At 59.9% G+C, this 57,671-nt stretch carries 47 protein-coding genes and 3 pseudogenes (1 of these 50 running past the window's edge); 26 read left to right on the top strand and 24 right to left on the bottom strand.

All coding sequences use genetic code 11. The annotated features are described in order from the left end of the window. Together ACQQ92_RS07150 and ACQQ92_RS07145 are read left to right on the top strand one after the other, a co-directional pair. On the top strand, positions 1–342 hold the 3' portion of the coding sequence (locus ACQQ92_RS07150; protein ID WP_427796140.1) for a 5-methyltetrahydropteroyltriglutamate--homocysteine S-methyltransferase. 792 nt of this gene lie to the left of the window's left edge; the window shows 342 of its 1,134 coding nt (coding positions 793–1,134); its start codon lies off the left edge, out of view; its stop codon occupies positions 340–342. Between the two features lie 122 nt (positions 343–464). Then, positions 465–1,799: a uracil-xanthine permease family protein gene (locus ACQQ92_RS07145; protein WP_427794953.1), complete on the top strand. Its 1,335-nt coding sequence runs from the start codon at positions 465–467 to the stop codon at positions 1,797–1,799. Positions 1,800–1,857: 58 nt separating this feature from the next. Here ACQQ92_RS07145 and ACQQ92_RS07140 read toward each other — a convergent pair whose 3' ends face one another. Together ACQQ92_RS07140 and ACQQ92_RS07135 are read right to left on the bottom strand one after the other, a co-directional pair. After that, the gene (locus ACQQ92_RS07140; protein ID WP_427794952.1) at positions 1,858–2,523 is read right to left on the bottom strand and encodes an alpha/beta hydrolase; all 666 of its coding nucleotides are present in this window, start codon (positions 2,521–2,523) and stop codon (positions 1,858–1,860) included. A 136-nt stretch (positions 2,524–2,659) separates the two neighbouring features. Continuing rightward, positions 2,660–3,970, bottom strand: a complete 1,311-nt coding sequence (locus ACQQ92_RS07135; protein WP_427796139.1) for an NCS2 family permease — start codon at positions 3,968–3,970, stop codon at positions 2,660–2,662. A gap of 193 nt (positions 3,971–4,163) precedes the next feature. On the opposite strand from ACQQ92_RS07135, the gene ACQQ92_RS07130 reads away from it, so the two are divergent. Both ACQQ92_RS07130 and bsh read left to right on the top strand, forming a co-directional pair. Continuing rightward, on the top strand, positions 4,164–4,583 hold the full coding sequence (locus tag ACQQ92_RS07130) for a peptide deformylase (RefSeq protein ID WP_154517060.1): 420 nt from the start codon (positions 4,164–4,166) through the stop codon (positions 4,581–4,583). Between the two features lie 243 nt (positions 4,584–4,826). Further along, positions 4,827–5,792, top strand: coding sequence for a choloylglycine hydrolase (gene bsh, locus ACQQ92_RS07125; protein ID WP_427747885.1), 966 nt, complete (start codon positions 4,827–4,829; stop codon positions 5,790–5,792). A 79-nt stretch (positions 5,793–5,871) separates the two neighbouring features. On the opposite strand, the gene ACQQ92_RS07120 is transcribed toward bsh, so the two are convergent. The 3 genes and pseudogenes from ACQQ92_RS07120 to ACQQ92_RS07110 all read right to left on the bottom strand — a co-directional run bounded on the left by ACQQ92_RS07120 (position 5,872) and on the right by ACQQ92_RS07110 (position 7,394). Next, the gene (locus tag ACQQ92_RS07120) at positions 5,872–6,033 is read right to left on the bottom strand and encodes a hypothetical protein (protein ID WP_427747913.1); all 162 of its coding nucleotides are present in this window, start codon (positions 6,031–6,033) and stop codon (positions 5,872–5,874) included. 38 nt (positions 6,034–6,071) lie between these two features. After that, positions 6,072–6,215: pseudogene (locus tag ACQQ92_RS07115) on the bottom strand (KUP/HAK/KT family potassium transporter); the annotation flags it as partial. A 267-nt stretch (positions 6,216–6,482) separates the two neighbouring features. Beyond that, positions 6,483–7,394 carry a DMT family transporter gene (locus ACQQ92_RS07110; protein WP_427796138.1) on the bottom strand — a complete coding sequence of 304 codons (912 nt, stop codon included), beginning with the start codon at positions 7,392–7,394 and terminating at the stop codon, positions 6,483–6,485. 118 nt (positions 7,395–7,512) lie between these two features. On the opposite strand from ACQQ92_RS07110, the gene ACQQ92_RS07105 reads away from it, so the two are divergent. Further along, the gene (locus ACQQ92_RS07105; protein ID WP_427794949.1) at positions 7,513–8,370 is read left to right on the top strand and encodes a LysR family transcriptional regulator; all 858 of its coding nucleotides are present in this window, start codon (positions 7,513–7,515) and stop codon (positions 8,368–8,370) included. Positions 8,371–8,572: 202 nt separating this feature from the next. Further along, positions 8,573–10,054 (top strand): aminotransferase class I/II-fold pyridoxal phosphate-dependent enzyme, encoded by a 1,482-nt coding sequence (locus tag ACQQ92_RS07100; RefSeq protein WP_427747912.1) that lies wholly within the window; start codon positions 8,573–8,575, stop codon positions 10,052–10,054. A gap of 226 nt (positions 10,055–10,280) precedes the next feature. On the opposite strand, the gene ACQQ92_RS07095 is transcribed toward ACQQ92_RS07100, so the two are convergent. Beyond that, on the bottom strand, positions 10,281–10,691 hold the full coding sequence (locus ACQQ92_RS07095) for a peptide deformylase (protein WP_154517072.1): 411 nt from the start codon (positions 10,689–10,691) through the stop codon (positions 10,281–10,283). 214 nt (positions 10,692–10,905) lie between these two features. Between ACQQ92_RS07095 and ACQQ92_RS07090 the strand changes: the two genes are divergently transcribed. Then, on the top strand, positions 10,906–11,784 hold the full coding sequence (locus tag ACQQ92_RS07090; RefSeq protein ID WP_427796137.1) for a hypothetical protein: 879 nt from the start codon (positions 10,906–10,908) through the stop codon (positions 11,782–11,784). 389 nt (positions 11,785–12,173) lie between these two features. On the opposite strand, the gene pdxT is transcribed toward ACQQ92_RS07090, so the two are convergent. Both pdxT and pdxS read right to left on the bottom strand, forming a co-directional pair. After that, positions 12,174–12,761 carry a pyridoxal 5'-phosphate synthase glutaminase subunit PdxT gene (gene pdxT / locus ACQQ92_RS07085; RefSeq protein ID WP_427796136.1) on the bottom strand — a complete coding sequence of 196 codons (588 nt, stop codon included), beginning with the start codon at positions 12,759–12,761 and terminating at the stop codon, positions 12,174–12,176. 20 nt (positions 12,762–12,781) lie between these two features. Further along, positions 12,782–13,672: a pyridoxal 5'-phosphate synthase lyase subunit PdxS gene (gene pdxS, locus ACQQ92_RS07080; protein WP_427796135.1), complete on the bottom strand. Its 891-nt coding sequence runs from the start codon at positions 13,670–13,672 to the stop codon at positions 12,782–12,784. A 145-nt stretch (positions 13,673–13,817) separates the two neighbouring features. Between pdxS and ACQQ92_RS07075 the strand changes: the two genes are divergently transcribed. Beyond that, the gene (locus ACQQ92_RS07075; protein ID WP_427796134.1) at positions 13,818–15,248 is read left to right on the top strand and encodes a PLP-dependent aminotransferase family protein; all 1,431 of its coding nucleotides are present in this window, start codon (positions 13,818–13,820) and stop codon (positions 15,246–15,248) included. 545 nt (positions 15,249–15,793) lie between these two features. Further along, complete coding sequence (locus tag ACQQ92_RS07070; protein WP_427796133.1) at positions 15,794–16,666, top strand: hypothetical protein; 873 nt, start codon at positions 15,794–15,796, stop codon at positions 16,664–16,666. 250 nt (positions 16,667–16,916) lie between these two features. On the opposite strand, the gene ACQQ92_RS07065 is transcribed toward ACQQ92_RS07070, so the two are convergent. Further along, the gene (locus tag ACQQ92_RS07065) at positions 16,917–17,477 is read right to left on the bottom strand and encodes a ferritin family protein (RefSeq protein WP_154517090.1); all 561 of its coding nucleotides are present in this window, start codon (positions 17,475–17,477) and stop codon (positions 16,917–16,919) included. A gap of 405 nt (positions 17,478–17,882) precedes the next feature. On the opposite strand from ACQQ92_RS07065, the pseudogene ACQQ92_RS07060 reads away from it, so the two are divergent. The 7 genes and pseudogenes from ACQQ92_RS07060 to ACQQ92_RS07030 form a co-directional block, all read left to right on the top strand. Further along, positions 17,883–18,056 (top strand): annotated as a pseudogene (locus ACQQ92_RS07060) (iron-containing alcohol dehydrogenase); the annotation flags it as partial. A 43-nt stretch (positions 18,057–18,099) separates the two neighbouring features. After that, positions 18,100–18,396, top strand: coding sequence for a hypothetical protein (locus ACQQ92_RS07055; protein ID WP_427796143.1), 297 nt, complete (start codon positions 18,100–18,102; stop codon positions 18,394–18,396). Between the two features lie 8 nt (positions 18,397–18,404). Continuing rightward, positions 18,405–19,784 carry an aldehyde dehydrogenase gene (locus ACQQ92_RS07050; RefSeq protein ID WP_427796132.1) on the top strand — a complete coding sequence of 460 codons (1,380 nt, stop codon included), beginning with the start codon at positions 18,405–18,407 and terminating at the stop codon, positions 19,782–19,784. A 123-nt stretch (positions 19,785–19,907) separates the two neighbouring features. Then, on the top strand, positions 19,908–20,234 hold the full coding sequence (locus ACQQ92_RS07045; protein WP_117655201.1) for an HIRAN domain-containing protein: 327 nt from the start codon (positions 19,908–19,910) through the stop codon (positions 20,232–20,234). Between the two features lie 18 nt (positions 20,235–20,252). After that, positions 20,253–20,432, top strand: coding sequence for a hypothetical protein (locus ACQQ92_RS07040; protein ID WP_154517096.1), 180 nt, complete (start codon positions 20,253–20,255; stop codon positions 20,430–20,432). A gap of 51 nt (positions 20,433–20,483) precedes the next feature. Then, positions 20,484–21,044, top strand: a complete 561-nt coding sequence (locus ACQQ92_RS07035; RefSeq protein ID WP_427796131.1) for a metallophosphoesterase — start codon at positions 20,484–20,486, stop codon at positions 21,042–21,044. Between the two features lie 150 nt (positions 21,045–21,194). Continuing rightward, complete coding sequence (locus ACQQ92_RS07030; protein ID WP_427794205.1) at positions 21,195–22,952, top strand: DUF2130 domain-containing protein; 1,758 nt, start codon at positions 21,195–21,197, stop codon at positions 22,950–22,952. 79 nt (positions 22,953–23,031) lie between these two features. On the opposite strand, the gene ACQQ92_RS07025 is transcribed toward ACQQ92_RS07030, so the two are convergent. The 3 genes from ACQQ92_RS07025 to ACQQ92_RS07015 form a co-directional block, all read right to left on the bottom strand. Further along, complete coding sequence (locus ACQQ92_RS07025) at positions 23,032–25,713, bottom strand: DEAD/DEAH box helicase (protein ID WP_427796130.1); 2,682 nt, start codon at positions 25,711–25,713, stop codon at positions 23,032–23,034. 267 nt (positions 25,714–25,980) lie between these two features. Beyond that, positions 25,981–26,862 (bottom strand): tRNA (guanine(46)-N(7))-methyltransferase TrmB, encoded by an 882-nt coding sequence (gene trmB, locus ACQQ92_RS07020; protein WP_427796129.1) that lies wholly within the window; start codon positions 26,860–26,862, stop codon positions 25,981–25,983. A 119-nt stretch (positions 26,863–26,981) separates the two neighbouring features. Next, positions 26,982–27,854 carry a class I SAM-dependent methyltransferase gene (locus ACQQ92_RS07015; RefSeq protein ID WP_427796128.1) on the bottom strand — a complete coding sequence of 291 codons (873 nt, stop codon included), beginning with the start codon at positions 27,852–27,854 and terminating at the stop codon, positions 26,982–26,984. Positions 27,855–28,121: 267 nt separating this feature from the next. Between ACQQ92_RS07015 and ACQQ92_RS07010 the strand changes: the two genes are divergently transcribed. The 4 genes from ACQQ92_RS07010 to ACQQ92_RS06995 all read left to right on the top strand — a co-directional run bounded on the left by ACQQ92_RS07010 (position 28,122) and on the right by ACQQ92_RS06995 (position 32,615). Further along, positions 28,122–28,838, top strand: a complete 717-nt coding sequence (locus ACQQ92_RS07010) for a helix-turn-helix domain-containing protein (protein ID WP_427796127.1) — start codon at positions 28,122–28,124, stop codon at positions 28,836–28,838. Continuing rightward, the gene (locus ACQQ92_RS07005; protein ID WP_427796126.1) at positions 28,838–29,734 is read left to right on the top strand and encodes a DUF4097 family beta strand repeat-containing protein; all 897 of its coding nucleotides are present in this window, start codon (positions 28,838–28,840) and stop codon (positions 29,732–29,734) included. Before ACQQ92_RS07010 ends, ACQQ92_RS07005 begins: the two co-directional genes overlap by 1 nt. Positions 29,735–29,831: 97 nt before the next feature. Further along, entirely contained in the window at positions 29,832–31,739 is a 1,908-nt protein-coding gene (locus tag ACQQ92_RS07000; RefSeq protein WP_427796125.1) for an elongator complex protein 3, read from the top strand. After that, positions 31,740–32,615: a spermidine synthase gene (locus ACQQ92_RS06995; RefSeq protein WP_427796124.1), complete on the top strand. Its 876-nt coding sequence runs from the start codon at positions 31,740–31,742 to the stop codon at positions 32,613–32,615. It abuts the gene before it with no gap. A gap of 204 nt (positions 32,616–32,819) precedes the next feature. Here the strand turns inward: ACQQ92_RS06995 and ACQQ92_RS06990 are convergent, their stop codons facing one another. The 8 genes from ACQQ92_RS06990 to ACQQ92_RS06955 all read right to left on the bottom strand — a co-directional run bounded on the left by ACQQ92_RS06990 (position 32,820) and on the right by ACQQ92_RS06955 (position 42,504). Next, positions 32,820–35,264 (bottom strand): DEAD/DEAH box helicase, encoded by a 2,445-nt coding sequence (locus tag ACQQ92_RS06990; RefSeq protein ID WP_427796123.1) that lies wholly within the window; start codon positions 35,262–35,264, stop codon positions 32,820–32,822. 116 nt (positions 35,265–35,380) lie between these two features. Next, the gene (locus ACQQ92_RS06985; RefSeq protein WP_427796122.1) at positions 35,381–36,679 is read right to left on the bottom strand and encodes an ATP-binding protein; all 1,299 of its coding nucleotides are present in this window, start codon (positions 36,677–36,679) and stop codon (positions 35,381–35,383) included. Beyond that, positions 36,672–38,432: a TerB N-terminal domain-containing protein gene (locus tag ACQQ92_RS06980; RefSeq protein ID WP_427796121.1), complete on the bottom strand. Its 1,761-nt coding sequence runs from the start codon at positions 38,430–38,432 to the stop codon at positions 36,672–36,674. The genes ACQQ92_RS06985 and ACQQ92_RS06980 overlap by 8 nt, the downstream gene beginning before the upstream one ends. A gap of 104 nt (positions 38,433–38,536) precedes the next feature. After that, a complete protein-coding gene (locus tag ACQQ92_RS06975; protein WP_427747902.1) occupies positions 38,537–39,253 on the bottom strand; it encodes a DUF554 domain-containing protein in 717 nt (238 codons plus the stop codon). Between the two features lie 87 nt (positions 39,254–39,340). Further along, the gene (locus ACQQ92_RS06970; RefSeq protein WP_427796120.1) at positions 39,341–40,732 is read right to left on the bottom strand and encodes a hypothetical protein; all 1,392 of its coding nucleotides are present in this window, start codon (positions 40,730–40,732) and stop codon (positions 39,341–39,343) included. Positions 40,733–41,011: 279 nt separating this feature from the next. After that, the gene (locus ACQQ92_RS06965; protein ID WP_427796119.1) at positions 41,012–41,614 is read right to left on the bottom strand and encodes a hypothetical protein; all 603 of its coding nucleotides are present in this window, start codon (positions 41,612–41,614) and stop codon (positions 41,012–41,014) included. Positions 41,615–41,701: 87 nt separating this feature from the next. After that, a complete protein-coding gene (locus tag ACQQ92_RS06960; protein ID WP_427719604.1) occupies positions 41,702–42,211 on the bottom strand; it encodes a hypothetical protein in 510 nt (169 codons plus the stop codon). After that, positions 42,208–42,504, bottom strand: coding sequence for a hypothetical protein (locus tag ACQQ92_RS06955; RefSeq protein WP_154517147.1), 297 nt, complete (start codon positions 42,502–42,504; stop codon positions 42,208–42,210). Before ACQQ92_RS06955 ends, ACQQ92_RS06960 begins: the two co-directional genes overlap by 4 nt. 344 nt (positions 42,505–42,848) lie before the next feature. Between ACQQ92_RS06955 and ACQQ92_RS06950 the strand changes: the two genes are divergently transcribed. From ACQQ92_RS06950 to ACQQ92_RS06940, 3 genes are read left to right on the top strand one after another with little or no spacing between them, the layout of a single operon-like run. Beyond that, positions 42,849–44,450, top strand: coding sequence for an FAD-binding oxidoreductase (locus tag ACQQ92_RS06950; protein WP_427728270.1), 1,602 nt, complete (start codon positions 42,849–42,851; stop codon positions 44,448–44,450). Positions 44,451–44,452: 2 nt separating this feature from the next. Further along, the gene (locus tag ACQQ92_RS06945) at positions 44,453–45,268 is read left to right on the top strand and encodes an electron transfer flavoprotein subunit beta/FixA family protein (protein ID WP_154517150.1); all 816 of its coding nucleotides are present in this window, start codon (positions 44,453–44,455) and stop codon (positions 45,266–45,268) included. After that, on the top strand, positions 45,269–46,474 hold the full coding sequence (locus ACQQ92_RS06940) for an FAD-binding protein (RefSeq protein WP_427728273.1): 1,206 nt from the start codon (positions 45,269–45,271) through the stop codon (positions 46,472–46,474). On the opposite strand, the gene ACQQ92_RS06935 is transcribed toward ACQQ92_RS06940, so the two are convergent. Then, positions 46,471–47,283, bottom strand: coding sequence for an HD domain-containing protein (locus tag ACQQ92_RS06935; RefSeq protein WP_427796118.1), 813 nt, complete (start codon positions 47,281–47,283; stop codon positions 46,471–46,473). The two genes, ACQQ92_RS06940 and ACQQ92_RS06935, sit on opposite strands and share 4 nt — an antisense overlap. 515 nt (positions 47,284–47,798) lie before the next feature. Between ACQQ92_RS06935 and ACQQ92_RS06930 the strand changes: the two genes are divergently transcribed. Beyond that, positions 47,799–48,821 carry a 2-keto-3-deoxygluconate permease gene (locus ACQQ92_RS06930; RefSeq protein WP_427794925.1) on the top strand — a complete coding sequence of 341 codons (1,023 nt, stop codon included), beginning with the start codon at positions 47,799–47,801 and terminating at the stop codon, positions 48,819–48,821. A 150-nt stretch (positions 48,822–48,971) separates the two neighbouring features. Then, the gene (locus tag ACQQ92_RS06925; RefSeq protein WP_427796117.1) at positions 48,972–50,123 is read left to right on the top strand and encodes a diguanylate cyclase domain-containing protein; all 1,152 of its coding nucleotides are present in this window, start codon (positions 48,972–48,974) and stop codon (positions 50,121–50,123) included. A 307-nt stretch (positions 50,124–50,430) separates the two neighbouring features. Here ACQQ92_RS06925 and ACQQ92_RS06920 read toward each other — a convergent pair. From ACQQ92_RS06920 to ACQQ92_RS06910, 3 genes and pseudogenes are all read right to left on the bottom strand, one after another. Beyond that, a pseudogene (locus ACQQ92_RS06920) lies at positions 50,431–50,946 on the bottom strand (hypothetical protein); the annotation flags it as partial. A 153-nt stretch (positions 50,947–51,099) separates the two neighbouring features. Further along, complete coding sequence (locus tag ACQQ92_RS06915; RefSeq protein WP_427728283.1) at positions 51,100–52,035, bottom strand: DMT family transporter; 936 nt, start codon at positions 52,033–52,035, stop codon at positions 51,100–51,102. A 100-nt stretch (positions 52,036–52,135) separates the two neighbouring features. Then, a complete protein-coding gene (locus ACQQ92_RS06910) occupies positions 52,136–55,882 on the bottom strand; it encodes a phosphoribosylformylglycinamidine synthase (RefSeq protein WP_427796116.1) in 3,747 nt (1,248 codons plus the stop codon). 184 nt (positions 55,883–56,066) lie between these two features. Between ACQQ92_RS06910 and ACQQ92_RS06905 the strand changes: the two genes are divergently transcribed. Continuing rightward, positions 56,067–57,629: a cation:proton antiporter gene (locus tag ACQQ92_RS06905; protein ID WP_427719616.1), complete on the top strand. Its 1,563-nt coding sequence runs from the start codon at positions 56,067–56,069 to the stop codon at positions 57,627–57,629. Positions 57,630–57,671 lie beyond the last annotated feature (42 nt).

The following is a 57,671-nucleotide window of genomic DNA, read 5'->3' as shown; positions in this document are numbered from 1 at the left end:
TATGATCCCATCGCCCCGTACCTGTTTGCGCATGAGGACGTTGACGCGTTCTATCTGGAGTTCGACACTCCGCGCGCCGGTGGCTTTGAGCCGCTCAAGTACGTTGCGCCCGGTAAGAAGGTCGTGTTGGGCCTGGTGACCACCAAGGCAGCCGAGCTCGAGGACGAGGACGCGACCGTCGAGCGTATTCATGAGGCGGCAAAGTACGTGCCGCTTGAGAATCTGTATCTGTCTCCGCAGTGTGGCTTTGCCAGCTGCGAGATTGGCAACAAGCTGACCGAAGGCGAGCAGTGGGCAAAGATCGCGCTGGTCAAGCGTATTGCCGAACGTGTTTGGAAATAGCGGTACCGTTTGCAAGTGACGGCGCGTGCGAGACATGGTGTATCGCGTACAATGGTTCGGACCGTATCGTTCGGGCAGGTTATCCGCTATGCCCGAGCGCCCTTCCATTCGAAAGGACATCCATGTCCCAGTCCTCGACGCCCGCCGTCACCGATGCCATCTACGACGCTTCGTCGCTCGGCCGCCCGCGCATGCTCCTGCTCGGTCTGCAGCACCTGTTTGCCATGTTTGGTGCCACGGTGCTGGTGCCCGTGCTCACCGGCCTTTCGGTATCGGCAACGCTTTTGTTTGCCGGCTTGGGCACGCTGCTATTCCACTTCCTGTCACGCGGTAAGGTCCCCGCATTTTTGGGCTCATCGTTTGCCTTTATTGCCGGCTATGCCGCAATCGCGCCCAACGGCGAGGCCGAGCTCTTGCCCTACGCTTGCCTGGGCGTTGCCTGCGCCGGTTTGCTCTACCCGGTGCTTGCGGCGCTCTTCCGCGCGTTTGGTGCCAAGCGCGTCATGCGCTTCTTCCCGCCGGTGGTGACTGGCCCCATCGTCATTTCGGTCGGTCTGATCCTGGCGAGTTCCGCTATTGCCAACTGCCAGACTAACTGGCTCGTTGCCGTGGTTGCCGTCGCCGTAATCGTCATCTGCAATATTTGGGGTCGCGGCATGGTCAAGATCGTGCCGATTTTACTGGGCGTCGTGGTGAGCTATGCCGTTGCAGCTGCGCTGGGCGAGGTCGATTTCTCCGGCGTCGCAGCCGCTCCCTGGCTTGGCTTGCCCGTCGTGTGGGACAACACGGTGTTTGCACTCTTTGGGCCGCAGTTCGATAGCGGCCTTGCCACGACGGCCATCATCACCATCATGCCGCTGGCCTTTGCAACCATGATCGAGCATATCGGCGATATATCCGCTATTGGTTCCACCTGCGAGCGCAACTACATCGCCGATCCCGGCCTGCATCGCACGCTGCTCGGTGATGGTCTCGCCACGATTCTGGCTTCGCTCTTTGGCGCTCCGGCCAACACCACGTATGGCGAGAACACCGGCGTGCTCGCCCTGACGCGTGTGTTTGACCCGCGCGTGATTCGCATTGCCGCGTGCTGCGCCATCGTGCTTTCGTTCTGCCCCAAGTTCGCTGCCGTGATCGCCGCCATGCCGGCATGCGTTATCGGCGGCGTGTCGCTCGTGCTCTATGGCATGATCAGCGCCGTGGGCGTCCGTAACCTCATCGAGAACCAGGTCGATTTCCAGAACAACCGCAATGTGCTGGTGGCGGCTCTGGTGCTCGTGCTCTCACTCGGCATTGCCTACAGCGCCGCCGGTGGCATCGTGCTGAAGCTGTTCGGCGTGACGATTTCGCTTTCGGGCCTTGCCGTGGGCTCGCTGGTGGGCATCGTGCTCAACGCGATTCTGCCTGGCAACGACTTTGAGTTCGCCGTTTCCGAACTCGAGGAGACTGTCGAGTAGTAGTTGTGTTCAGCTAAATCAAAAAAATGGCGCCCGTGCGTACGCGTGGGCGCCATTTTTAATGCGTCAGTATCCAGTGTATGCCGCGGGCCATGCGCAGACCGGTTTGGGCAAAGTGGTTACCGGGGTTGAGCTCGAAGGTCGCGGGGATGCCTCGGTCGCCGAGTAGTTTTTCCATTGCGCGCGTGTCGTCGAGTACGTGCCGCATCATGCGGTTGGGCGTCTTGGTCTCCTTTTTGCCGAGTGATAGATAGACGGCGTTGGGCGCGGCTGGCATCGTGTGCCCGTGTGCGTAATCGACAAATCCGGGAAACCATAGGGACCCCGATGCGCTTGCGGCACGGTTAAAGGCATCGGTCTGCCAGAGCGACCAAAGCGAAAAGAGGCCCGCCAATGAGTAACCGGCAATGCCGCGCCAGGTAGGCGGGCAGGGAAGTGATGGCTCGACCTCTGGGATTATCCGATTCAGCAGTTCATCGAGAAACTCGGACGCCTGACCACCAAAGGGCTCGGCATCGCGCACGGTTCCGTCGCATTCCCAAGGGCTCAGCTCGCGATTCCAATTGAGCTCGCCAATGGCGACCAGGGTGAATGGCGGGCAATCAAGCTCAAGACAACGGCTATAGACCTCGGTGCCGTCACCCATGACCGCGGGAAGGTAAATGACGGGCGCGCTTTCGACATGCTTTGAATGAATGGTTATCTGCTTTTGACGCGCTTCCATGACAAGCTTCTCTCTGCATTTCGACATCTACAAATACGATTGTCGCACGTCGGCGTAGGGACCGTCGCTAAAAGAAAGGCGCAGAGCCGCTTGATACGACTCTGCGCCTTGAGGTTTTGCTTTGGCAGCTTTGCCCTTACGCTACAAAGAAGTAGACGAGGAAGGCGAGTGCTGCGATCCACATGAGCGGCTTGACCTTGGAGGCCTCGCCCTTAAAGAGCGCGACGACCACGTAGGCGATAAAGCCCAGACCGATGCCGGCAGAGATGGAGTAGGTGAAGGGCACGCCGGCGACAATCATGAACGCTGGGAAACCCTGCGACACGTCGGACCAGTCGATCTCGGAGGCCTCGCTCATCATGAGGTAGCCGACGTAGACCAGAGCACCGCAGGTGGCGGCGCTGGAAACGATGGTGACGATGGGGGAGAAGAACGCGGCGAGAATGAACAGCACGCCGGTGGTGACGGAGGTGAGGCCCGTGCGGCCACCGTCGGCAGCGCCAGAGGTGGACTCGACGAAGGTGGTGATGGAGGAGACGCCCATAAAACCGCCCACAGCAGCGGCGGCGGAGTCGACGATCAGGATCTCCTTGATATTCTCGACGTTGCCGTCGTCGGTGAGGAACTCGCCCTGCTTGGCCACGGCCATCGCGGTGCCCATGGTGTCGAAGAAGTCACTCATGAGCAGCGAGAACGAGATGACGAGGAGCGTGGGGTCGGTAAGGACCTTGACGATGGCGAGCACGCCGCCGGCGTCGGCGATGGGGCCACCGATGCTCGAGAAGTCGAGCGGGGCGATGATACCGGTCGGAGCATGGGTCACACCTAGGGGGATACCGGCGATAACGGCGACGATGATGCCGATGAGCAGCGAGCCCGGCACGTTGCGGGAAGCAAGGGCAACCGTCACGACGATGGAGATGATGCCGACGATAAAGGTGGGGGAGGTGATGTCGCCCAGGCCGACGAGCGTACCGGCGCCAGCGGTGATGATGCCGGCGTCGCACAGGCCGATTATGGCGATAAACAGGCCCAGACCCACCGAGATGGCGTGGCGCAGGACAACCGGGATGGCATCCATGATGGCCTCGCGCAGGCCACAAAGCACGAGCAGCAAGATGACGACGCCCTCAAGGAAGATGACGCTCATGGCCACGTGCCAGTCACCGCCGCAGACGGTGGTGGTGATTCCAGCGATCATCGCGTTGACGCCTAAGCCCGACGCACAGGCGAGCGGGCGGTTGGCGAAGATGCCCATGCAGATGGTCATGATGCCGGCGCCCAGACAGGTGGCGCAGGCGAGCGCTCCCGCATCGATGCCAGCGCCCGAGAGCACCGCAGGGTTGACGGCGATGATGTAGGCCATCGCCAGGAATGTTGTCAGTCCAGCGCGAAGTTCGGTCCCGATTGTGGACTTGCGCTCGCTGACGTGAAAAAGTTCGTCCATGCATACCCTTTCCTTGTTCGGCCCCGAGTTTAGGCCGATTGACACGAACTTACCTACTATATCGCCTTTGGAAGGTCGATGCTTCTCGCATGTTGAAGTTCGGCGCTTTGTAACAGGCGGACGGTATTTTTCGCATGAAAATGTGTAGGTACCGTATACTTAAGCAGTTACATTGAACTCTTTGGAGGAACGTATGATTAAAGAGCTTTGCCGCGACGAGGCCATCCTGTCCCAGCGTTGCGAGGTTGCGACTGTCGAGGACGAGTCGGTCGCACAGGACCTGATCGACACCATCAAGTCGCTCGAGGACGCCGGCTGCCTTGCCGCCAACCAGATTGGCGTCACCAAGAAGGTCTGCGTCTATCTGGACGACGCCGGCGAGCCCCACGTGCTCTACAACCCCCGTCTGGTGTTTGGCCTGGGCGCCAGCAAGATGGAGGAGAGCTGCCTGACGCACGACGAAATCACCAAGTCCACGCGCTATATCAAGTGCAAGGTTGCCTTTGACCAGATCGTCGACGGCAAGATGAAGGAGTGCCGCCGCGACTACACGGGCTTTGAGGCACAAATGATCCAGCATATGATTGATCACTGTCTTGGAAAGTTGGTCTAAGGGGACCAAAGCCCGCACCTTGCCGCTCAAGCGTCGCTCGCGTACCTTAAGTACGCTTCGCTCCTCTTTCGTGACAATCTGCGGTATTTTGACCCCTTAGACGACCTGCGAGGTTGACTTGGTTGAGTTTATCTTGCTTGTGTGGTCCGGACGTGACGTTATTGTCATGTCCGGACCTTTGTGTTTAGCGCCTATTTGTTTGGTAACAATGAGCTTAACAAGGACGTATGGCTAGGAGGCGCCATGTGCACGAGCATTCGATTTACCGATAATTCCGGCAACATGTATCTGGGTCGCAACCTCGACTGGAGCTTTAGCTACGGCCAACAGGTTCGCGTGATGCCCCGCGGGTTCCATATCCCGTATTCGTTTATCGACGATGCGTCGGCGGCACACGCGGTAATTGGCATGTGCATCGATTACAAGAACTATCCTATGTTTTTCGACTGTGGTAACGATGCGGGTCTGGCTGTGGCAGGGCTCAACTTTCCCGGTTATGCCGAGTATGCCGAGGACCCGGTTGATGGCAAGACCAATATCGCAGCCTATGAGTTTCCCCTGTGGGTGGCAGCGACGTTCTCGACGGTCGACGAGGTCGAGGCTGCGCTGCGCGACACGGTGATTGTTGCCAAATCTGCCGGAGAGGGGCTGGGTGTGTCGCTGCTCCATTGGATTATCGGCGACAGCCGGCGCAGCATCGTGGTCGAGATGATGGCTGACGGTCTGCATGTATACGACGATCCGGTCGACACCCTTGCCAATCAGCCGACCTTCCCGTGGCACATGGAAAACCTGCGCACCTATATCACCGCTACAAGCGATTTTCCTCAGACGGCGACATGGCGTGGCGCCGAGCTCAAGCCCTATGGCGCGGGTGCCGGCATGCGCGGTATTCCGGGTGACTGCTATTCGCCGAGCCGTTTTGTAAAGGCGGCATACCTCAATGCCAATTACCCGCAAAAAGAAAGCGAGGCGGAGAACGTCATTCGCATGTTCCGCTCGCTCGAGGGGGTGGCGATGATCGAGGGTGCGTCCAAGATGGGTGACGGCAAGTTCGAGAAGACTATCTACACCGGATGCTTTAGCGCGCGCACGGGCAATTACTATTACTCAACGTATGAGGATCCGTCGATTCGCTACGTGAGCCTGATGGATGCCGAGGGCGCGAGCCCCGATAGGCTCGTGGTTCCCGAGCCGCGTCGTTCGTAGCCGGCGGCCTTACTCCAATGCAAAGCGGCCCTGCGCCTCCTGTGAGGCGCAGGGCCGCTGTCGTCGACGCGCGACGTCGTTAGAAGTTGGCGTCGTTGAGTTGTTCGCTCTCGAGGCCGTCGGGCTGTTGCTGTTCGGGCGTATCGGCGACGCTCCCGAGCAGCTCGGTGGGGTCGAAGTTCATGTCCCTACCGGCTTCGTTGCTGTTGACAAGGTCGTCCGAGAAGATATCGACATCCATTTCCTCGGCTTCCTCGATCTGAACTTCGAGCTGGAGTTATTGGCGAGCAGCGCCGCGCCGCCGATCATGGCAGGTAGAATCAGCCACGGCGCTACTTTGCGCACCAGGCTAAACAGGGCGAAGATGCCGCCCTCGTTGTGGTTGTCGGCCTTCATGGCGATTACCACGTACTTGACCGTGCTGGTCTTGGAGGTTTGCCTCCAGTTTGGCGTGCGCCACGTGGACTCCCTTGGACATCCGGTTATCTGTCTTGGACAGATAACTTTTATGTCGTCTTTAAACATACAAGAGCTGTTTGGCACATCGGGTAATTTTAGACAATAATCTCCATCTGGGGATTATTTATGTACGCAGGTAGCATTTCAAAACAGGGGCGCATCCGCTGTATGGCTTTGCTGCAATGTAATAACTGCGGACGCGCTCCTGCTTTGAAACTGAAGAGGGAACTTTTAGACGCGTGCTGCCTGAGCGATACCGGTCTTGGCGCCTGAGCGTTTACCGGCGAGTTCGCAAAAGATCGCGCCGCCGATGATAAGCACGGCGCCCATCAGGCGGACCGGTGTTATGACTTCGCCCAAAAGGGCGGACGAGAACACGACGGCCGAAAGCGGCTCGAGGTAGCCGACGACAGCGACGGTCTGCACGGGCAGTTTGGCGACGGCGCTAAAGTAGAGCAGACAACCGATGCCGGTGTTGACGACGCCGAGCATAGCGACGGCGCGCCAATCGATGGTTGCGGCGATGCTGGCGGACAGGAATGAGGGGGTGCCTTGGGTGACGAGTGTAAGGACCAGCGCGGTCACAAAGGCGGCACTCACCTGGAGCGCGGAGTTCTCGAGGCCTTCGATGTGCGGCGCGCCCTTGCTGGCGATGACCATCAATGCATAACAGAAGGCCGAGGCGATTCCGCAGACGATGCCCGCAATGGGCATATTGCCGCCTAGACCTTGCGCTGCAATGAGAAAAGCGCCGCAGGCGACTGCGATAAACCCGGCGATTTTGCCACCGGTTAGTTTTTCGCCAAAAATAAACGGTGAGAGGGCCATGACGATGATGGGGCCGCAGTAGTACAGCAGCGAAGAAACGCCGACGCCGATCGTCTGATAAGCGCGGAACAGAAAAATCCAGCTGGCGCCCAGCGCGGCTCCCGAGAGGAGGAGGGCTGCGGCTTCGCGGGGGCGAGAAGGCGCCTGCAGATTATGGCGTTGGGTAATGGCGAGGATGGTGACAAGCGAAAGGGCTCCCAGAAAAGTGCGTAGCAGCACGATATCGGAGCTCGGGAGTGCGATGGCCGCAGCGATGATGCCGTTGGAGCCAAACAACAACAATGCTGCTAAATACGTAATCAATCCGTTGTTCATGCGCTGCCGTCCCCTCTATATCTGTGCATGCTCACTATGGGTGAACTGGCTTTAGAAGAAAAGCGAATATAATGCATGGAAAACATGACAAAAACTCATGCAAGGGTGGAGGCATGTCGTGGAAACGAATATTCAAAAGATGCAGGTGCTGCTGGAGACCGTGCGCGCTGGAAGCTTTACGCGTGCTGCCGAGCGCCTGAGCTACTCGCAATCGGGCGTGAGCCGCATGGTGGCCGATCTTGAGGCCGATTGGGGCTTTAAGGTACTCGACCGCAGTCGTGAAGGTGTTGCTCTTTCTGCCGACGGGCGGCAGGTCATGCCGGCTGTCGAGGCGCTCTGCGAGGAATTCGTTCGCTTGCAGCGACGGGTGGATGAGATGCGCGGGCTCATGCGCGGCAAAATCTGCATCGGTACGTTTTCGAGCGTGGCGACCCACGTGCTGCCGCCGGTGATTGCGCGTTTTCGTGCTGATCATCCAGACGTCGATTACGAGTTGCTGATGGGCGACTATTCAGAGATTGAACAATGGGTGGCAGAGGGTCGCTGCGATCTGGGCTTTATCCCTCGTGAGCCCCGAGAAAACGGCATGACATCGCTGCCTTTGGTGCGTGACGAGTTAATGGCGGTAGTGCCGTCAGGCTCGTTGTTTGCCACGGCGGAGGTCGTCTCTCTTGCCGACTTGGCCAACGAGCAGTTTATTCTGCTAGAACGCGGCACCGATGACGAGATTACGCCGCTGTTTCGTCGGGCGGGACTGGCAGTGCACTCAAAACTGTCGACCTGGGATGACTATGCGATTATGGCTATGGTCGAGGACGGCCTGGGTGTGAGCATTCTTCCCGCGCTCATCATGCGCCGCTGTCAGTTCGATGTTGCCGTGCGTCCGCTCGAAGGGCATCCCCATCGGCAGATCAACGCCATATATCGAACGGCCGATATTTCGCTTGCCGCCGCCCGTTTTCTCGAATACCTCTAAATGGGCGCACGTCGTTACCGCCTTGGGGTAAATCTTGAGGTTTGGGTCATGTTATTTTTGAAATTGAACTTTTAGAAATAGCACGGCGCTATACTGCTTGCTAAATTGAACCTTAGTTCAATTCGTGTTCTATAAATTGAACTTTGCCAGCAAGGAGGTTCCTGTGACCCAAGAGACGTTTAGCGATCGCCTGCGACAGGCTATGTCCGATCGCGACGTTCGCCAGTCGGACGTAATCCGCGCATCGGAGATGCTCGGCAAAAAACTCGGCAAGAGTCAGATGAGCCAATATGTGAGCGGCAAGACGATTCCGCGGCGCGATGTGGCAGAGCTACTCGCCCGCATTTTGGAGGTCGATGTTACCTGGCTGCTCGCCGGTGACGCCGATCAAGGCGAGACATCATCGACCCACAACGTTTCCAAGCCCGAACCCCATCCCTCAGATCAAATTGCAAGGAGCACCACCATGCGTACTTTTTCTAAATCCACCAAACTCGAGAACGTTCTGTATGACGTGCGCGGCCCCGTTGTCGACGAGGCAGCCCGTATGGAGGACGAAGGCGAGTGCATCCTCAAGCTCAACATCGGTAATCCGGCGCCCTTTGGTTTCCGCACGCCCGATGAGGTCATTAAGGACATGCGCCAGCAGCTGCCCGACTGCGAAGGCTATTCCAACTCGCGCGGTCTGTTCTCTGCGCGCAAGGCGATCATGCAGTATTCGCAGATCAAGGGCCTGCCCAATGTTCAGATGGAACATATCTACACGGGCAACGGCGTGTCCGAGCTCATTCAGCTTTCGATGAACGCGCTGCTCGACAATGGCGACGAGATTCTGATTCCCAGCCCCGATTATCCGCTGTGGACGGCGTGCGCAACTCTTGCCGGTGGACATCCCGTGCACTATCTGTGTGATGAGCAGGCCGATTGGTATCCCGATCTGCAGGATATGGAGTCCAAGATCACGAGCGCGACCAAGGCCCTCGTCATCATCAACCCCAACAACCCCACGGGCTCTGTCTATCCGCGCGAGGTGCTCGAGGGCATCGTTGAGATCGCGCGCAGGCACCAGCTCATGATTTTTGCCGACGAGATCTATGACCGCCTGTGCATGGACGGCTACGAGCACGTCTCCATTGCATCGCTCGCCCCCGACCTGCCCTGCATTACGTTTAGCGGCCTGTCCAAGTCGCATATGATCGCGGGCTATCGCATTGGCTGGATGGTGCTTTCGGGCAACCAGCGCTGCATGAGCGACTTCATCATGGGCATCAACATGCTCTCCAACATGCGCCTGTGCTCCAACGTGCCGGCCCAGTCGATCGTCCAGACGGCGCTTGGCGGCCATCAGTCGGTCAACGACTACATCCGCCCCGGCGGTCGTGTCTACGAGCAGCGCAACTTTGTGTATGAGGCGCTCAGCAAGATCGACGGCATCTCGGTGGTCAAGCCGCGTGCGGCGTTTTATATCTTCCCCAAGATGGATGTTAAAAAGTTCAACATCACCGATGACGAGCAGTTTGCCCTCGACCTGCTGCACGAGAAGAAGATCCTCATCACGCGTGGCGGCGGCTTCAACTGGGCTGAGCCCGATCACTTCCGCATCGTGTACCTGCCGCGCATGGAAGTGCTCAAAGAGTCGCTCGAAGACCTCGCCGATTTCTTTGATCACTACCGCCAGTCCTAATTGGTTCCGCCGTTCTACCGAACGGCGGACCGCTTGACGCTACACGAGCCGCATTCACGCCAATCTGACGTTCAATTTCGAGGGCGCGACCAGAAGGTCAGCGCCCTCTCATTTCACGTCACCTTGGCGCAAATGCGGCTCGCTCGCTGTCGTGTGCTCGGCCTGCGTCGTTACCATGATCCAAAGGGGACGGAGGAAAACAGATCTTTTTCCCTGACTCGCGGAACTATATAACGACGCCGTTGCAGTGGTCGATTTCGTGCTGGATGATCTCGGCGGTGTAGCCCGAGAAGTTTTTGATGCGGTGGACGAAGTTCTCGTCCAAATACTCCACCTTAATGCGACGATAGCGGGTACAGGGACGCTCGCCGATCAGCGAGAGGCATCCTTCGCTGGTCTGATAGGCATTGACCTGCTCAAGAATTTGAGGGTTGTACATCAGGAGCGTCCTGTTGCCGTCCTTTACGCAGATGATGCGTTTGCGCACGCCGATCATGTTGGCGGCGAGCCCCACGCACTCGTGCTCATGCTCGTGGAGCGTATCCAGGAGGTCCTGCCCGATCACGGCATCGTCGGGCCCTGCGTCTTCGGAAGGCAGGCGCAAAAAGAACTCGGATTTCATGATGGGCTTAATCATGGCGGGCTCCTTAAGGTGGACACGTTTGGTTCAGGCCATGATACCGCGACATGTCGCATTAATGTGTGCACATAGATTCTGCAGCTAGATTGGATGGCGACACCATAAACTAATGGACGTTTTGCCGAGAGGCATGAATGTTTAAAGCGCAAAGAGTGCGCGACGGGCCCCGCGAATGGGGCGATGATGCCCGAGAGGGCCAAGAAGGAGTCTCATGTCCGAGAACGAAGAGATCATGAACGAGACCGAGAACGAGACCATGGCTGCCGAGGTAGAGGCAGTCGAGACCGTGGAGGCCGAAGCTACCGAGGTTGAGGCTGCTGACGAGGTTTCCGCCGAGGAGGAGGCCGAGGTTGTCGAGGCCGCCGTTGATTACGATGACGAAGAGCTGATGGACAAGATGCAGAAGGCCGCCCGCCTGCTGCGTAGCCGTCGCTTTGCTATTTCCAAGGAGGAGGAGGCCAAGGCCGAGCGTATGGCGAACATCGAGCGCGCCATCAAGCTCCTTGACCTCAAGCCCAAGATGGAGCAGAAGGAAATGTCCGATCTGCTGGGCATGCGCCTTCGTGAGCTCGATGGCCTGATGGCCGAGGCCGAGGCTGCCGATCTGGTCGGCCGCATCGACAACGCCGAGGGCGATATGCGCAAGATCGTCGTCTTCGCTGCCGAGGATGCCGCTGAGGGCCTGGTCGAGCTTGCCAACAAGAAGGAGAAGCTCCTGCCCGAGCTTTCTTACGAGGAGGCCACCGAGCTGATGGCCGCGCTCGATAAGGTTATCGCTCCGCTCGTCGCCATGGGTCTGGACGAGGATCGCGGTCCTCGCGGCGGCCGTGACGACCGCGGTGGCCGTGGCGGCGACCGTGGCGGTCGCGGCGGCTTTGGCGACCGCGGTGGCCGTGGCGGCGACCGTGGTGGCCGCGTTGGCCGTGGCGGCTTTGGTGACCGTGGCGGCGATCGTGGCGGTCGCGGCGGCTTTGGCGGCAACCGTGGTGGCTATGGCGACCGCGGTGGCAACCGTGGCGGCTTCGGCGGCAACCGTGGCGGCGACCGTGGCGGCCGCAACGGCGGTGGCTTCCGCGGCAACCGTTTTTAGTTACGGCGTTTTACCAAACGCCGTAACGGGCCGACGCTGCAAGCCCGCCAGAGCGGCAATCTGCCTTTCAACTTCGGCGGCATGACCAGAAGGTCAATGCCGCCTCGTTTCAAGGCACCCTGCTCGCGTGTACGGGTTTTCGCTGTCGTTGCCAAAACATCGGCGTTGCCTTGATCCAAACCTGCCAAAAAGGGACAGGTTTATTTTGGTCGGTATTATCTGGGCAAACGTGGCCGTCTATCGCAATGTAGTCGTTGGGGACGTCCCCAACGACTACATAGTATGAGAGTGGATAATCTCCCGGTTTGAGCCTGCATCCAAGCTCAAAGTGCGAGATTTCCACTCTCATTTGCTATGCGTCCGAAAATCCACGTTCGTTTGTTTTCTGCCTACATTTGGAGGAAGAGCTCGTGGAGGCGGGTGTCGTCGTCGAGCTCGGGGTGGAAGGTTACGCCGAGCTGGTTGCCCTGGCGCGCGGCGATGATTCGTCCGTTGACTTTCGCTAAGGCCTTGGCATTGCCGTGCACCTCGACGATGCGGGGTGCACGGATAAACGTTAACGGCACTTCACCGTCGATACCGCCTACCTGCCCCTTGGTGCGAAAACTGCCGAGCTGCCTGCCATAGGCATTGCGCTCAACGAGTATATCCATGGTCGCCAAGCGCGGTGTTCCCTTGTCATCGTGGACGGCAAGGTCGCGCGCCAACAGAATCAGACCGGCACAAGTTCCCAGTACAGGCATGCCTTCAACAATGCGGGTACGAAGATCCTCGAGCATATCGAGTTCGGCAAGTAGCTTGCCCTGAACGGTGGACTCGCCGCCGGGAAGTACCAGACGGTCAAAGTTCTGCTGCAAATCGGCCGCCTGCCTCAGCTCAATACAGTGTGCGCCCAGCTCCGATAGTCTTGCTTCGTGCTCGGCAAAAGCGCCTTGGACCGCCAGCACGGCGACCGTTTGGTCTGCATAATCGCTCATGGGCGATCCTTTCTGCCGGACTAGCGCCCGCGCTCCTCCATGATAATCTCGATCTCGTCGGCGTTGATGCCCACCATGGCCTCGCCCAGGTCCTCCGAAAGCTCGGCGATGAGTTTGGCATCGGTGAAGTTTGCCACGGCCTTGACGATGGCGGCGGCGCGCTTGGCCGGGTTGCCGCTCTTAAAGATGCCCGAGCCCACAAAGACGCCTTCGGCGCCCAGCTGCATCATCAGCGCGGCGTCGGCGGGAGTCGCTACGCCGCCGGCGGCAAAGTTCACGACGGGAAGCTTGCCCGTGGCATGGACCTCGCGGACCAGCTCGACCGGAACCTGCAGTTGCTTGGCTGCCTCAAAGAGCTCGTCGTCGCGCAGGGCAACAACGTCGCGGATCTGCTTTTGGATCTTGCGCATGTGACGCACGGCCTGGACGACATCGCCCGTACCCGGCTCACCCTTGGTGCGAATCATCGTGGCGCCCTCGGCAACACGGCGCAGCGCCTCGCCCAGATCGCGGGCGCCGCAGACAAACGGCACGTCAAACTGGGTCTTGTCGATGTGATAGACGTCGTCGGCAGGGGTGAGAACCTCGGACTCGTCGATGTAATCGATCTCGATGGCCTGCAGGACCTGCGCCTCGACAATGTGGCCGATGCGGCACTTGGCCATAACGGGGATGGAGACGGCCTCTTGGATACCCTTGATCATCTTGGGGTCGCTCATGCGTGAGACGCCGCCTGCGGCACGGATGTCGGCCGGGATGCGCTCGAGTGCCATGACGGCGCAGGCGCCCGCCTCTTCGGCGATGCGTGCCTGCTCGGGCGTGGTGACGTCCATGATGACGCCTCCCTTGAGCATCTGCGCGAGCTCGCGATTGAGTTTGACGCGATCGGCCTTGTTGGTCTGTTCTGCCATGGTTGCTCCCTTGGTTGGCATGTGCATTGCTTGACGGAACATCCTATCGGGGAGCTGGGTATGGCGAAATACTCAGTTTTCGAGATAATAATAAGGCCAGACTAATACCAGATTGAATGACTCAATAAGGTCAGGTGATAAACTCATGCTTGACTACAATTTGGAAAAACGCGGTGACGCATCGCTCTATGAGTATATTTACCAGCAAATTCGAGATGATATCGTTGCTGGACGCATTGCGGCGGGGGAGCATCTTCCGTCTAAGCGCGCCTTTGCCAATCATCTGGGAATCAGTGTCATTACCATCGAGAATGCATATAGCCAGTTACTTGCCGAGGGCTATATTTGCTCAATGCCGCGTCGTGGCTACTACGCTTGCGAGCTTCCTGATGCACCGGTTTTGGCTTCGGCTGCAGAGGGCATCGACCGGGATGCCGTCTCTGCGGGTTCCGGCGCGCATGATTTCAACGGACAGGTCGAGCGATTCGATGGACTTTCTCCTTCTGCTTTGGAGGCGGCGCGGCTTTGGCAAAGCGCGCTGCGGGCGACGCTGGCATCCGAAGACGAGCGCGAAATCTTTTCGACCGCGCCGGCACAGGGCACCACTCGGCTACGACGCGCAATTGCCCACCATCTGCGCGGGACAAGGGGTATGAATGTCGACCCCAACAACGTTGTTATCGGCGCAGGCGCCCAGCTGCTCGATACCATGTTGGTTCAGTTGCTTGGCGCCGACAAGGTGTATGCCGTTGAGGACCCGGGCTATTTGCGCCTAACGCGCATCTATCAGGCTATGGGTTGCAAAGTTCGACATATCCCGTTGGATGATGAGGGCGTAGACTTGAGCGCTCTGCTGAAAACGGGGACCGATGTCCTTCACCTGATGCCGTCCCATCAGTATCCGACCGGCCTTGTGACGAGCATTGCGCGTCGCTATGCGCTGCTGAGCTGGGCCGCCGAGCGACCAGGTCGATATCTCATCGAAGATGACTTTGATTGCGAGTTTCGTCTAGCCGGCAAGCCGATTCCCGCGCTTGCTTCGATCGATGCCGCTCAATCGGTCATCTACACCAACACGTTTTCGAAGAGCCTTTCATCGGCGTTGCGTCTAGCGTACATGGTGTTGCCCGATGAACTGATGAAGCGGTTTAGGTGCAACCTTGGTTTCTACGCCTCGTCGGTGAGCTCTGTCGACCAGGTCGCTTTGGCTCGTTTGCTGGAATCGGGTGATTACGAGCGACATGTGAACCGCGTGCGCGTTCGTGCTCGTGAGGCGCGTGATGGCCTGGTGGCGCTTGTACGGAATGCGTTTCCAGCAGGAGAGGTTTCGATCGAGCATGCAGACGCAGGCCTTTACTGCACCGTGGTTGCGGAGCGGGGAACGGGCGGAAGCTCTTTTGCGCAGGCCCTCATGCGCTCGAGCATCCCTTTTATCGATATCAGTAACTGTTATTGGTGCGCCGATGGCGCATCTGTCCCTGAAAACTCAACTCAAATTCTTGTCCAGTATGACGACCTAAGTCCGGAGGTGCTTAATACCCTGGAATCGCAGCTAATGGGGCACTCTGTAACCTAAGTGAGTAGACTTTTGGCACTTTGGCGACCAGACAGTTTTGTAACAAGCTATCTACCTGTGGTTTTGAGAAGTGGGATCATCGGTCTGCTCGGGATGTCCCAAAAAGTCTACTCACTTGCCGCGCAAAGCTTCCGCATGAGAAAAAAGGGGGTTTTCGACAGGGCTTCGTCCAGTTCTCGGTAAGCTTTTGGCCAGTTGGGGAGGGCTGTTGAAAACTTTGCAGTTCGTTCGGCTCCATTTTTGGTGCGTTCGCGCCAATGAGAGACCGACTGGGTTGAAATTCGTGCTTTCCTGTGCCTATGAAGGATCTACTTTGTGACATATCGGCTTTTAGGTACTGGCGTTTGCCCCCTCAAGTCCGCGCTTTGTGTCCTCCGCTTCCGCGGCCGGATGAAGACCGGCAGCGATATGACCTCGTCCGCAACCCGACGGCTGCGGTCGCGCTCGGTTTTCCGTTGTATACATTGGTTCGGACGAGAAACAAACGGACTTGCCCTGCCAACATTAGGCAGCGGCTGTTTCTTGGTGAACTCCCCAGGGAATCCGTGCTGGAAACGGAGCATGGATTTTTGGTCACGTCTCCTCTGCTGACGGCATTTATCATGTCTCGACATCTGACGGATCTCCAACTTCTTCTGGTATTGGCGGAGATGTGCGGCTTGTTTGCGGTATGCGCCCTGCCGGCGGCACTTGAGGTGGAGCTTTCGCATGCAATTGATTCGGGTGCGATTTCGACAACGTTGGGTTGGGTGCGCTGCCCGTCCGAGGGCGGCGCCGCCTCAAATTTGTGGCGTCGCGACGCTTTGGTTTTGGATGGGGACCTTGACCGTTTTTGTTCAGATGTTTGCGGGATTCGTTACGGCAATCGATTTATGGCGGTGTCGCAACTCGTTCCATTGGGTGCCGCTTCGCCTTTTGAGGTCGAGGCGTATTTGTTGCTTGGACTGCCGCGAGCCCTGGGAGGTGAAGGGTTTTGCGGCATAGAGCTCAATGTCAAAGTGGTGCTAAGCACAAGTGCTCGAGCGATTGTAGGAAAGACCCGCGTATATATCGATCTACTTCTTTCCTCGCCGGACGGGAGGCGGCAGGTGGCCATTGAATGTCAGGGAAAGGCCTCGCACGGGCGCGCGGGGGATGGCTTGCGTGACGCTAACCGCATGACGGCGCTTCAAGCCATGGGCTACGACGTGCTTCTCCTGACACACGGACAGATATCCGATGAGGATAGATTCCGTGCGATCGTTAAGGCCGTATGCAGGATGCTCGATGTTGAATATCGCTATAAAAGCTCGGATGAGCAAAGGGCTGAGGCATTACTCCGGTCTGAACTATTCGTTGACTGGACAAAATTGGGAGTAATCGACGGAAAGATGTCCATTGGACACAAAACAGCTCGATCGTGGACGGCGCGGATCTAAGTGAGTAGACTTTTGGCGTGATGGCGACCAGGCCGTTTTGCAACAAGTCATTTACCTGCGGCTTTATAGAGCAATATGGATGGTCTGCTCGGCAAGTTCCAAAAAGTCTACTCACTTAGTTTTTGACGAGAAGTCGATGCCGAAGGTGGCCCTATTTCAGGGCGTTAACGAGTTTATGAGACACGAAAAAAGGCCCGAACCATGCGGTCCGGGCCCTTTAAAGTTAGAGATTATCTCTCAGGCGGTTGGCTTAGCCAAAGTAGCGCTTGAGCAGGCCGGCGAAAGCCTTGCCGTGGCGGGCCTCGTCGCGAGCCATCTCGTGCACGGTATCGTGGATGGCATCGAGGCCAGCGGCCTTGGCACGCTTGGCAAGATCGGTCTTGCCGGCGGTGGCGCCGTTCTCGGCCTCAACGCGCATCTCGAGGTTCTTCTTGGTGGAGTCGGTCACGACCTCGCCCAGGAGCTCGGCGAACTTGGCGGCGTGCTCGGCCTCCTCGTGGGCAGCCTTCTCCCAGTATAGGCCGATCTCGGGATAGCCCTCGCGATGGGCGACGCGAGCCATGGCCAGGTACATACCGACCTCAGAGCACTCGCCCTCAAAGTTGGCGCGCAGGTCGGCAACGATGTCCTCGGAGACGCCCTCCATCTTGGCGACGCCCACGACGTGCTCGGCAGCCCACTCGAGCTTGCCCTCCTCCTGCTTCAGGAAACGAGAACCGGGAACGCCGCACTGGGGGCACTTAAAATCCTCGGGCAGCTGGTCGCCGTCGAACTCTTCCACATAACCGCAAACGGGGCAAACAAATTTCATGATTCGATCCTTTCGATGGATGGCGATGGGGCGCTTGTCCGATCCCGTAAGGGCCCTCTCCGGACGTGCGTCTTGACGAGTTCTATTATCCATAAATGCAACAAAATGTGAAGCCTATTAGGAATGATTTTTGATAAAACAATTTTGAGATATGAAGATGTTGATTGATTAACGATTGGCAGGCCGCCTGCGAGCTCCGATGAGTAGAATCGGTCGAGCAAATGTTGACCAATCAACAAATGAGGGAGTTTCCTTTATGCATCTAGCCCACTGCGCCTGGTGCCGAACGTATCAAACGGTTTTTCGCATCGCATTGCCGGTGCTGCCCTATACCGAGACACGCATTCTGGAGCATGCTGAGAGAGCGCCTGCCAGGCCATTATCGGCTTTGGCGGTGGCTCGGCCATGGACTGTGCCAAGGGCGTGGGAGCACGAATCGCGCAGCCAAACAAGCCCATCAACAAGATGCGCGGCCTGCTGCGCGTCCACCGTCTCCTGCCGCTGCTTATTGCGGTTCCCACTACCGCCGGTACGGGAAGCGAAGTCACGCTCGCGGCGGTTATCACCGATGACGAGACGCACCACAAGTACCCCATTAACGACTTTGTGCTTATCCCACGCTTTGCGGTGCACGACCCCGAGTTCACGCGGTCTGCCCGCCTCCATTACGGGGCAGACGGGCATGGGCGCCCTGACGCATGCCGTCGAGGCCTTTATCGATTGGGTCGTTCGAATGAACGCCGCCTTGGACATTCCCAAATATGTGACGGGCATTCGCCGCTCTGACATTCCCGAGATGGCGGCGCATGCCGATGCCGAGGCCAATCCGCTGTACCCCGTTCCACTTTTGATGGACCGTTTGGAGCTGATGCGCATGTACGAGGTCGTCGCGGGTGGTATGTTTGAGGGCGAGAACTAGGAGGGTCCATGAACACCGAGGAAATTGCGCGCATCGTCGGAGACCAGCGCGTCTACTTTAAGACGCACGCCACGTTTGATGTCGATGCTCGACGTCGTGCGCTCGTGAGTTTACGCGATGCGGTGCGGGCCCACGAGGCCGATATTGCCCATGCGCTCAAGACCGATTTGGGAAAGTCGCATGACGAGGCGTATATGTGCGAGATCGGCACGTCGCTTTCCGAGATTCGTCATCAGATCGCACATGTGGCTCGATGGAGTCGTCCGCGCCTGCGTCCGTGCGACCTTGCCAACGCCGTGAGTGTGTGCAAAACGCAGGCCGTGCCCTATGGCGTCACGCTCATCATGGCCCCGTGGAACTACCCGTTTTTGCTAACGCTCGAGCCGCTCGCCGGCGCCCTTGCCGCGGGCAATACCGTGGTCATCAAGCCGAGCGCCTATGCTCCGGCATCGAGTGCGGTGCTCAAGCAGATCTGCGAAGAGGCATTTGATCCGTGCCTGGTGACAGTTGTCGAGGGCGGGCGCGCCGAGAACGAAGCGCTGCTCGATGAGTGCTGGGACAAGATCTTCTTTACCGGTAGCGTTCCGGTCGGCAAGCTCGTCATGGAGCGCGCAAGTAAAAACCTTACGCCCGTGACGCTTGAGCTGGGTGGAAAGAGTCCCTGCATCGTGGATGCGACGGCAAACTTGAAGGTTGCGGCACGGCGTATCGCCTTTGGTAAATGGCTCAACGTGGGGCAGACCTGTGTGGCGCCCGACTACCTGCTGGTCGATACGCGTGTGCACGACGAGTTGCTGGGCCTCATCAAGGAAGAGGCGCGCCGTATGTTTGGCGAGCATCCGCTCGACAACGAGGATTACGGGCATATCGTCAATGCCAAGCATTTTGCGCGCGTGCATGGGCTAATCGATTCCGATAAGGTCGTGCTTGGAGGTGCTGCGCGCGAGGCCTCGCTCAAGATTGAGCCGACAATTTTGGACGGCGTGGCCCCCGATGACGCCGTGATGCAGGAGGAGATTTTCGGTCCCATCTTGCCGGTGCTGACGTTTGAGAGCCTAGACGAGGCCGAGACGTGTATTACGGATCGTCCGACGCCGCTGGCCCTGTATATCTTTAGCCAGGACCGTGAGGTTCAGCAGCGCTTTGTGCGTTACGTGCCCTTTGGTGGCGGTTGCGTCAACGACACGATTATGCATCTGGCTACGAGCCATATGGGCTTTGGCGGCATGGGAGCGAGCGGTATGGGGCAGTACCATGGACGCGAGAGCTTCGATACGTTTAGCCACAAGAAGAGCATCGTGAACAAGGCAACGTGGCTGGACGTGCCATTTCGCTATGCCCCTTACGCAAACTGGAAGCACAAATTCGTGCGCATGTTTGTGCATTAAAATCAGATGGCGTAGGGACAAACGGTCGAAAAGACGCAGGCAGGATGAATTTGTATCCGCACGGACCCGTAGACTTCTCAATAAGGTTAAACGCCGGTTTATCCGGCCGTTAGGGGAGTTGCCATGTACGAGCCTTCACGTGTTCTTCTGTCGTTTCACATTGCGGGATTTCAGTATGCCGACGGCGCTTTGGTCCTGGGCGATCTTAAAGCGGGCGATAAACTGACGCTGTGCGCCGAGCGCGATAATCCCCATGATCCCGAGGCGGTTGCGATCTACTACGGCAACACCAAGCTTGGCTATGTTCCGGGAAACGAGGTCGGTCCGCTGTCCTTGATGATGTATTACGGCCATGAGGACGTATTTGAGGCCCGCGTGCAGCAGGTTGCCCCCGAGCGTAGCCCGTGGCATCAGGTGCGCGTTGGGCTCTATGTGGTGGATGCCCGCTAATCGGTAAGGGAGGCTGCCATGTTTGATGACGATGACCTGTTCGATTTGACGGACGATTCGTTTGAGTGGGATATGCTACTCGACGACGATGAGCTGGAGCAGGATCGTAAGATGCGACAGGACAAGAAAACTCAGGGTGATGCGTCGAAAAAGAAAGACAAGCGCCGTCGCGGACTGTTTGGCGGGCTCTTTGGGTAACTGCCGCATCGCTGCGTCTGTATACTTAGCACGAGTTGGACGCGTTGCGAAATGAGGACTGAGACGATGATGTGGTTTACCGCCGACCTGCACCTGGGCGACACGAATATTTTGCACGACATGGACCGACCGTTTGGCTCGGTTGAGGAGATGAACCGCAAGGTCATCGATGCCATCAATGAGTGCGTGGCTGCGGACGACCGCCTCTATATTCTGGGTGACTTTACCTATCGTTTGCCCCTGGCGGAGGCGGTGCGCCTGCGTAAACGCATTGAATGCCAGAACGTGACGCTCATCCGTGGTAACCATGACGGTGACTGGGAAGATCCCGACGTACCGCAGATTTGGGAAGACGTGCGCGATTACCTGGAGATTGCTCCCGGCTATGCCAAGGGCCATCGTCTGGTTATGAGCCACTACCCCATGCTCAGCTGGAACGGCAAGGCGCGTGGCGCCATTATGCTGCACGGGCATATCCACAGCAGGGGAGACCGCACCAATACGCGCAACCGCGATCGCGAACGTCCTATCTTTCGCTACGATGTCGGCCTCGATGCCAACGAGTACAAGCCCGTAAGCCGTGACCAAATCCTAGGCTTCTTTGGACTGTAATTCTCGAACCGTCACACAAACCGCCACAAAGGGGACGGGCACCTTTGTGGCGGTTCTGGCGCCGTTGCCATTATGGTGGCGGCGCCTTTTTTGTCCGCGCAGCGCGGTAGAGTGTAGGCGGTTGAAATTTGCGTCCAGCGAGGAGCTGCTATGAACGAGATCAAGTGCCCGCATTGTGGCGAAGTATTTAAGGTCGATGCATCCGGCTATGCGGATATCGTCAAGCAAGTGCGCAATGCCGAGTTTTCGCGCGACCTGGATGAGCGTGTGAAGGCGGTCCAGCGCGAGGGCGAGCAAGCGCTGGAGCTTGAGCGCTCGCGTTCGATGGCTGCCTTGCAAGAGGCAGAGTCCCAGCGCAACGCTCAGCTTACCGAGCAGAAGAACGCTGCAGCTCAACAGCTGGCACAAGAGGTTGCCAAGCGCGATGCTGAGCTCGCCGAGCTGCGTGCCAAGCTCGAGGGCGCTGCCGCAGAGCGCGAGAGTGCAAGCCAGCGCGCGGCGGTAGAGGCACGAGCCAACGCTCAAAAGGAGAATGCCGAACTCCAGCGCGAGATTGACAATTTGCGTGCGCAGCTGGAGCGCAAAGATGACGAAGCCAAGCTTGTCGAGTCGGCGGCGCGCAATGCTGCTCAAAACGATTTAGCTGCACGTGATGCTCAGATTGCCGAGCTGCAGGCCAGGCTTGCCGCGGCGGACAAGGCCCAGGAGATGGCGCTTGCCGCTGCCGCGGCAGAGTCGCAGCGTGAGCTCGATGCCGCTCGCAGCGAGGCCGAGCGCGCGCTTGCTGACTATCGCGCGAAGGTGCAAGAGAAGTTTTCCGCCGCAAAGGCTCAGTCTGAGCGCGAGGCCGAGGGCCTTCGTGCACAGCTTCGTGAGCAAGAACTTTCTGCAAAAATGGAGCTGTCGAAGGCGGTCGCCGCGGCGGAGCGAGAGCGCGATGAGGCGCGTGCCAAACTGACGAGCGAGCTGGCGGTGCGCGATTCTCGCGAGGAACAGGCCAAGGCGGCACACGAGCTCGAGCTTGCGCAGGCCAAGCGCGCGAGCGATGACCTGATTCGCTACAAGGATGAAGAGATCGAGCGCCTTAAGGACATGAAGGTCCGTCTGTCCACCAAGATGGTGGGCGAGTCGCTCGAGCAGCATTGCGAAACCGAGTTTAACCGTCTGCGCATGACGGCATTTCCCAACGCGTACTTCGAGAAGGATAACGATGCGTCCGAGGGTACCAAGGGCGACTTTATCTTCCGCGAGTGCGACGCGAGCGGCAACGAGGTCATTTCGATTATGTTCGAGATGAAAAACGAGAACGACGAGACCGCGACCAAGCATAAAAACGAGGACTTCTTTAAGAAACTCGATCACGATCGTCGCCAGAAAGGCTGTGAGTACGCGGTGCTCTGCACGCTGCTCGAGCCCGAGAGTGAGCTCTATAACGTAGGGATAGTCGACGTGAGCTATCGCTACGAGAAGATGTACGTGATTCGCCCACAGTTTTTCATTCCCATGATCACGCTCCTTCGCAACGCCGCCATGGGCTCACTGCGCTATAAGCAGGAGCTAGCTGAGTACAAACAGCAGAATATCGACGTCACGAACTTCGAAGCCAAGATGGAGAAGTTCAAGAATGATTTCGGTCGCAACTACGAGATCGCGAGCCGCAAGTTCCAAACGGCAATCGATGAGATCGACAAGACGATTAGCCATCTGCAGAAAACCAAGGAGGCATTGCTGTCCTCCGAGAACAATCTGCGCCTAGCCAACAAGAAGGCCGACGATCTTACCATTCGCAAGCTCACGTGGGGCAACAAGACCATGAAGGCGGCGTTTGACGAGGCGCGCGGGGCTGCGCCAGAGACAAACGATGAGCCAGCCGAGGCGGATTCGTATGAGGTCGAGGATACCGAGTAAGGCATAGCGTATAGTGCAAAAACGGGGCCGCTGGCGATATTGCCAACGGCCCCGCTTCGTTTCGTTCCAGTATGTTCGACTAGTCCTCGAGCAGGTCTTCGATAAAGCCGACGCGGTAGTTTTTGAAGATGACTTCACCGCCGTCTTGCGTGGCGTCCAGATCGACATCGCCCATGATGCCAAAGTCGTGGTCGCCGTCCTCGTCGGCAAAGATCTGGTGCACGTGCCATACGTGCGCGGTCTTCTCGTCGGACTCATCGATGGAAAACATCGCGGCGCTGCGGGCATCTCCGTCGGTGAGGATTTCCTCGTGCTGCTCATGGTAGGCATCGAGGGCCTTTTGCCAGCGGATCTCGCTCATGCCCCAGTCGTCGTCGAGCTCGCCCAGGTCGCGAACGTGCTCACGGGCGGCAAGGGTCACGCGGCGGAAGAGCGCATTGCGCACCAGCAGCGTGCAGCCGCGGCGGTCCGCCACGACCTCGTCGATGCCCTGTGGCGGCACGGCATCGAGGGCTGCCGGGTTGCCGGCGTTCTCCCACTCGTCCACCAGGCTCGAGTCCACCGAGCGCACCACAAAGCCCAGCCACGAGATAATGTCGCGCAGGCGCCCGTCGCGCTTCTCGATGGGTACGGTGCGGTCGAGCGAACGGTAGGCCTCTGCCAGGTAGCGAAGCAAAATGCCCTCGGAGCGGGCGATGCCGAGCTTTTGAATGTAGCCCTTAAAATCGCTCGCGCTTTCCAGCATATCGCGCAGGACACTCTTGGGAGAGAGCTGGTAGTCGTTTGCCCAGGGCACTTCCTGGCAGTACTTGTCAAAAGCGGCGTCGAGCAAATCCTCGAGCGGCTTTTCGTACGTGACGTCTTGAATGCGCTCCAAGCGTTTCTCATACTCGATGCCGTCGGCCTTCATCTCGGCCATAGCGCGATCGCGTGCGGCGCGCTCCTGTGCACGCAATACCTGCTTGGGGTCCTCGAGCGTGGCCTCGACCATCGAGATGAGGTCCATGGTATAGGTCTCACTTTCGGGGTCGAGCAGCTCCAGCGCGGCAAGCAAAAACGGCGAGAGCGGCTGGTCGAGCGCAAAGTCCTCGGGCAGGTCGACCGTCAGCGCGTAGTCGATATCCGGCGCGGCGTCAGCCGGAGCGTCGGGTGCGGGCGGCACCTCGGTGCGCACGACGACGCCGGAGTCGATGAGCGTGGCGAAGATCTCGTCGGCGCGAACCTCAAGCTTGGCCTTTTCTTCGGGGGTCTGCAGGCTTGTCTCGATGAGGTCATGTACGCGGGCTCGGGCATTGCCGCCCTGCTCGACCACACTAATCACCATAGAGTGCGTGATGCGCAGGCGTGGCTTGAGTGTTTCGGGTTGCGTCTCGATCAGGCGCTCAAAAGTTTGCTTGTTCCATGAGACAAAGCCCTCGGGGGCCTTTTTCTTTTTAATCTTACGGAGTTTTTTGGGGTCGTCGCCCGCCTTGGCCATAAGCTTGGCATTCTCGATCTCGTGCTCGGGTGCCTCGGCGATTACCATGCCCTCGGTATCGAAGCCCGAGCGACCGGCGCGACCGGCAATTTGATGGAACTCGCGGGCGCGCAGACGACGCATTTTGTAACCATCGAACTTGGTGAGCGCGGTGAGCACCACGGTGTGGATGGGTACGTTGATGCCGACGCCGAGTGTGTCGGTGCCGCAAATGACGGGCAGCAGGCCCTGCTGCGCCAAGCGCTCGACCAGCAGGCGATAGCGCGGCAACATGCCAGCATGGTGCACGCCGACGCCGCATCCAAGCAGGCGCTTGAGAATCTTGCCAAAGGCCGTGGAGAAGCTCGTTCCCTTTGCCGCTTCTTTGATGGCCTCGCGCTGCTCCTTGCTGGCGATGCCAAAATTGGCGAGCGATTGTGCCGTCGCAAGGGCGGCATCCTGGCTAAAGTGCACGATATAGAGCGGGGCCTCGCCACGGCGCATGGCGAGCTCGACCGTGCCCTCGAGGGAGGTCGTCACATAGTCGTAGCTCAGCGGAACAGGACGCGGGGCATCGACAACCAAGTCGCAAGCAGCGCCGGTGTGCTCCTCGAGCGAGGCGGCGATGGCGGTGACATCGCCGAGCGTGGCGCTCATGAGCATAAACTGCGTGTGGGGCAGGGTGAGCAGCGGTACCTGCCAGGCCCAGCCGCGGTCGGGGTCGGCAAAGTAGTGGAACTCGTCCATGGCGACGCAGCCCACGTCGGCGCCCTCGCCCTCGCGCAGCGCATCGTTGGCAAGGATTTCGGCCGTGCAGCAGATGACGGGCGCCTTGGTATTGATATGCGTATCGCCGGTGATCATGCCGACGTTATCGCGGCCGAGTACCTGTACCAGGTCGAAGAACTTTTCGCTGACCAGGGCTTTGATGGGGGCCGTGTAATAGCAGCGCTTGCCCTGAGCCATGCCCATAAAGAGCATGCCCAGCGCGACGAGCGATTTACCCGATCCGGTCGGTGTGCCTAAAATGACGTGATCGCCGGCGGCCAGGTCCATGAGGGCCTCTTCTTGGTGATCCCACAGCTCAATGCCACGGTCGCTCGTCCATTCAAAGAAGCGTTCGAAGGCCTGATCGGGCGTGAGCCATGGTTCGGGCTCGCTGCCGTCCTCGGGCTCCCACCAGGTGGGAGAGAGCGCGCCGAGCGAGCCAAACTCGGCTTCGGTTCCCGTGCCGCCCGAGAACGAGCTGGCGGCGCCGGCACCGGAGACGGTGCTGGCGGCGGTATCTGTCGTGGTCTGTGCCATGTGTTTGCTTTCTCTCGCGATTGTCCGCCAACTATTATGGCGTAGCGTCGCATCGATGCGTTCGCAGGCAAGAAAATGCAGGAAATGGGCGTTCTGCCCAGCTGTTTGGTGCAGTTGCCAGCTAAGTGAGTAGACTTTTTGCAATATCGCGAGCACATGGCTTTTGCGCAAAGGCTCTACCTGCGGTTTTAGTATTGGTTATGCGGGTTGTGCTTGGCTATTGCAAAAAAGTCTACTCACTTAGATTTGAGGGTCGTTTGCTGGCGCCTATTTGCGCTTGTTTGCCGAAGCCGCGACCATCAGAGGCCCCTGGGACTCCTGCGGTAAGCGCTTCTTGCCCTTGCGGGCGCGGTTTTTAAAGTTCTCGACGGCCTCTTCCATGCCGAGGGGCACGTAGGTGAGCTCATCGAGATTGTCGGGCAGGTAGCACGCAAGGCTTTGCTCCTGCGCGCGCCCCGCCGTGAGCTGTTCATCGCTGGGCAGCGCGTCGGGAGTGGCGCAAATGCCATAGACGGCGGCACCCATCTCGCGCGTGCGGCGCTCGTATTCGGTCTCGGGATGCTCGGGACGGTCGCGGCGAACGTCGTCACTTACCCAAAGTGTGTCGTAGCCGGCCGCGGCAAACTGCCCCAGGGCGTAGTCGCGCAATGGCTTGCTGTCGGTGCGCAGCGTGACGGTGGCGCCGGCTGAAAAAAGCGGGCGGTAGAGCATCAGATGGTCGACATGGACGAGTCGTTTTTTGGCGTACTTGGCCTTAGGCTGTGGCGTGGGAAAGTTGATGGTGATGGCATCGAGCTCGCCTGTGGCAAACAGCTGCGGCAACGATGCGGCGCCTCGGGGCAGGACGAGTGCGTTGGTCAGTTCCTGCTCGCAGATTTTCTGTGCGGCATAGGCGATGCAGATGGGCTCCTGGTCCATGCCGATAAAGAGCGTGTTTGGCTCGTGGGCCGCGCGCTCTACAAGGTACGTTCCCTTACCGCAGCCAAGATCCAGGTGAAGGTGTTCGAAAGACTTGCTGCCTGCGGGCGCACAGGCCTCGCGCCAATCTCCGGCATAGATTTCAGGGTTCGTCTCAATCGCATCGGCGTAGCGCTCCAGGCGCTCTTCGAGCACAAAGTTCTTAGGCGTGCGAACGTGGACGGCTCCCATGAGGCTCCTTGGTCATAAGTATGGAACGCATAGCTGCGCGTTCCGTCAATGGGTTGAAAAAAGGGTAGGCATAGCTTGCCCGAAAGACGCGGTGCGGCTCGACGGCGAGTCGTCGGTGCCTACAGGCGCTTGAGAATCACGTAGCGGTTGAGCTCGCCACTGCGACCGTCGGCATGGAAGCGCTCAAGCTCGCGTACGGGGACCTCGCCGCTCTTGTAGAACGTGCGCACGCCGCGCACCAAGTCGGTGATCTGCTGATCGTCAAAGTGGTGGCAATAGCGGTAGGCATGGCGGTCGTTTTGCCAGCCAATGAGGTGGTCGCCGGCTTCAAACTGCGCGGAATCGTAACCCTCAAACGGCGGGGTGAGCTCGGCGCGGGCCTCGGCGCGAACGGCCTTGCGCGCCATGCGCTCGTCGTTCATAAACTCCCAAAAGCTAATGGCGATGATGCCGCCCGGGCGCGTCTGGCGCACCAGGGCGTCGAGCACGCGCACGCGGTATTCGCACGACGGCACGTGGTGCATAAAGCCAAAGCAGACCGAGATATCGGCGAGCGGGGCGTCGAAAAGCGCGTCGGGCGCCTCGGCGGGGTTGAGCTTCATGAGGGCATCGAGCACGTCGAGTTCCTGGAAGTGCAGGTTGGGAATGCGCAGGGCGTGACCGCGTGCATCGATGGCCAGGTCTTGGCACGAGTCGACGCCATAGAACTCAAACGGGCAGCTGGCATCTGCCGAGGAGTTTGCGCCGTCGACGCCCTTGGCGGCAAGTGCGCCGCCGGCGGCAAAGTTCTCGAATCGCATATTGCCGCAGGCAAGGTCAAAGACGCGGACGGGATGCTCGATTGTGGCGACGTCGAGCTGCTCGAGCGCGATATCCATGGTGCGCACCCAGCCGGGCCACGGGGCCTGACGCGTATCGGAAAAGGAGGCGGAGTGCTCGCGATAGAACGTGTTGTTGAGCTGGATGAGCGATGAGGCGAAATCGCGGTTCACGGCGCGGGACTCCCTCCGTTGGCGGTGCGGAATAAACAGTACGACCATACTACCGTTAACGCCGCAGCGGGGACAACCAAGCTACGTGTCATTGCTTTGTTTGGACACATTTCCGCAGCTCATATGTGCCCGCAACCGCCGGTTGTCAAAAATCTCACTAGAATAGGTGGCATGCTTTTGGCGGTGGCGGATAGATTTTTAACTGTGCAAGGCGCCTTAAGAACAAAAACGGTCCGGCGGCACGGCTGGCATCACATAGGAGGAACCATGAATGTAGAAACTGCGCAGCGGCTCGCCGACCTTCGCCGCAGCAAAGGCTTTAGCCAAGAAGGGCTGGCGCGAAAGCTGGGGCTGTCGCGCCAGGCGGTCAGTAAATGGGAGCGCGCGGAGAGCTCGCCCGATACCGAGAACCTGATCTCGCTCGCCAAACTCTATGGCGTGAGCCTGGACGAGCTGCTCAATCCGAGCGATGAGATCGAGGACGATATTGAGTTTGAGAACGAGGACCGCGCCCGCCAGCGCGAGGCCGAGGCGGCAGAGCGCGCCCGCACCCATGAGGCGGCGGCACGCGCCACCGAGGCGGCAACGCAGGCGAGTGATGCTGCGGCCAAGGCGGCACAAGCGGCAAGCTGGAGTGCGCAGGCCGCCAACGCTGCTACGGCGCAGGCGACGAGTGGCGGTGCAGTTGGCTCGACTCCGGCGAAGGGCCCGTTCCGGTCGTTCCCGTATTGGGCCGTGTGCTGGCTACTGTTCTTTTTGCTGATGTTCCCGTTTGGCGCCGGCCCCTTTGCTGCGCTCATCTTCTTTACGATCCCTATCTATCACTGGGTGGCGCGTGCGCTCGATGGTGATTGGGCACGCGGGGATATTCAGGTTGGTCCGGCACCGGTGACGGCTAGGGCTCGGAATGTTTCCGCTGCGGTTGATACTGACGTGGCTACCGCGACCACCGCTGAGCCGATTGCCAAAGAGGGTGATGAATGATGAAGCTTTCGCATGAATCCAAGGTACGCTTGGGCGTTGGCGTCGGAGCGTTTGTGCTCATCATTGGGCTTGTCTTTGGCATTTCGCGGCTATTGGCTCATTTCGATATGGTGCGTACGACCGGTATTCTATCTGGCCATTTGTCTGATTTTGACGATATGTTTGACGAGGACGATTCCTTGAATAGCGGTAACTATTCCGCTCGGCCTCAGCAACTTTCGAGTGCGACTTTTGATGCCGATGAGTTCCGCTACCTCGATTTCGATATCAATGCGGCTTCGGTGGACGTCAAGGTTGTTGATGGCAACAAGGCTCGCGTTATAGAGCGGGGGCGCGTTGCCGAGGGTATGGATGCCTCCAAGGCCGCGACGCAAAACATCGCATCCGTCGAGGACTCGACGCTCAAGGTTTCCCAGTTTGGAAGTGATGACGGTAAGGCAATCGATCGCTCAGTTACGGTTGAGCTGCCACGCCGTGTTGCCGAACATCTGAAGGGAGTCAACGCGCACGTGGGCTCGGGTGATCTGCAGATTGCCGGTGTCATCTGTGATGGTTTCGACCTTTTCCTGGGTGCGGGAGATGTAGAGTTTTCGGGCAGCGTGACTGATGCGCTCAGCGCTGAGGTCGGTTCGGGCGATGTGACGTTCGAGCTTTACCAGGCCCCCGCGAAGTCGATGGACGTGAGTGTGGGCTCGGGCGATGTGGAGATGACGGTTCCGAACTCGACGGGCTTTAAGGCGAGCCTTACCGTGGGCAGCGGCGACTTCGAGAGCGATTTCCTTCCGCTTGGCTACGACGGCGAGACCATTTTGAATCTTGAATTCGATAACGGCGATAAGTCTGCCACGTATCGTTTTGAGGTCGGTTCGGGTGATATGTCGTTTGATTCGGAGTGACATGCGGTTTTCGGAGATCGGTACATATAGGCGTGCTCTTTGATGGAGGCGCCGGAGCCGTGACGGGCTCCGGTGCCTTTGCCTTTACAATGGGGGCATGGAACAGATTATCTTGAACATACTTAAAGCCCTGCGTCGCGGCGAGACCGTAGACGACAAGGCGCTCGTCAAACTGATACATGCCGAGGCACGCCGTGAGGGTGCCGACAAGCGCGATCTGGCCAAGCGCCGTCTGCTGCCGTTCTACCAGCGGGTTAAACGTGAGGATCCGGCTCGTTGGGCTGCGTGGAATGTCGATTCCGATCTGGAACGTCAACTGCTGCAGGTGCTACGCATGAAGCCGCGCCGCACGGCTTCGGGAGTGGCGACCATTACCGTCATCACCAAGCCGTGGCCGTGCTCGGGCGATTGCCTGTTTTGCCCCAACGACCTGCGTATGCCCAAAAGCTATTTGCATGCCGAGCCCGCGTGCGCCCGTGCGGAGCAAAATTGCTTCGATCCGTATCTGCAGGTGAGCGCTCGTCTGACCGCGCTTTCGCAGATGGGGCATGCGACCGATAAGATTGAGCTCATTGTGCTTGGCGGCACCTGGAGCGACTATCCGCAAGGGTATCAGACATGGTTTATGTCGGAGCTTTTCCGTGCGCTCAATGACGATGCCGTCGCCGGCGTGGCAGCCAACCCCATGTTGGCGCGTCCGGGTATCAGCCGTGCTGAGGCGGGGCGTCTGCTCGACGATGCACCCGCCGATGCGCTGCCGCCGGTGGTGGCGGAGCGCCGCGAGCGCTATCGGGCTGCCGGCATTGCGACAGACGAGGCCGAGCTCGCTGCCGACGTTGCCGACGAGCAGGAGCGTGTGGATGCTGCCGTGGGCGGCTATAACCGTGCGGTGCGTCGTCTGTACGGCCCCGGTACGCCGTGGGGCGAGGTCACCGAGTGGCAGACGGCAACGATGGAGGAGCTCGAGCGTCAGCAGCACATCAACGAGACGGCGAAGCATCGCGTGGTGGGACTCGTTATCGAGACGCGCCCCGATGCTGTAACGCCGCAGGCGCTTACGCTCATCCGCCGCCTGGGCTGCACCAAGATCCAGATGGGCATCCAGAGCCTCGACCAGTACCTGCTCGATATCAACGAGCGTCGCATTTCGGTGGGGCAAATCGAGCGGGCGTTATCGCTTGCGCGCCTGTTTGGCTTTAAGATCCACGCGCATTTTATGCTCAACTTGCTGGGTGCCACACCCGAGGGGGACAAGCGCGACTACGAGCGCTTTATGACCGAGGGGGCCTTTATGCCCGACGAGGTCAAGGTCTACCCGTGCGCGCTCATCGAGGGCTCGCGTCTGGTGGGCTGCTACGAGCGCGGCGAATGGCGCCCCTATACCGAGGAGGAGCTGCTCGACGTGCTAGCCGATGACATCGTGGTGACGCCGCCGTTCTGTCGAATCAGCCGCATGATCCGCGATTTTAGCTCCGACGACATTATGGTGGGCAACAAGAAGCCCAACCTGCGTCAGCTCGTCGAGAACCGCCTGGCTGCTCGGGGTGACGGTGCGACGGTGCGTGAGATTCGCTATCGCGAGATCAGCACGGCGGGTGCCGACTTGGATGAGCTGACCCTTGACGAGGATGTGGCGTACGAGACGCCGGTGACGCACGAGCGCTTTTTGCAGTGGGTGACGCCGCAGGGCAAGATTGCGGGCTTTTTGCGCCTGTCGCTGCCCGACCATTCGTTTGTTGCCGCGCATGCGGACGAGTTGCCGACGACGCCGGACGAGGCGATGATTCGCGAGGTGCACGTGTACGGCATGGCGGCGCGCGTGGGCGACCAGGGCCAGGCGGCGCAGCATCACGGGTTGGGGCGTTTGCTCGTAGAGCGTGCGTGCGAGATTGCCCGGGATGCGGGTTATACGCACATCAACGTGATCAGCGCGATTGGCACGCGCGAGTACTATCGCCATCTTGGATTTTATGACCATGGCCTTTATCTGCAAAAGGAGCTCTAGATGAACAAACCGAGTGTTTCTGCCGGCGTTGTTGCCGGCGTTGCTCTGGGAGCCGCGGCGCTTGGTGCGGCTGCCGTCGCTGTTCGTGCTGCCTGCCTGCAGGTTGCGCGAACCCGCAATGGGTTGGCGCGTGTGAAACGCGTGCACGATGAGGGCGGCGATGAAGTCCGCGTATTGGTGCAAGGCGGTGTCTACCAAAGCGCGAGTTACGTCGGCGAGCGCTGGGCGGAGCCCGTCTTTGGGTATTATCGCGCGTTTGACGACGTGTTTGAGGCCGAGGATGCGATGCGTGACGTTTATGGTCACGGTATCAGCCGTATGCTTATGCTAGGTGGCGGCGGGTTTGCCTATCCCAAATTTGCGCTGATGTCGCACGAGGGCCTGCGCATGGACGTTATCGAGTATGACGGAGAGATTACGCGCCTGGCGCGCCGCTGGTTCTACCTAGACGAGCTAGAGCGCGCGGCGGGCGATCGCCTGCGGGTGATAACCGCTGAGGCTCGCTCGTATCTGGGTGTGACGAGTGTGGGCCATCGTCGCTACGACGTGGTCGTGAGCGATTGCTTTAGCGGTGCCGAGCCCGTACGCGAGCTGGCGACGGTTGAGGCGTTGCGTTTAGTGCGGGGCAGCCTGAACCCCGGGGGTATCTACGTTGCCAATATCGTGAGCACAAACGAGGGGAGCGATGTAACGTTCCTGCGCGACTGCGCTGCCACGGCACTCGAGATATTCGCCCACGCCTGGGTGGTCCCCTGTGGCGATACAGAGTTCGGCGGCGAGGAAAACTACCTGCTCATCGCCAGCGACGGGAACCATGCCTTTGCCGAAGCCGTGCCCTTTGACGCCGACTTCCTCGGCGCCGTCCTTCACGACTAGCGCGTCTTTCTGCGACCAGTCTTTCTGGGACGGGGCTTTTTAGCTGCTTTCGGATGCCGGCTCGCTCCACATCGGGAGCAGTCAATTTGGGACGGGGCTATTTTAGCTATCCCTGCCACTAATCGGCCAAACCTTTCGCTTTACCTGCAAGGGCAGCTAAAATAGCCCCGTCCCAAATTGACTGCTCATATAGTCAGCCCCGTTTTATGCGTGGTCGCGCCAGCTGCGGACACGCTGCCTCATACCCTCTATGTCGAGCACGCCTTCGGCAAAGCCCTTACGCACGAGCTCTTCGGGAACGAACTCATCGTAACGATCAAAGTAAGGCACCTCGCCGGGATAGACGAGCTCGATGGGATCGAAGTCCTTCTCGGCCTCGGCGGCGAGTACCTCAAAGAACGTCTCTTCGTCGGCCTTCATCTTAAACTGCATAAAGTACGGGCGCGACGGGTCGAGTCCGCGAAGGCCCAGCTCCGCGGCACATTTAATCTTGAGCATGCGCTCGAGCGCCAAAAAGGCATAGCTGCCCAGCCAGGGGAAGAGCACCCAGGTGTCGCCGCCCAGGTTAATGAGTGGCCTAGTGCCCGCACCCGAAATCTCGGCCGTATGGCGAGCCTGCGCCAGACGGGCTCGCGCGTTGCCCATAAGGTATGGATATGTCACATGTTCGTTGAGCGCTTTACGCATGCGCTCGAGTACATGCGTGTTGATGTCGCCGGGGCAGTCGCCAAAGTAGGCCGGCACACGGCCCTTGACCTGCGTAGCAAAGACGGTATGGCGCTTCCAGTCCACTTCCTCGACAATCCAGCAGTGCCCGGCGATGGCGATGCGTTCACCGGGCGGTGGGGGATTGACGATCGTGCCCAGCTCGGCCGACTCGCTGCGGACGGTGAACTCCTCGTTTTCCTGAAACACGGCGTAGAACTTAAAATTGTTGATGATGCGCTCGCCCGCGAGGCCCACGATGAGCCCGCCGCCCTCGGTGACCTGGATATGGTCGATCTTAATGAGGTGACGCAGCAGCACGCGATAGTCATCGGCTGAGATGCGATGGAAATAGCTGAGTGTGAGCACGCGCTGGGCAAGTTCTGCCGGCGTGAGCTCTCCGGTGCTGGCAAGCGTCGACATAGTCTGGTGATAGAGCAGACTGTAGGGGAGTCGATCGAGCTCGGGCGGCTCGACCCACTTTTCCTCGCGATAGAGTTGTACGAGTGCGATGCCCTGCAGGAGCTTCCACGGAATGGTTTCGGGCATCATCGTGCGCGGCTCGGGTTCTTCCTCGCGCATGACAAACCACATCTCGGGCGGAAGGTCGCGGCGTCCCGTGCGGCCCATTCGCTGCAAAAAGGAGCTGACGGTAAATGGCGCATCGATCTGAAATGCACGCTCCAGACGGCCGATATCGATGCCAAGCTCAAGCGTAGAGGTGGTGACGGTCGTCTGTGCCTGCTCCTCATCGCGCATGAGCTCTTCTGCCGTCTCACGCAACGATGCCGAAAGATTGCCGTGATGGATGAGGAAACGGTCAGGCTCGTGTCGGCTCTCGCAGTAGCTGCGCAGCGTGGAACATACGGCCTCTGCCTCCTCGCGCGAGTTGGCAAAGACCAGACACTTGCGCCCGCGGGTGTGTTCGAAGATATAGCCCATGCCGGGATCGGCGTTGTCGGGTGCGGTGTCGGTGGGGTTGAGGAGCGCTTGCTCGGCGGCCCGGGGGATGTCGACTTCGCCCTCGGGGGCCGAAGAAGTGCAGCGGTTCCCGGAGGTAGCCTTACCCTGTGCCCGTTTGCGACGTTGACGGCGCTCCTCCTGTGTGGGCTGTCCGCTGTGGCACATGCCTTGGGTGTCGGCCGGCAGCGCCGTGGGTGCCGCTGCCTCAATGCGCTCGGAGGCAAGAACTTCGGCCTCTTGAGGACCCATGCTCTCGAATCCCCGCTGCTGTGCCTGGGGACCCGAGTTGTAGAAGTGCTCCATGGAGATGCGCCACACGCGGCGCGGTTCTTCAAAACGGGGGATAACGCAGTCACGTCCCGTTCCCTGTGAGAGAAAAGCGCCCGTGCGCTCGGGGTCGCCGATGGTGGCCGAAAGGCCAATGCGTCGAGGCTGCACGCCGGCCATGCGCGAGAGTCGCTCGATAAGGCAGAGCGTCTGCCCGCCACGGTCGCCGCGCATGAGCGAGTGGACCTCGTCGATGACCACATAGCGCAGGTCGCAAAACATGCGCGGGATCGCCATGTGCTTATGGATCAGGAGCGCCTCGAGTGACTCGGGCGTAATCTGCAAGATGCCGCTCGGCTTTTTGATGAGCTTAGCCTTGTGCGACTGCGAGACATCGCCATGCCAGTGCCAGACAGGGATATCGGCCTCTTCGCAGAGGTCGTTAAGGCGGACGAACTGATCATTGATGAGCGCCTTGAGGGGGCCGATGTAGAGGGCGCCCACGCTCGCGGGCGGCTTCTCCCAAAACTCGGTCAGGATGGGAAAGAAGGCCGCCTCGGTTTTGCCGGAAGCCGTGGATGCCGTCAGGAGCACATTGTCTTGTGTGTTAAAGATGGCATCTGCCGCCGCAACCTGAATGGAGCGGAGACTCTCCCAATCGTGGGAGTAGATGAAGTCTTGGATAAACGGGGCGTAGCGGTCAAAGGCGTTCACGGGGCCTCCTTTCAAAAGCGAATCTCTCAACGCGGCGGGCAGTGGCTTGCTGCATGACTGCTTCAATGTTTGCCCAGATAAAACCTGCCAAAATAAACCTGTCCCTTTTTGGCAGGTTAGATGGCGAATTCGGCGAAGTTGCGGTCGGCGCCCGCGGTGCCGGTGTCGTCTGTTGCGGCTGCTGGCGCGTCACCGCCGACGCTTTGCAGCAGCTCGGCCACGTTGGCGTCGGGGTTTTGGCATAGGATGTCGAGCAGCTCGATAAAGTCACGAATGACTTCGCGCGGCGTCAGATGCGTGTCGGCTCCCACGCGACCGAACTCAATCTTGAGGAAGTCCACCAGGTCGCTCTCGGTAAGCGTGGGCGTCCAGCCAAAGTAGCCGGCGTGAATTTGCATGAGTTTTTCAATCAGCACCAGCAACTCTTCGTAGGTGAGTGGCTGCAGACGGATGATGGGCGCGAGCATGTCCTTAAGGTCCTCGCGTGCAAAGCGGCCCTGAGCGAGTCGGCTGCGCAGGGCCTCGTAGGAGAACACGCCGCGGCGGCGGTCTTCGATGGAGGCTGGCGTGCCGCCCATGATCATGCCCAGGTACTGCGCCTTGCCCTGGAGCGTGTCGTTGTACATGGTCAGGATCTTCTCGTAGTTGTATTGGCGCGTGATCGCGTTGGGAATCTTATACAGATTCACGAGTTCGTCGATGAGCACCAGCATGCCCTTGTAACCGCTGCAGACCAAAAAGCGCGCAATGAGCTTAACGTAGTCGTACCAGTCGTCATCGCTGATGATGGTCGAGGAACCCAGTTCGGCGCGAGCCTCGCTCTTGGTGCGGTATTCGCCGCGGATCCATTTGGTTACGCGGCTCATGGCCTCTTCATCGCCCTCGGATACGGCCGTGCGGTAGCGGCGGAGCATGCGGGCGAAGTCGAAGCCGTGGACCATCTCCTCGAGCGGGGCCAGTTGGGCATTGACGACCGACTCGTCGACGTCGGCACACGAGGCGACCCAGCGATCCAGAATAAGGTTGAGCGCACCGCCCTCGGGGCGCGTCTTGGTCGATATGTTGCGGATGAGCTCACGGTAGGTGGCAAGGCCCTGCCCCTGACCGCCCTGCAGGCGGCGCTCGGGCGACAGGTCGGCATCGGCGACGACGAACCCCTCGCCCATGGCGTGCGTGCGGATGGTCTGGAGCAAAAAGCTCTTGCCTGCGCCGTAGCGACCGACCAGAAACCGGAAGCTCGCGCCACCGTCGGCGATGAGACTCAAATCGGTGAGCAGGGCGCGGATCTCGACCTCGCGCCCTACGGTGATATAGGGAAGGCCGATGCGCGGGACCACACCGCCCTTGAGTGAGTTGAGAATGACGGCAGCGACGCGCTTGGGCACGCGGGGTGCTGCGGATGCGGTATCACTCATGGTCTAGGTATCCTCTCACGTCTGCTTCGTAATCCTCGATAATTTGCGGTCCTGCCGCGCCGAACTCGATAACGGTGTCTCCCACCAGGTCAAAGAGCGTCTCGTTGATGCTGTCGACGAGCATATCCTCGCTCTGGCCCGACCTCTCCACTGCCGATGTCGCTTGCGCTGTGTTTTGCTCGAGGAGCGCGCGAAGAAAGGCATCTTCGGCGGGCGCGAGTTTGTTCGTAGCTTCGGCAGACGCGGGCGTTACGGGTGCGGGCGCAGACACGAGGAGCGGTGCCATGACGCCAAACTCTTCGGCGGAGACAGTCGGCTCGTCGGGTTCGTCTTGCTGAATGGTCATCTCGCCAGGTTCGGCAGTCATGCCGGGCGCAGACTCGCGGCCCGGCTGCTCGATAAGCGTTGCCTCGGCTTCCACGGGCGTGCCGTCCTCGCGCTCCTCATCAATCAAAAGCGCTTCACGCGTTTGCGCGGCGGCGCTCCGAATGTGCCCCAGCTGGCTCAAATCGATATCGATCTTGACGGGCTGGTGTGCGGCATCCCACGAAAGCCATGCCACGATCTCGTCATCGATGATTTTGGCCAGATATTTGGGGACCTTCTCCTCCTTCAGGGGGTGGGCGGGGGCTAGGGCCAGGCGCAGACGTTGGTCGCAGGCGCGCATCATCTCACCAAGCTTGCTGCTCTTTTGCCTGCTGCCGTGAATTCGCATGCATTCCCAAAAACCGTTTTGGCAGCGGTAGATATGGATGGGGTCAAGACGGTATTCGCAGTCCTCGTGGCGCTCGGGCGCAAAGAACACGGCCGAGGCAAACATGGTATAGGGCATGGCCGTCTCCTCCCCAAACAAGCTCGCCACGATACCGGTCTTTCGGTGCGTGTCATAGTAGCGCGCCATGCGGACGTACACGGCACATGCCACGTGGCGTAGGTCGCGATGGTGGCTGCGATCGAGTCTAGAGTTATCGAGGTTATACGTGGAGAGGGCGTTGATAGCGGCCATGAGTCGCTCCTCGCCCGCCTCGTCGGGCGGGAGGGGGAGCGTAGGCTCGGAGGTCTTACGACGCGCAGGCGCCAGGTCCGACGGCGTCGGTGCAGGTGCAAGGTCTCGAGCCGCGCGCCGCAGCTCGATAAGGGCGTTATCGAACATGACGGTTTTAGAGTCGCGAAGCAGTTTGGGGTCGAGCCCGTGGAAAACGGCGTAATCTTGCAACCACACGCGTGCAAACCGGTCGATGCCGGGCTCGAAGGTACGATAGGCGTTCCAAAAGGCCTTGATCTTGCTAAAGCCATCGAGTGGGTCATCTACGCCAATGCCGCAGATCAGCTCATAGAGATACAGGAAGGCAAAGGACGTAGACGTTTCCTCGACAGTTCCGCGGCGCACTTGGGCACGCCAGGTAAAGTAGCCGCGCAACTGTCGATCGCTCATGGCATTGTAGGTGGGAAAGTACGACTTAAAGGTGCCGTTGTAGGGACAATCGTCCTCGAAGTCGGCCATCAGCAGGCCTTGGCGGTAAAAGAGCTCCGCCTCCGATAGCCAACGTCCCGCGCCGCCTTTGGGATCATCTTGCCAGCGTGATATCTCGCGCATCTTGCGGTACTGGTCGGGGAGGAAGTTCTGCATCTGTCGACCGGTCTTGAGAATCGGCTCGTCAGCATAGATTTCGTTTGAGAAGCGGGCGGACTGATGGGTCCGGGCCTCGGCCATAATGCGCTCGATGAGCGTCTTGACGTCCTGGTCGGCCACCGCTTCTCCTCTCCTAACGCAGCTTCGGTGACCTCATATCATAGCACAGCATCAAACAGGTGTTCGAGATATCGCTACGTAGATAGATTGCTACGTAGATAGATTTAGAACAAGAGGGCGTAGATGACCGCCACGACGACGGAGGGGAGCATGTTGGCCGTGCGGAAGGTCTGAGGTCGAATAAGGTTAACCCCAACACAGAAGATGAGCATAGAGCCCACAAGCGAAAGGCTGTCGAGGGCTGCGGTGGTCATGATGGGGGAGAGTGAGCCGGCAAAAAGCGTGATCGTGCCCTGGAATACGGCAACGGGCAGGGCCGAGAAGATGCAGCCGCGGCCAAGCGAGGCCGTCATGGTGCAGACGATGATGCAGTCCAGCGCGCCCTTCAGGGCAAGCGTGGACCAGTCGCCGAGCAGACCGTCCTGAATCGATCCTACGATGGCCATGGCGCCGATACACACGGTGAGCGATGCCGAGACAAAGGCGTTGGTAAACTCGTTGTCGCCTTCGCTGCCGGTTTTGCGCTTGAGCCATTCGCCGAGGTTCTCGATGGCGGCCTCCAGGTTGATGGCCTCGCCGATGAGCGAACCGAGGGCAAATGAGACGATAAGCATGGTGGTGCCGGTGGTCGCCAACGCCTCTCCATCGATAACGAGCATCTTTTGCATGGTGCCGCCCAAGCCGATAAACAGAACACACAACCCCGACGCCTTCATGAGCGTGTCTTGGATGCGAGGCGTAATGAAGCGCCCACCCATAAGGCCAAGCAGACCGCCCGCGATCAAAAGCGCGACGTTGATGATCGTTCCTAAACCCGGCATGAACCCTCCTGTAATTGATGCCAACGCGGCAATCGTAGCAGAACGGGGAGGGGCGCTCAGTATCCGAGCCAAGCGGCAGTTAGCGGTCTAGGACAGGATGGGGCTAAAGTCGAAGCGCAGCGTCATGAGGTGCTGTGGGGATTCGATGGCTGCGGCAATGATGTCGGCATCTCGTGCGCGATCGAACCCTTCAAGCTCCATTTGATAGGGGACGTCTTCTTGGATACCGATGCGACGAGGAACCAAAAGCTTGGTTCCGTCGAATTCTTCGGTTCGCGTTCCGTCTGCTGCAACGGAATAAAGGTGTAACTTGGCGGTCGTTGTGGCATCAAGTGCCGAGATAGCTTGGATATCGTTCGATGCGCTCTTTGCTCCCACTGCTGTAAGTGCCGTAGGCGCGACGACTTCGCCCGAAGGCAAAAAGACGAGCTCGACGGTGTTGGGGAATGCGATGAGGATATTTTTGCGGCGGGGCGCATTGGCAGCGACTGGCTCAATGCTTGCAGCATCGACGGTTTCCGTGTGGTCGAGCGCGACCATCATGCAACAGTTGCCTTCGTCGACACCTGGGGGAGCGGCAAAGTCCAGGCCGTCTTTCGGTTGGGAATCGCCTAGTTCGGTGGCGTTGCCGCTTGGCTTCTCGAGAGGAACCGCAGCGTTGTCTTCTGATGATGCATCGTCAACATGTGCCGGTGCGTCTGCGACCTCGTCTTTGGGGGATTTGTCATTATCGCTCGATATAGGAGCGGAAATCTCGACGGACCCCACTCCGTGCCATGTCATTTGGAGCAGCGCCGGATCGGCGAGAATGCGCCGCACGCCCGGCGCCTGGGCATCGATATTGATGGGGGCGGGTTCTGATCCGCGCGTGAGGTTAAGCGAGCCCTTCTGCCTGGTGCTTTGAGCCTTTTGGTCGTCCGCGTCGCCAGCGTAGAACAGCAAAGGCGCGTCTCCCGTTGCGATGGCTTCGGTGTCCGCCTTGGTCAGCCGCAGCGACGCCGTAAAGGAGATGATGGGCTGCGCGCCATCGGCATTCGAGGGAACGCAGCCCAGGCATACACCCCCTTCTTCTTCATGGGCCGCGCTGTCGAAGACGACTTTTGCCCCGTTCGCCGAATCATCGACCGAGGCAATATCGATGCGCAGCTCTAAGTCGCATGGGTCGCCATCGGCGTCGACTGCAGCCGATTTCCATGTGCAGATGGCGCAACCTGTCCGGGGGCCGTTCTCCTTGTCTGGTCGATTGATATCCACGACTATCGAGTCGACCGTATTGCGGTGAAGGCATCCCGAGGTTCGGACCGTGGCATGTGCGAGCGAAAAACGTTGGCAGGCGACGATACCCGACGAATTCGCCGCGGGGTTCAGAGCTTGCGGTAAGGAGCTTGCCGTGGCGGGCGTCGCCCAAGCGGCGAGAGGCGTACCGCTCGCCAGTGCGCTGCAGAGCGCGGCAACGGGCAAAAGGTTTTTGGGTGCCATGGTTCTCCTATCTATTCCGCGTACTCCGGTCGTGCTTGGCTATTGGTTGCGTTTGATGTGCAGGCCAAGGCACGTCAGTCCTGCTCCCACCGTGGCGACGCCTACCGCAATGAGTTGCCGGGTGTCGCTCGTCTGGACGAGCGGCTCGTGACGGCTGCCGCGATTAAGGCCCGAAAGATCGACGGTCACTTCTGTGGCCGCCTGCGCTTGCTCTTGTTGAGCAAAGGCATTGCGGGTGCGGACGCCAAGATGCCGACGATGGCGGCCAGTGCAATCGCCTTAGGACGTGGCGTGCGCACCGGGCTCGACCGTCCAGGTGATGCTTGCCACTTGATCTCCCGTACCGGTGGCGTGGTAGATGTCACGCGTGACGCGGGCGACGTGGCCACTCACATTGAGCCTAATTTTGTCCGTTCCGTCGGCAATGTCCTTGTACTTCATGTCGAAGCTTGCGTCTTTGGAAAGATCGAGGCCCGTAGTCTGAGTCGCCGAGCTGGCATCCTTTTCTGCCTTATCGGGGCCAACCTTAAAATCGATGGAGTTCTGGGCCGAGCCCGTCTTTGCGTCTGCAACGATTGTCCAGTCGTTCTTGGCCGTGACCTTCATGTTGGTGACGTGGATGCCGTATGCCGAGAGGTTGTCGATGGTAATCGTCTTGTCGGAGGGTCCTACAAGCGTTCCGTCGGCTTTGGCGGCAAAAGGGATGACCGTTGGCGCCTTAAACGAAACATTGCTAATGTCGGCCTTCACCGTCACATCGGTGGTTCCAACGCGCACCTCTGCCATGGCCGCCGTTGGCGCGGCGCCCATCGCAAGTGCGAGCGTAAGCCCTGCGCCCACGGCGAGTGCCCTGGCTCCGCTCAGGTTCATGGGTGTGTTCATAATCGATCCCTTCTGCTCGTCACGGACTGTTTCCGTGATGGTTGGACGAATGGGGACAGGGTGCTGCCCCTGCGAGCGCGTCGGCCACTAGCCTTCTGCCTGTGCCACCCGCACTTTGACGCGCGTCGGATTGCCGTGGGTGTCGTAGGTCTTGGCATCGAGTGCCTGAATCTCGATATATGCCTCGCCTTCTTGGATATCGCCGGCGGGGCAGGTCTCAACCGTCTTGCCGGCTTCGACCACACCGGACTCATAGATGGTCTCGTCGTTTTGAATCACGCGGAAGCGCTGGGGAAACTTGTTGTCTTGGACGTTCTGCACGTTGACGCGCAACTTGCCGCCTTCCTGCAACTGTGCGACCGGCGCGACCGAGATCGTCATCATGTTGTCGCGGACGATGGCGTCGAGCTCATCCTGGATTTCTTGGCGCGATTTACCTTCTGCCGTCGTGACTGAGGCGCCCGCTTCGGGCACGGGCTGCGACTGCCAGGCGTATAGCCCTACGGCGATGAGGGCGCAGACGACAGCCAGGCAGACAACGACGAGTTTCTTGCGACGCCCCAGTCCTGCAAGGCGGGGCGGCTTCTTCGCACTCATGCGGCGTCCTTGGTGGTGTAGACACGTGCGAACGTGGACGGGTCCGCTCCAAAGAGCATGTGAAGCATCAGGCGGCGCGAGTAGATGAGCTCGTCGAAGTCGTGAGGGAGCTCGATGTTGTGGATACGCGCGATGTGGTGGGCGAGCGCCGAGAACGACTCGGGGTCGCAGATCACATCGGTGGTGACGTGGTAGACCTCCGTACCTGGAAATGCATCTTCGTCGAAAGGCAAGAGATAGGGGTCGTCATCGACTTCGATGGCGAAACCGTATTGGGGCCAGTAATATGCCATGGAAACCTCCCTGCTCTGGGGCCAAAACTCCTATTGGTTTGGCTGTCGATGCCGACCGTATCAGCCGCAACTTGCCCAATAACTAACCAATTGCTTGACGAGCCGATATCCCCGCAGGTAAAAGCATGTGAAAAAAATCTCAACTATTTTTGACTGATAAATGCACATGTTGTGGCTGCGCGGCAACGTGTGGCAAAAGCGTCGCTTGTCTCGAAAATTCCACCGTTCGCCGAATTGCGCGAACGTTAAAAACGTCAATTATGGAGACGGTCTCGAACATGTCGGTGAAACGATGCGGTAACATTTCCCTGCAAACACTGTAGTTAGCTAAAGGGGGAGTTCGCGTGTCTGCAACCATCAAACCCTTCACCGACGAGTTCGAAGAGTATGGTCGCGATGAGTCTCGCACATCGGGCGAGGCCTCGAGCATCTCGTTTCCGACAACGGAGGACGAGGTCCGCGCCATTATGGAAAAGCTCCATGCCGAGCGTGTCCCGGTGACGGTTCAGGGCGCCCGGACCGGTCTTGCCGCCGGCGCCGTGCCTCATGGCGGTCACATTCTCAATACTTCCCGCATGAATCGCTACCTAGGCATTCGCCGCGATGAGCAGGGCCGCTTTCTTTTGCGCGTGGCGCCCGGCGTCGTGCTGTCTGAGCTGCGCAAGCAACTGGGCAAGAAAGTGCTGCCGACTGCCGGCTGGGACCAGGCATCGCTTGAGGCCTACGAGGAGTTCCAGGAAGCTCCCGAGCAATTCTTTCCTACCGATCCCACCGAGGCATCTGCCTGCCTGGGCGGTATGGCGGCATGCAACGCTTCCGGCGCCCGTAGCTACGCTTACAGCCCCATGCGCCCTCACGTCACGGGCCTTCATGTCGTGCTGACCGATGGCGACCTGCTCGAGCTTCACCGTGGCGAGGTTTTTGCACAGGGTCGTCGCCTTTCGCTCGTCACGGTGCAGGGCCGCACGCTCGAGCTCGACCTTCCCGACTACACCATGCCCAAGACCAAAAATGCTTCGGGCTATTTCGTTGCTGACGATATGGATGCCATCGATCTGTTTATCGGTGCGTGTGGCACACTCGGCGTCATCACCGAGCTCGAGATTGCCCTGCAGGCGGCGCCTGCGGTCGTTTGGGGCGTGAGCTGCTTCTTTGACAGCGAAGACAAGGCCGTGTCCTTCACCGATTCTGTACGTCCCGTCCTGTCCCACGCGGCTGCCATCGAATATTTCGATGCGGGTGCCCTGGATATCCTGCGTCGTCAGCGCGAGCAGTCGACCGCGTTTGCCTCGCTGCCGGCGCTCGACAAAGACGCCAAGGTCTGTGTCTACGTGGAGCTCGACTGCGACGACGAAGCCCAGGCGACTGAGGAGCTGTATCACTTGGGGTGGGTACTGGAGCTTGCGGGCGGCAGCGACGATGCGACATGGGTCGCGCGCACCGAGGTCGATCGCGAGTGTCAGCGATTCTTCCGCCATGCGGTGCCCGAGAGCGTCAACATGCTCATTGACGAGCGTCGCCGCACGGACCCCACCATTACCAAGCTGGGGTCGGATATGTCGGTGCCCAACGCGCACTTGGCCGATGTCATCGCCCTTTATCGCCGCACGTTGGCCGAAAGTGGGCTTGAATCTGCCGCCTGGGGGCACATCGGTAACAACCATCTGCATGTGAACATTCTGCCGCGCGATGCGCAGGATTACCGCCGCGGCGGAGAGCTCTTTGCCCAGTGGGCTTCCGAGGTCACGGCCATGGGCGGCGCCGTCTCCGCCGAACACGGCGTCGGCAAGATCAAGGCGGGCTTCTTGGAGACGATGTACGGTCACGAGGCCATGGTCGAGTCGGCGCGGCTCAAGCTCCAGCTCGATCCTGCCGGGCAGCTGGGCCGCGGTAACCTGTTTTCGGAGAAGCTCTTGGATGAGCTCGTCCAGAAAGGGGGCGCGTGAAGATGAGCGATTTCCATATGGTGGTGTGCGTCAAGGCGGTGCCGGGCAGCACCGAGGTCAAGATGGACCCCAAGACCAATACCATCGTGCGCGATGGCAAGCAGGCGGTCATTAATCCCTTTGATGCGAGCGCTTTGGAATGCGCGCTGGCGCTGAAGGACGACTTTATCGGCTTTGGCATGGACGTGCGCGTAACGGTGGTGTCGATGGGCATCCCCGCGACTGAATCGCTATTGCGCGACTGCATCGCCCGAGGCGCCGATGACGCACTGCTGCTAACCGATCGCGCCTTTGCAGGTGCCGATACCCTGGCAACCACCTATGCCCTCAAGTGCGGCATCGAGGCGCTCGACGAGGACTTCGACCTGCTCATCTGCGGCAAGATGGCGGTGGACGGCGATACGGCCCAGATTGGTCCCGAGCTTGCCGGTGCCTTCGAGATTCCCTGCGTGACCGACGTGAGCTGCGTGCAGAGTGCGGGCTTTACGACCTGTGGTTCACTGGCGCTTGTTCACGGCTGCGATGCCGGCGAGGAGACAGTCTATCTTGAGATGCCGTGCGCGATGACGACTGCCAAGGAGATTGGCCAACTGCGCATGCCGAGTATCGCCGGTATTCGTGCGGCCGAGGAGGCGGACGTGCGCGTGGTCAACGCTGCCGACGTGAACGCCGACCCCGCGCGCTGCGGTCTTGCCGGCTCGCCGACACAGGTCGTGCGATCGTTTGTGCCCGACCGCGACCAAACGTGCGAGGCCGTTGACGGAACGGCGTCCGAGCAGGCGGCGAAACTTGCCAAGATTATCGAGGGGATGGCATAGATGAGCGGACTGATTATCGATAGCGAAGCCTGTATCGGCTGTGGTCGCTGCGTTCGCGCCTGTGCCTCGGGCGGCATCGTAGTGGAAGGCGAGCGGCCCAACCGTTGCGCCCGCGTAACCGACGGCTGCATCCTATGCGGCGGGTGCGTCGACGCTTGCCCCGTCAATGCCATTTCGATCGAGCGCGACGAGGCTGCCGGCGCGGTTGACCTCGATGCATATCGAGACATTTGGGTATTCGCGCAGACCGACGAGCACGATACGGTGACTCCCGTTGCCTTCGAGCTCATGGGCAAGGGCCGCGAGCTTGCGGATACACGCGGCTGTCGCCTGGTGGCGCTGGTCGGCATGGGCCCCGAGGGTTCTCTCGGTGACCTGGAGCATCTGGTTTGCGCCGGTGCAGACGAGGTCCTGATCTGTCGCGACGAGCGTCTGCGCCAGAACGATGTGGAGGTCTATGCTCGCCTCATCTGCGATTTGGTGGCAGAGCGCAAGCCCGAGGCCATTCTGTACGGAGCGACCGCCTTTGGCCGCGAACTGGCACCCGGCGTTGCCGTGCGTTTGCAGACGGGCCTTACGGCTGACTGCACCGTGCTTTCGATGGATACGGAGACGGGGCTGCTGCAACAGACGCGTCCGGCGTTTGGCGGCAACCTGATGGCCACCATCGTCTGCCCCAATCATCGTCCCCAGATGGCAACGGTGCGCCCCGGCATCTTTAAGGCGCCCGACTTTGACTACGGCCGCTCCGGCACGATCACCCAGATAGCACTTGCGGATGATGCTAAGGCTCGTGTCGAGATCTCGATTCCCGCCGAGGAGTGGGGACAGCAGGCTTCAATCGCCGATGCCGAGCGCCTGGTCGTGGTAGGTCGCGGCATTGGTTCCAAGAAAAACCTGCCGCTGATGCGAAGGCTCGCCGAGGCTCTGGGAGCCGAGCTTGGCTGCACGCGACCTGTCGTGGAGGCCGGCTGGTTGGAGTATCGCCATCAGATTGGCCAGACGGGCGTATCGGTTTCGCCCAAGATTCTTGTGAGTATCGGTGTTTCGGGCGCCATCCAGCATCTTGCCGGCATCGGTGGGGCGGAATGCATTATCGCCATCAACGAGGACCCGGATGCCCCCATCTTTGGTGCTGCCCAGTACAAGGTTGTCGGTGATGCCGTCGAGGTCGTCGAGGAGCTGCTAGCCCAGCTTGAGCGCTAGGCGCGCGCCAGCCAGTCGCGCATCTCTTCCCTAAGACGGCTCCAGGTTGCCTGTGTGGCGGGGTCGGTAAAGGGCTGCGTAATACCAAAGGGCGCGTCGAGCAGGCGGTAGATATCGCCCTGCTCGCGCGCCAGCGCGCGGCTCGCCGGATAGACGAGCTCAAACATAAAGCAGATGAGTCCTACCAGGTAGTCCGCGGGCTCGTCGCGTTCATCACGTGCGACGCAGCGGTGCTCGTCAAAGGCGGCCAACGTCGGCGCCGAGAAGTGGCTGGCGAGAAATGCGTTCTCATCCACCTTGAGGATGGTGTCAACGGTGCTGTCGGCGATGGTGCGCATAATGTCGATTTTGTCGCCATCGCGCACGATATCGCAGAAGCACCGTGTACGCTCGTCGAGTTGCGCCGGCAGGCGAAAGTCACTGTGATAGGCGATGCTCGCGCGGATGAGCTCGTCTTCTGCCGGGCTGTCGATAAAGTCGCGGATACTTGTTGCCGCGGGCGCGTCTGCAGGGTTTTTGCCAAAGAGGACCTCGAGGCCCAACTTCGCATGGCTCATGCTCTCGGCATCCTTAAACGTGTCCCAGCGTCGCAGCTGCTCAAAGCGGCCCATATCGTGCAACAGCCCACAAAGCCACGCCAGGTCAATGTCCTGCGGTGACCAGCCCTGCTTGCGTGCCACGGCATCGCATGCCTCGGCAACGTGGTACGTATGCTCGATTTTGAGCGCGATACGCGGATTGGCGGCATCGTAGGCATCGGTGTAGGTCCTGAAGGCCGCGATTGCCCCCGTTCGATCGATAGCTGTCATAACGACTTCCTAAAAAAGCTGTGTCTTTCTGTGTCTTTCGATCCGGTGGCAATTGTAGGTGAACTCGGTTGCCGCCGGGCGATGATTCTGCCATGTCGTCGAATGCGGCTCAGAAAGCTTGTCGGGACGAGGAACGCCATGGTGCTCAAAATCGTTAAAACCGTCTGGCCGGTGATGCTTACCAATGTTGCGATAGGTGCGCCGTTGTCGATGTTCCCACCGCTATTGCGGGTTTTGTCTGCACATCGCTCTTTATTTGCCTGCTCTTTTCGCAGCGGCTGTCGGCGTCGTTGCGGTGGCAATCAAGACAAAGTCGATGTTGTGGTGCTGCGTCTCGGGTATCGGGCTCTATATCGTTTTGAGCCTCGTATAGGAGTGGGGTGCGTTTACCGTCCGGGCCCCACGAATCGGATTTCTCACCGAGCCGGTCTGCTTCTTCTGGTACCATGGTCAAACTTTACTGTAGCAAAGCATGACGTGGGCTTTTGTTCTGCGTCGGCGGAAATGGGGGTTTCATGGCACAGGAAGCGATCGCCAACGAGCAGAAGAAATTCAAAGTACCGCGCATTCCGGGTGACATCATGATCTACCCGATGATCGTCGGCCTTTTGCTCAATACCTTCTGCCCGCAGGTCTTCGAGATCGGCGGCTTCTTTACCGCCGCCTGCCGCGGCGGTTCCAATACCATCGTCGCCGCGATCCTGTTGTTCGTGGGTGCCGGCATCAGCTTTAAGTCCACGCCGGGTGCCATCAAGACCGGCATCGTCGTACTGATTCCTAAGCTTGTGGTGGCAGCCGTGCTGGGCTTGAGCGTTGCGTATTTCTTTAACGACAACTTTTTGGGCCTGAGCTCGGTTTCCATCATCGGCGGCATAACGTTTTGCAACATGGCGCTCTACACGGGCATCATGGGCGAGTTTGGCGACGAGTCCGAGCAGGGCGCCGTGGGCATCCTGTTCTTCACGGCGGGCCCTGCGGTTACCATGATCATTCTTGGTGTCTCTGGTCTTGCCAACATTCCCGTTGGCACCATCATCGGTTCCATCCTGCCGCTCGTGATTGGCATGGTTTTGGGCAACCTCTTCCCGTTCATCAAGAACCTGCTGGTTCCCGGCACCAATCCTGCGATCGCCGTCATCGGATTTCAACTCGGTGCGTCTATGAGCCTGTCGAGCTTTATCGCCGGCGGCATTTCCGGCATCTTGCTGGGCCTTGTCACGTTGTTTGTCGTCGGTCCCATCACCTTTGCGTTCGAGCGCCTGTGCGGCGGTAACGGCAAAGCCGCCGTGGCTTGTTCCACCATCGCCGGCACGGCTATGACCACGCCGGTTGCTCTTGCCGAGGTCGCGCCGCGCTATGCCGAGCTTGCGCCCACCGCATACGCTCAGATCGCCACCGCCGTCATCATCACGGCAATCATGGCTCCGATTCTGACCGGTTGGGTCGATAAGAAGTTCTACCAGGGCAAGGAAGACCTGTCGCCCGCCGGTGTCGAGGCCATCGAGGAAGCCGTCGCGGCCGACATCGATGGCGAGTAGCCATCGGCGCCCATCAATGATGCTGGCGTGCAACTCGCGCCGTGAGAGCGCCCGGGCGCTCTGGTATTATTCCCTTATTCCCCTCTGGATTGGGGGAGTTATGGTGATGCGTGCGGCTCGGAGAAGCGCTGTCGGTTTGATGATGGGGAGATGGGCCTGGTGGTCAAGGCGCTCAAGATTGAGATATTCCTGCTAAGCATGATTGTTCTTATCGGGCTTGCCGTGCGGAGTCGTCGCTCCTTGTTCTCGAGCACCCAGCAGCTATTGTTTAGCATGCTTGGCTACACCTCTGCCGCGTACATATTATTCGATATGATCTGGGTGCTATTGGATGGTGTGGACGGCACGTTGGGCATTGCTGTCAACTGGATTTCCAACGCGGTTTCGTTTTCGCTCTTTGCCATCGTGTGTCTCATTTGGTTTATCTATTCCGAGACGGTGCAGGGTTCTCGCCTTTTGGCCTCGCGCTATAGGGTGGTGCTTGTAGCGTCGCCTACGGTTCTGGTGGTCGTGCTGGCGTTTACCAGTTACTGGACGCACGCCCTGTTCTATATCGATTCGCAGGGCGTGTATAGTCGCGGCTCTGCTTATATGATCCAGCCCATTGTCAGCTACTGTTACGTTATACATACGTCCCTACATGCGTTTGTGCAATCTCGCAGGGTCGAGAGCCTGCAGACGAAGACCATCTATCGAACCTTGGCATTTTTCGCCATTCCGGCCCTGGTGGGCGGTACCTTTCAGGTTGTATACTCGTTGCCCGGCCTTTGTGTCGGCATAATGATTAGCATATTGCTGCTCTACATTGTCTTCCAGGAGCAGCTCATCTCGACCGACCCGTTGACTGGCCTCAACAATCGCAACCGTTTTGAGACCTATATACTGTCGCTCTTCTCAAATGTGGATCAGGCCAAAGACGTGTATCTGCTTGTGATGGACGCCGACGGCTTTAAGCAGATTAACGACCGCTATGGACATGTGGAGGGCGACCATGCTCTTCAGGTCATATCCGCTGCGCTCAAAGAAGTCTGCTCGGCGTCTGGTAGCTTTATCGCGCGTTATGGCGGCGATGAGTTCGTGGTGCTTCAAAAGGCGATAGCGGAGCAGGATATCTTGCATCTGTGCGCGGCAATCAACGACGAGCTCGCGCGCGCCGAGGTTCCGTATCTGTTGCGGATGTCCATCGGCTACGCACGGGTTGGTGATGGCGTCGATACCTGGCAAGACTTGCTCCGTGCTGCCGACGCGGAGCTCTACCGCGTAAAGCGCGAGAAGAAGAAAGTCGGCGTCCAGATACGCTAGAAAAAGGGGCGCACGACCGTTGCGATGGTCGTGCGCCCCTTCTGCGCTTTCGGGGACTAGTATCGGCTGTCGAAGATGCGCCTCGTCTTTTTCTCGGAGCGCGGCAGCTCACCAGGCGCGGCGTGGCATCGCCATGGTTTTCGATGGGGTTAAACGCGTCTGCGGCCTTGCCGCTGGAGTAGGCATCTGCAATCTGCGGCAGGCGCTCGTTAACCTCGCCATGGGCGGTAAACGAACGGCGCGGGAAGATAACCCATTTGGGATCCTTCTCAAAGGTGCCAGCGGGATGTGCGACGGTATGCTCGGGTACCTCCAAATAGGTTGAGGCGTGACATACGCGGGTGGTGGGGCGCACGATAACGGGCGTATGGTAGCGCTCCGAGATTTCAAATGCCTCTTGCATCATCGCGTAACCCTGCTCCAGATTTTGCGGATCGAGCACGGGGATCTTCGCAAATGCGGCAAAGCGGCGCGTATCCTGCTCGGTTTGAGAGGAGATGGGGCCGGGATCATCGGCAACAAACAGCACCAGGCCGCCCTTGATGCCCACGTAGTTGAGGCTCATGAGCGGGTCGGAGGCAACGTTTAGTCCGACTTGTTTGCAGGTAAAAAGGCAGCGCGCTCCTGCATACGATGCGCCTGCCAGCACCTCGAGCGCGGCTTTTTCGTTGGTCGACCACTCGACGTGGACACCCTCGGCACTACCTTGGGCCTTGAGTTTGGCAACTGTCTCGACAAGTTCCGTCGACGGCGTGCCCGGGTAACCGGCGACCACGCGAACGCCCGCCGCAAGCGCGGCATACGCAAAGGCCTGGTTTCCCATAACCAGTTTCTTATGCATCTGTATCCCCTCGATGTCGCCGGCGCGTTACGGCAAGACGGCGTCTGTCGCCGCGACTCGGTACGAAATCAACGAGATACAGTGTACTCCATTAAGCTAAAGCGAGAGCTGCCCTTTTCCAAACGGGGTGGTTTGTTAGGCCTTTTTAGGTTTGTTGACAATGATGATGCCACTGCAGACCAAGAGCAGGGCCACAATTACGGTAACGGGGCTCGTGCCAGCGCCCTCTCCGAGCAACAACGCGCTCAACAGCACGCCAAAGACCGGGTTCATAAAGCCAAAGACCGAAACGCGGCTAACGGGGTTGACGGCGAGTAGGCGGGACCACAGCGAGTACGCGACGGCGGAAATGAGCGCCATATAAATGATGAGCGCGATGGCGGGGGCGATTTCGGTGGGGAATAGCGCGCCGCCCATCAAAAACCCGATGGCGGTAAGGACCAAACCGCCGACCAAAAACTGCCAGCCGGCGAGCAAGACGCCGTCATGCTCGCGCGAGAAGATGCCAATGAGGCAGGTCGACAGGGCGCCCGCAATAGTGGAAGCCAAGATAAATCCCTCGCCGTCGAGTGTAAAGCCAAAGGTGCCGTCCGCACCCGAAAGGTTGACGAATGCGACGCCGGCAAAGCCCAGTACGCAGCCGAGCACCTTGGTCGCATCGAGCTTTTCGGTGCGAAACGCCAGAGCGGCAAAGAGGATGGCGAGGAAGTTGGCGCTGGCCTCGATGATGGAACTCGACATGGCGCTGGCGCGCGAGAGTCCCAGGTAGAAAAAGAAGTACTGCCCGATAGTCTGGAAGAGCGACAGGATGCAGATGGGCTTAATGTCGCGAGCCTGTGGAACGAGTGGGCAGCGCTGGGCCGCGCTCATCCCAACGATAACCAGGGCGCCGGCAAGCGTGAAGCGCAAGCCCGCAAAGAGCAGCTGCGAGGCGCTATCGTGCGCGGGGATGCCAAAGAGCTCATAGCCGATCTTGATGCAGGGGAAAGCCGACCCCCAGAGTGCGCAGCAGACGAGGCAGCCCAGGATGAGTCCGGGCAGGGTGGCGAGATACGGCTTGCGGCTTTCCATGATGTCCTTCCTGTATGCGCGAAGTAAAAAAGAACCCGCCACCGGGTGTGCCGGTGGCGGGTGTTGTTACCCGAGGGGATTGTACCCGATGGGAACGTATTTAAGCGAAGTAGGCTACGCCGCTCTCAAAGATCGGCATGAACTTATCGCCGGGGACATGCTCGGGCACGTTGCGGTACAGGTTGTCGCCGCGACGCTCGGCATGGCCCATCTTGCCCAGGACGCGGCCGTCGGGGCTCGTGATGCCCTCGATGGCGAGCGCGGAGCCGTTGGGGTTGACGGAGAGATCCATGCTGGGCTTGCCATCCTCGCCCACGTACTGCGTGGCGACCTGGCCGTTGGCGATCAGCTGGGCGAGCACTTCATCGTTGGCGACAAAGCGGCCCTCGCCGTGGCTGATGGCGACGGTGTAGGGGTCGTCCAGACTGCACTGCGACAGCCACGGGGACAGGTTGGACGAGATGCGGGTGCGCACCAGACGGCTCTGATGGCGACCGATGGTGTTGAACGTCAGCGTGGGCGCATCGGGCGTGGCGTCGACGATGTCGCCGTAGGGCACCAGGCCGAGCTTGATCAGGGCCTGGAAGCCGTTGCAGATGCCCAGCATCAGGCCGTCGCGGGCCTTAAGCAGGTCGCGGACTGCCTCGGTGACCTCGGGAGCGCGGAAGAACGCCGTGATGAACTTGGCGGAGCCGTCGGGCTCGTCGCCGCCCGAGAAGCCGCCGGGAATCATGACGATCTGGCTTGCACGGATGCGGCGGGCGAGCTCGTGGGTGCTCTCGGCGACGGCCTCGGGCGTGAGGTTGTTGATCACGAAGGTGTCGGCCTCGGCGCCGGCGGCGCGGAAGGCGCGGGCGCTATCGTACTCGCAGTTGTTGCCGGGGAACACAGGGATGATCACGCGCGGGCGGGCGATCTTGGCGCCGCCGTACACGTGGATATCCTTAGCGCGGAAGTCGATGGCCTCGACCTCGGGGGTCTCGCCGGCGCTGCGGTAGGCGAAGACGCCCTCGATACCGCTCTCCCAGGCCTCCTGGAGCTCGGCGAGCTCGATGACTTCGGAGCCGGTGTCGATGACATAGCCCTCGACGGTGGTACCCAGGGGCTCGACGACAACGCCGTCGGCGACCTCGGGCAGCTCGGCGTCCTCGGCGAGCTCGACGATAAAGCTGCCGTAGAGCGGGGTGAAGAGGCTCTCCACGTCCACATCTTCGGCAAGCTCGATACCGATCTGGTTGCCGACGCACATCTTAAAGAGGCTCTCGGCGCCGCAGCCGTAGCCGGGCGTGGAGACGGCCAGGGCGTCGCCGGTAGCGGTGAGCGCCTCGACGGCGTCAAACGCGGCGAGCAGCTGCTGGGCATCGGGGCGGTAGTCCTCGCCATAGGTGGCGGGGGCGATGCGAACGACGCGGTGCGTGAGGCCCTTAAACTCGGGGGAGACGGCGCGGGCGGCACGGCCCACGGCGACAGCGAAGCTGATCAGGGTCGGCGGAACGTTGAGCTCGCCGGCCTCGTCCTCAAACGAGCCGCTCATGGAATCCTTGCCGCCGATGGCGCCGGCACCCAGGTCGACCTGGGCCATAAGGGCGCCCAGGACGGCTGCCATGGGCTTGCCCCAACGTTCGGGCTCGGTGCGCAGGCGCTCAAAGTACTCCTGGAAGGAGAGGTAGGCGCGCTTGTGCTCAAAGCCGGCGGCAACGAGCTTGGCGATGGACTCGACCACGGACAGGTAGGCGCCTGCAAACTGGTCGGCCTCCATCAGGTAGGGGTTGAAGCCCCATGCCATAGCGCTCGCCGTGGTGGTCTCGCCGTCCACGGGGAACTTGGCGACCATGGCAGAGCTCGGGGTGAGCTGCGTCTTGCCGCCAAAGGGCATGAGCACGGTAGCGGCACCGATGGTGGAGTCGAAGCGCTCGGAAAGGCCCTTGTTGGAGGCGACGTTGAGATCGGTGACAAGCGAGGTCATGCGCTCGGCAAGCGTGGTGCCGGCCCAGCTGGGTTGCCACACGCTGCGGGCACACACGTGGGCGACCTGGTGCTTGGGTGCACCGTTGGAGTTGAGGAACTCGCGGGACAGATCGACGATGGCGACGCCGTTCCAGGCCATACGCATGCGCGGCTCGGCGGTAACCTCGGCGATGACGGTCGCCTCCAGGTTCTCCTCGGCGGCATAACCCATGAACTCCTCGACGTCACCGTCGGCGACGGCGCAGGCCATGCGCTCCTGGGACTCGGAGATAGCGAGCTCGGTTCCGTCCAGGCCGTCGTACTTCTTGGTCACGGTGTCCAGGTCGACATACAGGCCGTCGGCAAGCTCGCCCACGGCGACCGAGACGCCGCCGGCGCCAAAGTCGTTGCAGCGCTTGATCAGGCGGCAGGCGTCGCCGCGGCGGAACAGACGCTGCAGCTTGCGCTCGACCGGGGCGTTGCCCTTCTGGACCTCGGCACCCGAGGTCTCGATGGAATCGGTGTTCTGGGTCTTGGAGGAGCCGGTGGCACCGCCGATGCCGTCACGGCCGGTGCGGCCGCCCAGCAGGATGATCTTGTCGGTGGGGGCGGGGCACTCGCGGCGCACGTGGTTTGCCGGGGTGGCGCCCACGACGGCGCCGACCTCCATGCGCTTGGCCACGTAGCCGGGGTGATAGAGTTCGTAGACCTGACCGGTGGCAAGGCCGATTTGGTTGCCGTAGCTGGAGTAGCCGGCGGCAGCGGTGGTCACGAGCTTGCGCTGCGGCAGCTTGCCCTCGAGCGTCTCGGAGACCGGGACGGTGGGGTCGCCGGCGCCGGTGACGCGCATGGCCTGGTACACATAGCTGCGGCCAGAGAGCGGGTCGCGGATGGCGCCGCCCACGCAGGTGGCGGCACCGCCGAAGGGCTCGATCTCGGTCGGGTGGTTGTGGGTCTCGTTCTTAAACAGGAACAGCCAGTCCTGGTCCTCGCCGTCGACATCGACCTTCACCTTGACGGTGCAGGCGTTGATCTCCTCGGACTCGTCGACATCGGTCATGACGCCGGTCTTCTTAAGGTACTTGGCACCGATGGTGCCCATGTCCATGAGGCAGACGGGCTTGGCGTCGCGACCGAGCTCGTGGCGCATCTCCATATAGCGGTCGAAGGCCTGCTGTACCACGGCGTCATCGATTGTCACGTCGTCCAGGACGGTACCGAAGGTGGTGTGGCGGCAGTGGTCGGACCAATAGGTGTCGATCACGCGGATCTCGGTGATGGTGGGGTCGCGGTCCTCATCGCGGAAGTACTGCTGGCAGAAGGCGATGTCCGCCTCGTCCATGGCAAGGCCGCGCTCGGAGATAAAGGCGGCAAGGCCGGCCTCGTCGAGTTCGCGGAAGCCGTCGAGCACCTCGACGGGCTGGGGCTCGGGGGTCTCCATGTACAGCGTCTCGGGTAGGTCGAGCGAGGCGATGCGGGCCTCGACGGGATTCACCACGTAGTGCTTGATGGCCTCGATGGCGGCTTCGTCCAGAGCGCCCGAGATCATATAGACCTTGGCGGAGCGCACGGCGGGGCGCTCGCCCTGGCTGATGAGCTGCACGCACTCGCTGGCGGAGTCGGCGCGCTGGTCAAACTGGCCAGGCAGGAATTCGACGGCAAAGACGGCGCCATCGCTTGCGGGGAGTTCGTCGTAGGTCACATCGACCTGGGGCTCGCTAAAGACGGTCGGCACGCAGGAGCGGAAAAGCTCCTCGTCGATGCCCTCGACGTCGTAGCGGTTGATGATCCTCAGGGCCTCGATGCCCTTGATGCCGAGAATTTCGGTCAGCTCGCCCTTGAGCTGCTGAGCCTCGACGTCGAACCCGGGTTTCTTCTCCACGTAAATACGAGAGACCATTGGTTCCTGCCTTCCTGATCGGTTGGGCGTACGGTGCGGTATGCGGCAGCGGTCGGTTTGCGGGACAAGCCTCGCGGTCGCCTTGAGCCACATGTTTGTAAACGTCACTATGATACGACAGCTCATGGCGTATTGAGGACGGCGAGGGTGCTACAGTGAAGCGCAAACAAGAGAAAGGCATCACATGGCATTCGTTTCGCTCGCCATCATCGCGCTTGTGGCTTTCGCAAGCCCCTTTATCGCATCGGCGATTCCCGGAAAGCCCGTTCCCGAGACGGTCTTTTTGCTCGTGTTCGGCGCGGTGCTGGGACCTCACATGCTCGGCGTCATCCATGTAGATGCCGAGGTCTCGCTTGTGTCCGAGCTCGGTCTGGCCTTTTTGTTCCTGCTTGCCGGCTTTGAGATCGACCCCAAGAACATCACGGGCGTCGAGGGGCGCTACGGTATGGCGACGTGGGTCGTCACGTTTGGCATCGCCTGGCTTGCCGTGCGCTTTACCCCGTGGTTCTCGGTCAGCCATTTCGACGGTATCGCCGTGACGCTGGCGCTCACTTCGACGGCGCTCGGCACGCTCGTGCCCATCATGCGTGAGCGTTCGCTGACCGGCACGCGTGTGGGTGACTCCATCCTTGCCTATGGCACGTGGGGAGAGCTCGGTCCCGTGCTCGCCATGTCGGTGCTGCTCTCCGCTCGTACTGGTATCCAGACGCTCGTGATCCTTGGCTTGTTTGCACTGGTCTGTGTGCTGTTGGCCGTGGTTCCGAGCCGCTCCAAGCGCGTCGGCAGCCGCTTCTTTGCGTTTGTCGAGGAGCGGGCCGACACGACGTCGCAGACGTTCGTGCGCCTGACGGTGCTCATCCTGGTCACACTCGTGGCATTTTCCGCCATCTTTGACCTCGACATCGTGTTGGGCTCTTTTGCCGCCGGCTTTGTCCTGCGCTATATCATCCCCGAGGGCAACCATACGCTCGAGACCAAGCTCGATGGCCTGGCCTATGGCTTTTTGATTCCGGTGTTCTTTACCGTGTCGGGCGCAAAGATTGACCTGACGGCCGTGGCGTCGCGCCCGGGTCTGCTCGTGGGCTTTATCGCGGCGTTGCTGATCATTCGCGCCGTGCCGATCCTTGTCTCTATGAGCATTTGTCCCGCGACACGTGACGTTTCGGCGTATGGCCGCATTACCGTGGCTCTGTACTGCACTACGGCCCTGCCGATCATCGTTGCCGTGACGAGTGTGGCCGTCAACGCAGGCGCGCTGTCGCAAGACGTCGCCTCGGTTATGGTAGCCGCCGGTGCCATCACGGTGTTCTTGATGCCGCTGCTCGCGCAGCTCTTCTATCGCGTGGTCGATGCCGCGCCGGCCACTGCCGTGGCAGAGGTCGCCGAGCACCCTGCCGACGCACTCGATATCCTGCGCGCTCACCACGACCTAGCGAGCCTGCTCGCGCGCGAGCATGAGCTTTTGACCTCGCATGGCCATGGGCGTTCGCTCGACGGCATACCTACCCTTGATTCCATTGCTGACCGCCTCTCGATCGAGGCAGCGAGCGGCCACATCGATGCCCGCATCGTGGACGCCGCTCATTTGCTGGCTGAGAAGACCTATGGCGACGAGATCGACCCGTCCAAGCTGACTCCGCGTGAGCGCCGCCGCCTGGAGCGCGCCAAGCTCGCCGTGCGCGAATACCGCCGCCGCATGCTGGAGCTCTACGCGCGCGATGAAGCCCAGGACGACGACGGCAAATAACGAGATGCTTCCCTAGGGGAAGCCGCGTCCCGCTTTAAAGAC

It is taken from the genome of Collinsella sp. SGI.241 (assembly GCF_050312955.1).
Taxonomy (GTDB): domain Bacteria; phylum Actinomycetota; class Coriobacteriia; order Coriobacteriales; family Coriobacteriaceae; genus Collinsella.
Note: the sequence above shows the minus strand (reverse complement) of the source record. Positions and strands in the feature narration are given on the sequence as shown.

Bases quoted from the DNA above. Each gene is read 5' to 3' on its own strand.
- ACQQ92_RS07145 (WP_427794953.1), top strand. From the start codon at position 465: ATGTCCCAGTCCTCGACGCCCGCCGTCACCGATGCCATCTACGACGCT.
- ACQQ92_RS07140 (WP_427794952.1), bottom strand. From the start codon at position 2,523: ATGGAAGCGCGTCAAAAGCAGATAACCATTCATTCAAAGCATGTCGAA.
- ACQQ92_RS07135 (WP_427796139.1), bottom strand. From the start codon at position 3,970: ATGGACGAACTTTTTCACGTCAGCGAGCGCAAGTCCACAATCGGGACC.
- ACQQ92_RS07130 (WP_154517060.1), top strand. From the start codon at position 4,164: ATGATTAAAGAGCTTTGCCGCGACGAGGCCATCCTGTCCCAGCGTTGC.
- bsh (WP_427747885.1), top strand. From the start codon at position 4,827: ATGTGCACGAGCATTCGATTTACCGATAATTCCGGCAACATGTATCTG.
- ACQQ92_RS07120 (WP_427747913.1), bottom strand. From the start codon at position 6,033: ATGGATGTCGATATCTTCTCGGACGACCTTGTCAACAGCAACGAAGCC.
- ACQQ92_RS07110 (WP_427796138.1), bottom strand. From the start codon at position 7,394: ATGAACAACGGATTGATTACGTATTTAGCAGCATTGTTGTTGTTTGGC.
- ACQQ92_RS07100 (WP_427747912.1), top strand. From the start codon at position 8,573: ATGTCCGATCGCGACGTTCGCCAGTCGGACGTAATCCGCGCATCGGAG.
- ACQQ92_RS07095 (WP_154517072.1), bottom strand. From the start codon at position 10,691: ATGATTAAGCCCATCATGAAATCCGAGTTCTTTTTGCGCCTGCCTTCC.
- ACQQ92_RS07090 (WP_427796137.1), top strand. From the start codon at position 10,906: ATGTCCGAGAACGAAGAGATCATGAACGAGACCGAGAACGAGACCATG.
- pdxT (WP_427796136.1), bottom strand. From the start codon at position 12,761: ATGAGCGATTATGCAGACCAAACGGTCGCCGTGCTGGCGGTCCAAGGC.
- pdxS (WP_427796135.1), bottom strand. From the start codon at position 13,672: ATGGCAGAACAGACCAACAAGGCCGATCGCGTCAAACTCAATCGCGAG.
- ACQQ92_RS07075 (WP_427796134.1), top strand. From the start codon at position 13,818: ATGCTTGACTACAATTTGGAAAAACGCGGTGACGCATCGCTCTATGAG.
- ACQQ92_RS07065 (WP_154517090.1), bottom strand. From the start codon at position 17,477: ATGAAATTTGTTTGCCCCGTTTGCGGTTATGTGGAAGAGTTCGACGGC.
- ACQQ92_RS07050 (WP_427796132.1), top strand. From the start codon at position 18,405: ATGAACACCGAGGAAATTGCGCGCATCGTCGGAGACCAGCGCGTCTAC.
- ACQQ92_RS07045 (WP_117655201.1), top strand. From the start codon at position 19,908: ATGTACGAGCCTTCACGTGTTCTTCTGTCGTTTCACATTGCGGGATTT.
- ACQQ92_RS07040 (WP_154517096.1), top strand. From the start codon at position 20,253: ATGTTTGATGACGATGACCTGTTCGATTTGACGGACGATTCGTTTGAG.
- ACQQ92_RS07035 (WP_427796131.1), top strand. From the start codon at position 20,484: ATGAGGACTGAGACGATGATGTGGTTTACCGCCGACCTGCACCTGGGC.
- ACQQ92_RS07030 (WP_427794205.1), top strand. From the start codon at position 21,195: ATGAACGAGATCAAGTGCCCGCATTGTGGCGAAGTATTTAAGGTCGAT.
- ACQQ92_RS07025 (WP_427796130.1), bottom strand. From the start codon at position 25,713: ATGGCACAGACCACGACAGATACCGCCGCCAGCACCGTCTCCGGTGCC.
- trmB (WP_427796129.1), bottom strand. From the start codon at position 26,862: ATGGGAGCCGTCCACGTTCGCACGCCTAAGAACTTTGTGCTCGAAGAG.
- ACQQ92_RS07010 (WP_427796127.1), top strand. From the start codon at position 28,122: ATGAATGTAGAAACTGCGCAGCGGCTCGCCGACCTTCGCCGCAGCAAA.
- ACQQ92_RS07005 (WP_427796126.1), top strand. From the start codon at position 28,838: ATGAAGCTTTCGCATGAATCCAAGGTACGCTTGGGCGTTGGCGTCGGA.
- ACQQ92_RS07000 (WP_427796125.1), top strand. From the start codon at position 29,832: ATGGAACAGATTATCTTGAACATACTTAAAGCCCTGCGTCGCGGCGAG.
- ACQQ92_RS06995 (WP_427796124.1), top strand. From the start codon at position 31,740: ATGAACAAACCGAGTGTTTCTGCCGGCGTTGTTGCCGGCGTTGCTCTG.
- ACQQ92_RS06985 (WP_427796122.1), bottom strand. From the start codon at position 36,679: ATGAGTGATACCGCATCCGCAGCACCCCGCGTGCCCAAGCGCGTCGCT.
- ACQQ92_RS06975 (WP_427747902.1), bottom strand. From the start codon at position 39,253: ATGCCGGGTTTAGGAACGATCATCAACGTCGCGCTTTTGATCGCGGGC.
- ACQQ92_RS06970 (WP_427796120.1), bottom strand. From the start codon at position 40,732: ATGGCACCCAAAAACCTTTTGCCCGTTGCCGCGCTCTGCAGCGCACTG.
- ACQQ92_RS06965 (WP_427796119.1), bottom strand. From the start codon at position 41,614: ATGAACACACCCATGAACCTGAGCGGAGCCAGGGCACTCGCCGTGGGC.
- ACQQ92_RS06960 (WP_427719604.1), bottom strand. From the start codon at position 42,211: ATGAGTGCGAAGAAGCCGCCCCGCCTTGCAGGACTGGGGCGTCGCAAG.
- ACQQ92_RS06955 (WP_154517147.1), bottom strand. From the start codon at position 42,504: ATGGCATATTACTGGCCCCAATACGGTTTCGCCATCGAAGTCGATGAC.
- ACQQ92_RS06945 (WP_154517150.1), top strand. From the start codon at position 44,453: ATGAGCGATTTCCATATGGTGGTGTGCGTCAAGGCGGTGCCGGGCAGC.
- ACQQ92_RS06940 (WP_427728273.1), top strand. From the start codon at position 45,269: ATGAGCGGACTGATTATCGATAGCGAAGCCTGTATCGGCTGTGGTCGC.
- ACQQ92_RS06935 (WP_427796118.1), bottom strand. From the start codon at position 47,283: ATGACAGCTATCGATCGAACGGGGGCAATCGCGGCCTTCAGGACCTAC.
- ACQQ92_RS06930 (WP_427794925.1), top strand. From the start codon at position 47,799: ATGGCACAGGAAGCGATCGCCAACGAGCAGAAGAAATTCAAAGTACCG.
- ACQQ92_RS06925 (WP_427796117.1), top strand. From the start codon at position 48,972: ATGGGCCTGGTGGTCAAGGCGCTCAAGATTGAGATATTCCTGCTAAGC.
- ACQQ92_RS06915 (WP_427728283.1), bottom strand. From the start codon at position 52,035: ATGGAAAGCCGCAAGCCGTATCTCGCCACCCTGCCCGGACTCATCCTG.
- ACQQ92_RS06910 (WP_427796116.1), bottom strand. From the start codon at position 55,882: ATGGTCTCTCGTATTTACGTGGAGAAGAAACCCGGGTTCGACGTCGAG.
- ACQQ92_RS06905 (WP_427719616.1), top strand. From the start codon at position 56,067: ATGGCATTCGTTTCGCTCGCCATCATCGCGCTTGTGGCTTTCGCAAGC.